This window comes from Agrobacterium sp. P15N1-A (assembly GCF_044626815.1).
Taxonomy (GTDB): Bacteria; Pseudomonadota; Alphaproteobacteria; order Rhizobiales; family Rhizobiaceae; genus Agrobacterium; species Agrobacterium leguminum.
In genome coordinates, this window is record NZ_JBIUPF010000004.1 from 457,462 (window position 1) to 515,132 (window position 57,671).

Annotated in this window: 49 protein-coding genes and 1 tRNA gene (2 of these 50 only partly in view); 15 read left to right on the forward strand and 35 right to left on the reverse strand. The window is 59.5% G+C overall.

Annotated features, from left to right (window positions below; translation table 11 throughout):
• The 3 genes from ACIK7D_RS17145 to cpdR form a co-directional block, all read right to left on the reverse strand.
• Positions 1 to 714, reverse strand: partial view of a peptide ABC transporter substrate-binding protein gene (locus ACIK7D_RS17145; RefSeq protein WP_174022899.1) — the start only. Its footprint begins 882 nt before the window's first position; only the first 714 of its 1,596 coding nucleotides appear in the window; it begins with the start codon at positions 712 to 714; the stop codon falls past the left edge of the window.
• Between the two features lie 446 nt (positions 715 to 1,160).
• Positions 1,161 to 1,235 (reverse strand) — tRNA-Val (locus tag ACIK7D_RS17150).
• An 81-nt stretch (positions 1,236 to 1,316) separates the two neighbouring features.
• Positions 1,317 to 1,679: a cell cycle two-component system response regulator CpdR gene (gene cpdR, locus ACIK7D_RS17155; protein ID WP_003497910.1), complete on the reverse strand. Its 363-nt coding sequence runs from the start codon at positions 1,677 to 1,679 to the stop codon at positions 1,317 to 1,319.
• A 182-nt stretch (positions 1,680 to 1,861) separates the two neighbouring features.
• On the opposite strand from cpdR, the gene ACIK7D_RS17160 reads away from it, so the two are divergent.
• Together ACIK7D_RS17160 and hisN are read left to right on the forward strand one after the other, a co-directional pair.
• Positions 1,862 to 2,746 carry an N-formylglutamate amidohydrolase gene (locus ACIK7D_RS17160; RefSeq protein WP_003519728.1) on the forward strand — a complete coding sequence of 295 codons (885 nt, stop codon included), beginning with the start codon at positions 1,862 to 1,864 and terminating at the stop codon, positions 2,744 to 2,746.
• Between the two features lie 320 nt (positions 2,747 to 3,066).
• Complete coding sequence (hisN, locus tag ACIK7D_RS17165; RefSeq protein ID WP_127755428.1) at positions 3,067 to 3,843, forward strand: histidinol-phosphatase; 777 nt, start codon at positions 3,067 to 3,069, stop codon at positions 3,841 to 3,843.
• A gap of 21 nt (positions 3,844 to 3,864) precedes the next feature.
• Here the strand turns inward: hisN and ACIK7D_RS17170 are convergent, their stop codons facing one another.
• Positions 3,865 to 4,806 carry an alpha/beta fold hydrolase gene (locus ACIK7D_RS17170; protein ID WP_135396930.1) on the reverse strand — a complete coding sequence of 314 codons (942 nt, stop codon included), beginning with the start codon at positions 4,804 to 4,806 and terminating at the stop codon, positions 3,865 to 3,867.
• A 379-nt stretch (positions 4,807 to 5,185) separates the two neighbouring features.
• Between ACIK7D_RS17170 and hspL the strand changes: the two genes are divergently transcribed.
• A complete protein-coding gene (gene hspL, locus ACIK7D_RS17175) occupies positions 5,186 to 5,668 on the forward strand; it encodes a heat shock protein HspL (protein WP_003519731.1) in 483 nt (160 codons plus the stop codon).
• A gap of 66 nt (positions 5,669 to 5,734) precedes the next feature.
• On the opposite strand, the gene ACIK7D_RS17180 is transcribed toward hspL, so the two are convergent.
• Positions 5,735 to 6,754 (reverse strand): bile acid:sodium symporter family protein, encoded by a 1,020-nt coding sequence (locus tag ACIK7D_RS17180; protein WP_400156903.1) that lies wholly within the window; start codon positions 6,752 to 6,754, stop codon positions 5,735 to 5,737.
• Positions 6,755 to 6,852: 98 nt separating this feature from the next.
• On the opposite strand from ACIK7D_RS17180, the gene ACIK7D_RS17185 reads away from it, so the two are divergent.
• Positions 6,853 to 7,713, forward strand: a complete 861-nt coding sequence (locus ACIK7D_RS17185; RefSeq protein WP_003519733.1) for a LysR family transcriptional regulator — start codon at positions 6,853 to 6,855, stop codon at positions 7,711 to 7,713.
• A gap of 5 nt (positions 7,714 to 7,718) precedes the next feature.
• Here the strand turns inward: ACIK7D_RS17185 and glpK are convergent, their stop codons facing one another.
• The 19 genes from glpK to ACIK7D_RS17280 form a co-directional block, all read right to left on the reverse strand.
• Complete coding sequence (glpK, locus tag ACIK7D_RS17190) at positions 7,719 to 9,218, reverse strand: glycerol kinase GlpK (protein WP_400156904.1); 1,500 nt, start codon at positions 9,216 to 9,218, stop codon at positions 7,719 to 7,721.
• 69 nt (positions 9,219 to 9,287) lie between these two features.
• Entirely contained in the window at positions 9,288 to 11,009 is a 1,722-nt protein-coding gene (locus tag ACIK7D_RS17195; protein WP_003519735.1) for an ABC transporter substrate-binding protein, read from the reverse strand.
• 75 nt (positions 11,010 to 11,084) lie between these two features.
• On the reverse strand, positions 11,085 to 11,378 hold the full coding sequence (locus ACIK7D_RS17200) for a DUF2160 domain-containing protein (protein ID WP_003519736.1): 294 nt from the start codon (positions 11,376 to 11,378) through the stop codon (positions 11,085 to 11,087).
• A gap of 2 nt (positions 11,379 to 11,380) precedes the next feature.
• Positions 11,381 to 12,301, reverse strand: a complete 921-nt coding sequence (locus tag ACIK7D_RS17205; protein WP_003519737.1) for a carbohydrate ABC transporter permease — start codon at positions 12,299 to 12,301, stop codon at positions 11,381 to 11,383.
• Between the two features lie 3 nt (positions 12,302 to 12,304).
• Positions 12,305 to 13,171 carry a carbohydrate ABC transporter permease gene (locus ACIK7D_RS17210; RefSeq protein ID WP_003519739.1) on the reverse strand — a complete coding sequence of 289 codons (867 nt, stop codon included), beginning with the start codon at positions 13,169 to 13,171 and terminating at the stop codon, positions 12,305 to 12,307.
• A gap of 2 nt (positions 13,172 to 13,173) precedes the next feature.
• Positions 13,174 to 14,244, reverse strand: a complete 1,071-nt coding sequence (locus ACIK7D_RS17215; RefSeq protein WP_400156905.1) for an ABC transporter ATP-binding protein — start codon at positions 14,242 to 14,244, stop codon at positions 13,174 to 13,176.
• 12 nt (positions 14,245 to 14,256) lie between these two features.
• Positions 14,257 to 15,327: an ABC transporter ATP-binding protein gene (locus tag ACIK7D_RS17220; RefSeq protein WP_400156906.1), complete on the reverse strand. Its 1,071-nt coding sequence runs from the start codon at positions 15,325 to 15,327 to the stop codon at positions 14,257 to 14,259.
• 36 nt (positions 15,328 to 15,363) lie between these two features.
• Positions 15,364 to 16,887, reverse strand: a complete 1,524-nt coding sequence (locus ACIK7D_RS17225) for a glycerol-3-phosphate dehydrogenase (protein ID WP_400156907.1) — start codon at positions 16,885 to 16,887, stop codon at positions 15,364 to 15,366.
• Positions 16,888 to 16,995: 108 nt separating this feature from the next.
• Complete coding sequence (locus ACIK7D_RS17230; RefSeq protein ID WP_127755421.1) at positions 16,996 to 17,769, reverse strand: DeoR/GlpR family DNA-binding transcription regulator; 774 nt, start codon at positions 17,767 to 17,769, stop codon at positions 16,996 to 16,998.
• Positions 17,770 to 17,889: 120 nt separating this feature from the next.
• Positions 17,890 to 19,368 carry a siroheme synthase CysG gene (gene cysG / locus ACIK7D_RS17235; protein WP_400156908.1) on the reverse strand — a complete coding sequence of 493 codons (1,479 nt, stop codon included), beginning with the start codon at positions 19,366 to 19,368 and terminating at the stop codon, positions 17,890 to 17,892.
• Positions 19,340 to 21,988, reverse strand: coding sequence for a molybdopterin-dependent oxidoreductase (locus ACIK7D_RS17240; protein WP_400156909.1), 2,649 nt, complete (start codon positions 21,986 to 21,988; stop codon positions 19,340 to 19,342). The genes cysG and ACIK7D_RS17240 overlap by 29 nt, the downstream gene beginning before the upstream one ends.
• 214 nt (positions 21,989 to 22,202) lie before the next feature.
• Entirely contained in the window at positions 22,203 to 22,538 is a 336-nt protein-coding gene (nirD, locus tag ACIK7D_RS17245) for a nitrite reductase small subunit NirD (protein WP_003519747.1), read from the reverse strand.
• A 5-nt stretch (positions 22,539 to 22,543) separates the two neighbouring features.
• The gene (gene nirB / locus ACIK7D_RS17250) at positions 22,544 to 24,991 is read right to left on the reverse strand and encodes a nitrite reductase large subunit NirB (protein ID WP_400156910.1); all 2,448 of its coding nucleotides are present in this window, start codon (positions 24,989 to 24,991) and stop codon (positions 22,544 to 22,546) included.
• 5 nt (positions 24,992 to 24,996) lie between these two features.
• On the reverse strand, positions 24,997 to 25,794 hold the full coding sequence (locus ACIK7D_RS17255; RefSeq protein WP_003497964.1) for an ABC transporter ATP-binding protein: 798 nt from the start codon (positions 25,792 to 25,794) through the stop codon (positions 24,997 to 24,999).
• A 70-nt stretch (positions 25,795 to 25,864) separates the two neighbouring features.
• Entirely contained in the window at positions 25,865 to 26,758 is an 894-nt protein-coding gene (gene ntrB, locus ACIK7D_RS17260; protein ID WP_400156911.1) for a nitrate ABC transporter permease, read from the reverse strand.
• A 115-nt stretch (positions 26,759 to 26,873) separates the two neighbouring features.
• Positions 26,874 to 28,166 (reverse strand): CmpA/NrtA family ABC transporter substrate-binding protein, encoded by a 1,293-nt coding sequence (locus ACIK7D_RS17265; protein ID WP_035263483.1) that lies wholly within the window; start codon positions 28,164 to 28,166, stop codon positions 26,874 to 26,876.
• A 380-nt stretch (positions 28,167 to 28,546) separates the two neighbouring features.
• Positions 28,547 to 29,833, reverse strand: a complete 1,287-nt coding sequence (locus ACIK7D_RS17270) for a CmpA/NrtA family ABC transporter substrate-binding protein (protein ID WP_400156912.1) — start codon at positions 29,831 to 29,833, stop codon at positions 28,547 to 28,549.
• 35 nt (positions 29,834 to 29,868) lie between these two features.
• Positions 29,869 to 30,456: an ANTAR domain-containing response regulator gene (locus ACIK7D_RS17275; RefSeq protein ID WP_003519752.1), complete on the reverse strand. Its 588-nt coding sequence runs from the start codon at positions 30,454 to 30,456 to the stop codon at positions 29,869 to 29,871.
• 101 nt (positions 30,457 to 30,557) lie between these two features.
• Positions 30,558 to 31,223, reverse strand: coding sequence for a GntR family transcriptional regulator (locus ACIK7D_RS17280; RefSeq protein ID WP_080819699.1), 666 nt, complete (start codon positions 31,221 to 31,223; stop codon positions 30,558 to 30,560).
• Positions 31,224 to 31,590: 367 nt separating this feature from the next.
• On the opposite strand from ACIK7D_RS17280, the gene ACIK7D_RS17285 reads away from it, so the two are divergent.
• The 6 genes from ACIK7D_RS17285 (at position 31,591) to amyA (ending at position 39,410) form a co-directional block, all read left to right on the forward strand.
• A complete protein-coding gene (locus ACIK7D_RS17285) occupies positions 31,591 to 32,847 on the forward strand; it encodes an NRAMP family divalent metal transporter (protein ID WP_080819701.1) in 1,257 nt (418 codons plus the stop codon).
• A gap of 21 nt (positions 32,848 to 32,868) precedes the next feature.
• Complete coding sequence (locus tag ACIK7D_RS17290) at positions 32,869 to 33,636, forward strand: LamB/YcsF family protein (RefSeq protein WP_059758319.1); 768 nt, start codon at positions 32,869 to 32,871, stop codon at positions 33,634 to 33,636.
• Between the two features lie 11 nt (positions 33,637 to 33,647).
• Complete coding sequence (locus ACIK7D_RS17295) at positions 33,648 to 34,457, forward strand: putative hydro-lyase (protein WP_112766851.1); 810 nt, start codon at positions 33,648 to 33,650, stop codon at positions 34,455 to 34,457.
• A 7-nt stretch (positions 34,458 to 34,464) separates the two neighbouring features.
• The gene (locus ACIK7D_RS17300; protein ID WP_400156913.1) at positions 34,465 to 36,081 is read left to right on the forward strand and encodes a 5-oxoprolinase/urea amidolyase family protein; all 1,617 of its coding nucleotides are present in this window, start codon (positions 34,465 to 34,467) and stop codon (positions 36,079 to 36,081) included.
• Positions 36,078 to 37,811 carry an acetyl/propionyl/methylcrotonyl-CoA carboxylase subunit alpha gene (locus ACIK7D_RS17305; RefSeq protein ID WP_400156914.1) on the forward strand — a complete coding sequence of 578 codons (1,734 nt, stop codon included), beginning with the start codon at positions 36,078 to 36,080 and terminating at the stop codon, positions 37,809 to 37,811. Before ACIK7D_RS17300 ends, ACIK7D_RS17305 begins: the two co-directional genes overlap by 4 nt.
• A 111-nt stretch (positions 37,812 to 37,922) precedes the next feature.
• A complete protein-coding gene (gene amyA, locus ACIK7D_RS17310; RefSeq protein WP_400156915.1) occupies positions 37,923 to 39,410 on the forward strand; it encodes an alpha-amylase in 1,488 nt (495 codons plus the stop codon).
• Between the two features lie 30 nt (positions 39,411 to 39,440).
• On the opposite strand, the gene soxR is transcribed toward amyA, so the two are convergent.
• Complete coding sequence (gene soxR / locus ACIK7D_RS17315) at positions 39,441 to 39,896, reverse strand: redox-sensitive transcriptional activator SoxR (protein ID WP_080819708.1); 456 nt, start codon at positions 39,894 to 39,896, stop codon at positions 39,441 to 39,443.
• A gap of 160 nt (positions 39,897 to 40,056) precedes the next feature.
• Positions 40,057 to 42,165 carry a TonB-dependent receptor domain-containing protein gene (locus ACIK7D_RS17320; RefSeq protein ID WP_400156916.1) on the reverse strand — a complete coding sequence of 703 codons (2,109 nt, stop codon included), beginning with the start codon at positions 42,163 to 42,165 and terminating at the stop codon, positions 40,057 to 40,059.
• Positions 42,166 to 42,312: 147 nt separating this feature from the next.
• Here ACIK7D_RS17320 and ACIK7D_RS17325 point away from each other — a divergent pair, with 147 nt between their 5' ends.
• On the forward strand, positions 42,313 to 43,782 hold the full coding sequence (locus ACIK7D_RS17325; protein ID WP_400156917.1) for a glycosyl transferase family protein: 1,470 nt from the start codon (positions 42,313 to 42,315) through the stop codon (positions 43,780 to 43,782).
• On the opposite strand, the gene ACIK7D_RS17330 is transcribed toward ACIK7D_RS17325, so the two are convergent.
• The 6 genes from ACIK7D_RS17330 to repA all read right to left on the reverse strand — a co-directional run bounded on the left by ACIK7D_RS17330 (position 43,783) and on the right by repA (position 49,737).
• Entirely contained in the window at positions 43,783 to 44,982 is a 1,200-nt protein-coding gene (locus tag ACIK7D_RS17330) for a low temperature requirement protein A (protein ID WP_400156918.1), read from the reverse strand.
• Positions 44,983 to 45,027: 45 nt separating this feature from the next.
• Positions 45,028 to 45,312, reverse strand: a complete 285-nt coding sequence (locus ACIK7D_RS17335; protein ID WP_135396898.1) for a hypothetical protein — start codon at positions 45,310 to 45,312, stop codon at positions 45,028 to 45,030.
• 68 nt (positions 45,313 to 45,380) lie between these two features.
• Complete coding sequence (locus ACIK7D_RS17340) at positions 45,381 to 45,593, reverse strand: hypothetical protein (protein WP_400156919.1); 213 nt, start codon at positions 45,591 to 45,593, stop codon at positions 45,381 to 45,383.
• A gap of 456 nt (positions 45,594 to 46,049) precedes the next feature.
• The gene (gene repC / locus ACIK7D_RS17345) at positions 46,050 to 47,327 is read right to left on the reverse strand and encodes a plasmid replication protein RepC (RefSeq protein WP_400156920.1); all 1,278 of its coding nucleotides are present in this window, start codon (positions 47,325 to 47,327) and stop codon (positions 46,050 to 46,052) included.
• A gap of 185 nt (positions 47,328 to 47,512) precedes the next feature.
• Positions 47,513 to 48,526: a plasmid partitioning protein RepB gene (gene repB, locus ACIK7D_RS17350; protein ID WP_400156921.1), complete on the reverse strand. Its 1,014-nt coding sequence runs from the start codon at positions 48,524 to 48,526 to the stop codon at positions 47,513 to 47,515.
• The gene (repA, locus tag ACIK7D_RS17355) at positions 48,523 to 49,737 is read right to left on the reverse strand and encodes a plasmid partitioning protein RepA (RefSeq protein WP_080819719.1); all 1,215 of its coding nucleotides are present in this window, start codon (positions 49,735 to 49,737) and stop codon (positions 48,523 to 48,525) included. Before repA ends, repB begins: the two co-directional genes overlap by 4 nt.
• Positions 49,738 to 50,172: 435 nt before the next feature.
• Here repA and ACIK7D_RS17360 point away from each other — a divergent pair, with 435 nt between their 5' ends.
• From ACIK7D_RS17360 to ACIK7D_RS17375, 4 genes are all read left to right on the forward strand, one after another.
• Positions 50,173 to 51,558, forward strand: coding sequence for an FAD/NAD(P)-binding protein (locus ACIK7D_RS17360; protein WP_400156922.1), 1,386 nt, complete (start codon positions 50,173 to 50,175; stop codon positions 51,556 to 51,558).
• 379 nt (positions 51,559 to 51,937) lie between these two features.
• The gene (locus ACIK7D_RS17365; RefSeq protein WP_400156923.1) at positions 51,938 to 52,333 is read left to right on the forward strand and encodes a RidA family protein; all 396 of its coding nucleotides are present in this window, start codon (positions 51,938 to 51,940) and stop codon (positions 52,331 to 52,333) included.
• Positions 52,334 to 52,364: 31 nt separating this feature from the next.
• The gene (locus ACIK7D_RS17370) at positions 52,365 to 53,453 is read left to right on the forward strand and encodes a D-TA family PLP-dependent enzyme (protein WP_400156924.1); all 1,089 of its coding nucleotides are present in this window, start codon (positions 52,365 to 52,367) and stop codon (positions 53,451 to 53,453) included.
• Positions 53,454 to 53,524: 71 nt separating this feature from the next.
• The gene (locus tag ACIK7D_RS17375; protein WP_400156925.1) at positions 53,525 to 55,003 is read left to right on the forward strand and encodes a M81 family metallopeptidase; all 1,479 of its coding nucleotides are present in this window, start codon (positions 53,525 to 53,527) and stop codon (positions 55,001 to 55,003) included.
• Between the two features lie 58 nt (positions 55,004 to 55,061).
• Here the strand turns inward: ACIK7D_RS17375 and ACIK7D_RS17380 are convergent, their stop codons facing one another.
• The 3 genes from ACIK7D_RS17380 to hutG all read right to left on the reverse strand — a co-directional run.
• Positions 55,062 to 55,631 (reverse strand): HutD family protein, encoded by a 570-nt coding sequence (locus ACIK7D_RS17380; RefSeq protein ID WP_400156926.1) that lies wholly within the window; start codon positions 55,629 to 55,631, stop codon positions 55,062 to 55,064.
• A 63-nt stretch (positions 55,632 to 55,694) separates the two neighbouring features.
• Positions 55,695 to 57,368 (reverse strand): urocanate hydratase, encoded by a 1,674-nt coding sequence (hutU, locus tag ACIK7D_RS17385; RefSeq protein WP_003519777.1) that lies wholly within the window; start codon positions 57,366 to 57,368, stop codon positions 55,695 to 55,697.
• 11 nt (positions 57,369 to 57,379) lie between these two features.
• Positions 57,380 to 57,671, reverse strand: partial view of an N-formylglutamate deformylase gene (gene hutG, locus ACIK7D_RS17390; RefSeq protein ID WP_400156927.1) — the 3' portion only. It continues 512 nt past the right edge of the window; only the last 292 of its 804 coding nucleotides appear in the window; its start codon lies beyond the right edge, outside the window — the gene reads right to left on this strand; its stop codon occupies positions 57,380 to 57,382.

Genomic DNA, 57,671 nt, shown 5'->3' on the forward strand with positions numbered 1-57,671 from the left:
CGGGTAAAAGATAACCTTGTCGATCTTGGTGTTCGGTGCGTCCCAGAAACTGGTGTTCTTGACCACCGTCAGGCTGTCATTGGGTACATGCGTTTCGAGCTTATAGGCGCCGTTCGAGACCATGACGCCCGGTTTTACGAAGTTGGCGCCGTTCTTTTCATAGCTCGCCTTTGAGATTGGCAGAGCCGTCTGGTGAGCAAGGAGCTCAAGGAAGAAAGGGGTCGGGCGCTCGAGTGTGATTTCAAGGGTCTTGTCATCCACTGCCTTCACGCCAAGCTGGTCAACCGCGATTTCACCCTTGTTGATCTTTTCGGCGTTCTTGATCGGGTAAAGGATATTTGCATATTTTGCTGCGGTCTTTGGGTCTTCGACGCGCTGGTAGGAGAACACAAAATCTCCGGCCGTTACCGGAGTGTCATCCGACCACTTCGCATCCGCACGCAGTTTGAACGTGTAGACGGTACCATCGTCAGACAATGTCCAGCTTTCCGCCGTACCGGGGACGATCTTGCCGGCGGCGTCGTAAATGGTGAGACCTTCATAAAGGTCTTTCAGGATAAATTCTTCGATGTTGATCGAGGTCTGTGCCTGATCGAGCGTTTGCGGTTCGCCGGCATTGCCGCGGTGTAGAACTGTTTCTGCAAGTGCAGAACTCGCCCCAATCAGAAGCGATCCTACCAGCAGAGTGGCGCGAGTTGTTGTTTTTATCGACATCGTTTTCTCTCCCCGTGAAGATTTTGAGTCTACAAACAAGGCGATATTGCTCCGAAGCGCAACAACAATAAATTGTGAGTTGATGGGAAGCCATGACTTCAGCAGACAAAGAAAACCGCCCAGGCAGGACCTGTGACACTACAGATCGCGATAAGCCACCCCATGTGTTGATGACCTACAGCCGGTTCGAACGCCTTATTGTAAAGCGCCGTAACCTCATCGATGCTCTTTCAATGTCCGGACTGTCGACGCCTGACCTGAATACCCCCCAGAGCAGAAATCGGAACCGGGGTCGATCTCTCGTGAAATACGTGCGGGAAACTAATTTTATCTCCGAACGCGTGGCGTCGAAAACGGTAAGCCAGATGCAAGTGTCACTCGCTGGGGGCCACTATGCAAAAAGGCCCTGCGATCTCTCGCAAGGCCTTGATACTCAATAATTCGGATGGTGGGCGTGACAGGGATTGAACCTGTGACCCCTACGATGTCAACGTAGTGCTCTCCCGCTGAGCTACACGCCCTCCGTGGCGGCGGATAGACCACAAAACCGGTTCATGCGTCAACTGCTTTTTTTCGGTTTTGTGAAGGTTTTTTGAGAGGCCTTACGCCACAAGGAGTTTGTTGACCTCATCCACCAGATCGCGCAGATGGAACGGCTTGGAAAGCACCTTGGCGTCCTTCGGAGCCTTCGAATCGGCATTCAGCGCAACGGCTGCAAAGCCGGTAATGAACATGACTTTGAGGTCCGGGTCGAGTTCGGTCGCGCGCCGCGCAAGCTCGATGCCGTCCATTTCGGGCATGACGATATCGGTCAGCAGAAGCGAAAATGGCTCTTCGCGAAGCCGATCATAGGCGCTGGCGCCATTGTCGAAGGAAGAAACCTTGTAACCGGCTTTTTCCAGCGCCTTGACGAGGAAGCGGCGCATATCGTTGTCGTCTTCAGCGAGAAGAATTTTCTGATTCATCATAAGTGACCGTAACTACTCAATGTTTGGAATACCCTAGCCCGATTATAGGATTTTCACGGTAAATATCCTGTGAACACGTGAATCGGTATAGCGCTGATTGGGCGATAGTATGGACTTGCCGCGCCGTAACTGGCAACATGAACGTCCTGATAGTTTTGCGACATGGTAAATGACCCTGAATGGACTGGATAACGGGTGAATATGAGCTGTTCGAAGTAACGGAACCTGCCGTTCAAACCCTGCCATTCGTCTATAATTCCCCCCATAGCGGCCGCTGCTACCCCATCTCCTTCCTGGAGTCGGCAAGGCTCGATTCGCACGAGATCCGCCGCTCCGAAGATCACTTCGTCGACGAGCTGTTCGCGGCGGCACCGGAGATCGGCGCGCCGCTTCTCAAAGCGAATTTCCCGCGCGCCTATCTGGACGTCAATCGCGAGCCCTACGAACTCGATCCCCGCATGTTCGAAGGCACGCTTCCGCCTTATGCCAATATCGGCTCCATGCGGGTCGCAGGCGGTCTCGGAACAGTGCCGCGGATTGTCGCCGAGAATATGGATATCTATGCCCACCGCCTGCCGGTCGACGAGGCGCTTTCGCGGATCGAGACGATCTACAAGCCCTATCACGCCTGCCTGCGCCGCCTGCTGTCTCGCACCCACGCCAATTTCGGAATGGCGGTGCTGATCGACTGCCATTCCATGCCGGGCAATATCCGCGTCGCCGGCTCGAATCTGAGGCCCGATGTAATCATCGGCGATCGTTACGGCACCAGCGCATCCCAGGAAGTCTCCCGCGCCGCGCTGCATTTTCTTGAGGAACTGGGTTTCGTCGCGGTCTGCAACAAACCCTATGCCGGCGGCTTCATCACCGAACATTATGGCCGGCCCATCCGCTCTCTCCATGCGCTGCAGATCGAGGTCAACCGGGCGCTTTACGTGGACGAAAAGACGCTTTTGAAAAAAGCCGATTTTCCCGCCATTCAGGCGTCGCTTGAAATCTTCATGCGTCAGCTTGGCGCCTTCGTTTCCGAATACGCGATAGAAACGTCGCTCGCTGCCGAATAGCAGCGCAAATCATCCGCTATTTCAATCTTTTATCCCGGATGGTCTGGCGGCCCGCCGGACAAAAAAAACCGCGCCTTGGCGCGGTCAAGTCTAGGGAGGAAACACCCAAGGAGGGTATTTACAGTCAAAGACTGTAGGATCACGCTACGCAGTAATTGCACAATTGTCAATCATTTTATTTTATGCATATTTTTTAGGCTTTTGCTGAAAATATGGAAACGCCGGTACCCTCATTCGTATGAGTGGACGGCGGATGCGATTCCGGTCTATGCATTGCCCCAATAGAATTCAGACCCAATATTCAGGCAATGAGGTTTCGCATGCTGCCCGACCGGGATTTCTTCTTCAAACTTGCCGACGCCGCCAGCGCAGAAACGCTTCCCCGCTTCCGGACGGGCATTGCCGTCGCCAACAAGCAGGATGGCGGCTACGATCCGGTGACGGAAGGCGATCAGGCAGCAGAAACAGCCATTCGCGCCCTGATCGAGGCCCGCTTTCCGCAGCATGGCATTCTGGGCGAAGAACATGGCAATGTCGGTCTCGACCGCGAGCATATCTGGGTCATCGACCCGATTGACGGCACCCGCGCCTTCATTTCCGGCGTGCCGGTCTGGGGCACCCTGATCGGTTTCCAGTCGGCCGGCCGCGCCGCCATGGGCATCATGGACCAGCCCTTCACCAAAGAGCGTTATTTCGCCGATGGCGAGGCGGCATGGTATTTCGGGCCGGATGGCGAGCGGAAAATCCGCACGCGCGACTGTGCTTCGCTGTCAGACGCAGTGCTGTTCACCACAAGCCCCCACATCTTCACCGCGGAAGAAAAGCCCTTCTACGAAAAGGTGCAGGATCAGGTCCGTCTTTTCCGATACGGCGTGGATTGTTACGCCTATTGCCTGCTTGCGGCCGGGCATGTCGACCTGGTGATCGAATCCGGCCTGAAGCCCTATGATGTCGGCGCGTTGATCCCTGTGATCGAGCAGGCCGGCGGCATCATGACGACCTGGGATGGCGGACGTCCGGAAAATGGCGGCCGCATTCTCGCAGCCGGCTCGAAGGCGGTGCATGAACAGGCGCTTGCCATTCTCTCAAAACTCTAAGGTAGCCCGCTTAAGCGGCCATCACTCCGGCGCGAAAAACGCGTCGATGGCCGCCAGCGCCTGCTTGCGGAAAACATCGCGCTCATGCAGCAATTCGTGGCGCGCACCGGTGATCGGAAGAAGCTGCGCTGCCCGGAAATTGCGTGAGAGTTCCTCCTGCGCCTTATAGGGCGTGATTGTATCCAGCATCGGCGCCAGAATAAGGGTCGGAATGGTGATATTCGTCAGATGGTCCTGACGGACCACCCGCCCCATGGTCTTCAGCGCCTCATAGACCCAGCGCGCCGTCGGCGCGCCGATGAAAAGTTCCGGAAACTGCCTATGCAGCGAGAGATTTCTTGCAAAACGTCTGGAGTCCGAGGTGAGCGGATTGCCGTCGAAATCCCGCTCCCGCTGATCCTTGCCGAGCTGCACCCGGCCAAGGCCAACGAGACTTAGAGCCGTCGCCACCGCCCGAATGACGGATGAGGGGACGGATTGCTGGCTGTCCAGCTCGATGAAGGGCGAACAAAGCGCGAGACGGTCGAGCCGGTTCGACAGGCCGGGTGCGGCGGCAAGCGCTGCAAGCGCGCCGGTGGAATGCGCGATCATAAAGAATGGCAGCCGCGTATCCGGCAACACCACCTGTTCGAGAAAAAGGCTGATATCACGCTGATAGTCGGAGAACCGCCGCACATGCCCGGCACCCGGTTTTTTCAGCAATCTTTCGGAACCGCCCTGCCCGCGCGTATCGAAGGTCGCAACCCAGAAACCCATGGCGGTGAGATCGCCGACCGTTTCGAAATATTTCTCGATACATTCGTTCCTGCCATGCAGCAGAACCACGGTTCCGCGGGCCACCTGGCGGCTGGCGCGAAAGATCGCATAGCGAAGCTGTTTGCCGCGATCGCCGGTAAAATATCCGACGGTATGGTTGCCGGGAACCGGGTTGTCTTCGCTCTCGCGCAATGTGGCTTCGATCATCGGTCTTTTCCGGCTTTTGTGCCTTTTCGGGATAGGTCGGCGGCGCGGGAAGGTCAAAGAAAAAATTGCCGGAACCGTCGGTTAAAGCAGTCGCGGTTCCGGCGAATAAGACAGAAGAAGAAGGGACGTTATTGCTTCTGTCCACGGAGAATGTCTCCGATGACCGATGTTTTAGGGCTCTCAAACTGAACGATGCCGGAACCTGACGTTCAGCCATGGTTCATGTTGCTTTCGCCTTTTCGCGCCCCCTTGACGCAGCGGCAGGCCATTCCCATCTCATTCATGCGGTCGCCAGAACGGGACCGCGCCACATGTCCGGCCGTCGCCAGAACGGGACGCCGGGCTTAACCGCAAACAGTCGCTTCTTAAGGAGGACACCATGCGTCACGTTGATTTTTCCCCCCTCTATCGTTCCACCGTCGGCTTCGACCGTCTTTTTTCGATGCTTGACGGCCTTGGCCAGCCCGAACAGGCCCAGTCCTATCCGCCCTACAATATCGAGCGGACCGGCGAAAACACCTATCGCATCACCATGGCCGTTGCCGGTTTCGATGAGAACGAACTCAGCATCGAATCCCGCGCCAATGCGCTGACCGTGAAAGCCGAGAAATCCGCGGACGAGAAATCCACGGAAGGCGAGTTTCTCTATCGCGGTATCGCCACGCGCGCTTTCGAACGCCGCTTCCAGCTTGCCGACCATGTCGAGGTCCAGACCGCTTCCCTGAAGAACGGCCTGCTCCACATCGATCTCGTCCGCAATATTCCGGAAGCCATGAAGCCGCGCCGCATTGCGATCTCATCCGACAGCGCCGATGCGCCGAAGACCATCGAAGCCCAGATTTCGCCGGCTCAGGTCAACTAAGCTTTTCTTGCATGCAAAACGAACGGCCCCTTCTTGGGGCCGTTTTATTTGCGGAGGACCCTCGCGTCAGCGGGTGGATACCGCCGCGCCTTCCGCGCCTGCCGGTTCCGGCATCGCCGCTTTTTCATGGGCCTTGCGCGCGTAACGCTGAGCCAGAACAGCGCAGACCATCAGCTGAATCTGGTGGAAAAGCATGATCGGCAGGACAATTGCACCGATGCTCTGGCCGGCGAAGATGGCGCCTGCCATCGGCACGCCGCTGGCGAGGCTCTTTTTCGAGCCGCAAAAAGTGATGGTGATTTCATCGGCCTTGTCGAAACCCAGCAAACGGCTGCCGAACATCGTCACGCAGAGAACAAGCGCCAGAAGCACGATGTTGATGACGATGACCACGCCGATATCCCTGAGCGAAAATGTGTGCCAGATGCCTTCGATGACCGCATCGGAAAAAGCCAGATAAACGACCATCAGGATGGAGCCGCGATCGACCGGAGCCAGCAATTTCTTGCGCGCCCTGATCCAGTCGCCGATCCACGGCTGCAGCACCTGGCCGACGATGAAGGGCAGAAGCAGCTGCAGGAAGATTTGCAGGAACGCATCGAGCGAAAATCCACCGCCATGGCCGCCCACCGTAAACAGCAGGCCGACCAGCAGCGGGGTCAGGAACATGCCGAAAATATTCGAAGCCGAGGCCGAACAGATCGCAGCCGGCACGTTTCCGCCCGCCATGGAGGTGAAGGCAATGGAGGACTGCACGGTGGATGGCAGGACGCAGAGGAACAACACACCCATATAAAGCGGCGCAGGCAGAATATTCTCGGGAATAAAGCCGATTGCCACGCCGAGCATCGGGAACAGACCGAAGGTGACGAGAAGGATCGCCAGATGCAGGCGCCAGTGCAGGATACCGGCAATCACCACATCCCGGGAAAGCCGCGCGCCGTGGAGGAAGAACAGCAAAGCGATCGCGAGTTTTGTCGCCAGCCCGAAATACTCCGCCGGCTCACCGCTGATCGGCAAAATGGAGGCCAAAATCACGGTGGCCACCAGCATCATGGTGAAACGATCAGGTAGGAAGCGGGTCATGGGAGGTCTTTCCGGCATCGGTTTTGCTTGAAACGCGCGATACTATCGCTCATCATGAATTCCGATGCAAAGATTAACAGTTATCGCGATTCAGGATAATGCTGAACCTTCAACATCTTGCGAGCTTCGTGATGCTTCAGCAGACCGGCAGCTTCACGCTGGCGGCCGAACGGCTGGGGATTGGCCAGTCCACGGTCAGCCAGCATATTCAAAGGCTTGAGGCGGCACTTGGCCGCCGGCTGATCGCGCGCAGCACCCATCAGGTAAAACTGACGGGTGAGGGCGAGGCTCTATTAGGTTACGCCCGCAACATGCTGGAAATCGACAGCAAGGTGTCATCGCTGTTCAGCGAGAACCGTCTGCGCGGGCGGTTGAGGCTTGGCGTGTCGGAAGATTTCGTCGCCAGTCGGCTGACCGCCATTCTGGAAGAGTTCATCCGTCTTTATCCCCTCGTAGATCTGGAACTGACGGTTTCGCTGAGCGGCGTGCTTTACCAGATGCAGGACAATGGCGAACTGGATGTGGTGCTCGCCAAACGCCGTCTCGGCGACAAGCTCGGTCACTTTCTCTACCGCGAACCGCTCGTGTGGCTGGCGCGCGATCCGGAGCGGATGCTGAACCAGCCGGATGCCCTGCCGCTGATTGCCTTTCCGCCGCCGAGCATCACCCGAAAGGCGGCGCAGGAGGCGCTCGACCGGGCCGGTCTCGCCTGGCGGATCGTCTGTACCTGCGGCAGTCTCAGCGGGCTGACCGCCGCAGCAAGGGCGGGCATGGGAATTCTGGTGCAGCCGCGCAGCATGGCGCCGGCAGGCCTGAAGGAGATTGCCGCAGGCGTGCTACCGCCGCTGGAGGACGTGGAATTCGTGCTTCAACCGAGCAAGGGCGCGGATGCGAAGCTGGTGCGCGCCCTTTCCGATCTCGTTTCCAGCAAGAGCATCGCACCCGGCAGTTTCGTATAGCCTGTTCAATTCTCCCGTCGCGACAGGCAGCGGCCGACGCTGTCGCGCCAGCCGACAATGGCGTCTTTCCGTTCGGCCTCTTCCATTGCGGGGCTGAAACAGCGGTCACGCCGCCAATGTTCAGCAAAGGCCTTGCGGTCCGGCCAGATGCCGGCGCGGGAGGCGGCAAGCCAGGCCGCTCCGAGAATGGTCGTCTCCAGGAAAACCGGCCGGTCGACCGGCGCCGCAAGAATATCCGCCAGCCGCTGCATGGTCCAATCGGAAGCGACCATGCCGCCATCGACCCTCAACACCGTCTTGCCATTGTCACCCGCCCAGTCCTTGCGCATGGCGTCCAGCAGGTCGAAGGTCTGATAGGCGACGCTTTCCAGCGCCGCGCGGGCGAATTCCGCCGGACCGGTGCCACGCGTCAGCCCGAAAATCGCGCCACGCGCCTCCGCGTCCCAATAGGGTGCGCCAAGGCCGGTGAAGGCAGGAACCAGATAGACACGCTGATTGGCGTCGGCCTTTTCCGCAAGCGCGCTGACCTCGGAAGCGACCGAGATGAAACCGAGCTCATCGCGCAGCCATTGCACGGCGGCACCGGCAATGAAGATCGAGCCTTCCAGCGCATAGGTGGTGACGCCGTCGAGACGGTAAGCGATGGTTGTCAGCAGCCGGTTGGTGGAAGCGACGCGATCCGTGCCGGTATTGAGCAGCGCAAAGCAGCCCGTGCCGTAGGTGGATTTCATCATGCCCGGCTCGAAGCAGGCATTGCCGATTACGGCTGCCTGCTGATCGCCGGCGACGCCAAGGATCGGAATCTCCGCGCCCAGCAGCGATTTATCCGTCACACCGAAATCGGCGGCGCAATCCAGCACCTCCGGCAGCATGGCGCGGGGAATGTCGAGGATCGACAGGAGTTCATCGTCCCAGGCGTTGTCTTCGATATTGTAGATCAGCGTTCGCGAGGCATTGGTGGCGTCGGTCACATGGCGACGGCCGCCGGTGAGTCGATAGATCAGGAAACTGTCGACGGTGCCGAAGCAGATTTCGCCCTTCACAGCTTTTTCGCGAAGGCCGCTGACACTATCGAGAAGCCATTTCAACTTGGTGCCGGAAAAATAGGGATCGAGCAGCAGACCGGTCTTTTTCGAAAAAAGCGGCTCCAGCCCCCTTCTTTTCAAATCCTCGCAGACGGGAGCGGCACGGCGATCCTGCCAGACCACCGCCCGATGCACGGCCTCGCCCGTGTTCCGGTCCCACAGCACCGTCGTTTCGCGCTGGTTGGTAATGCCGATCGCCTCGATATCGGAGGCGGCGATGCCGGCATCGGCAAGTGCGAGCCGGATGGTCTCGAGCACGCTTTTCCAGATATCCTCGGCATCGTGTTCGACCCAGCCGGAGGCCGGAAAATGTTGCGGAAATTCTCGCTGTCCGACACCGATGACCCGCATGTCGCGATCAAAGACCATCGACCGTGTCGATGTCGTTCCCTGATCGATCGCCAGAATATAACCGCCCATCATGCCACTCCCTTTCAGACGCAATGACCGGGGCGGCAAGCCGCCCCGGTTTCAGATTTTACACAGACATCACTTCTGCCAGCTTTTGACCAGTTCGTCGTAATTGACGGTGACCGGCTTTTCCTTTTCGTTGGCAATCTTCAGCTGCGGCGCCAGATTGCCCTTCGAAACGGCATCCTTGTTCCAGTATTCGATATCGTGCTCTTCCGCCAGTTTCGGGCCGATATCGCCCTGCACGCCGGCGCGTTCCAGACGGCTCATGACCTTTTCCTGCTCGGCGCAGAGAGAGTCCATCGCGGCTTGCGCGGTTTTCGCACCCGACGAAGCATCGCCGATCGCCTGCCACCACAGCTGCGCCAGCTTCGGATAATCCGGAACGTTGGTGCCGGTCGGCGACCATTGCACGCGGGCCGGTGAACGATAGAACTCGATGAGACCGCCGAGTTTGGACGCGCGATCCGTGAAGCTCTTGTGGTGGATGGTGGTGTCGCGAATGAAGGTCAGGCCCACATGGCTCTTCTTCACATCCACGGTCTTGGAGGTCACGAACTGCGCGTAGAGCCAGGCGGCCTTGGCGCGGTCGTCGGGGGTGGATTTCATCAGCGTCCACGAACCCACATCCTGATAACCGAGCTTCATGCCGTCCTTCCAGTAGACGCCATGCGGAGAAGGTGCGACACGCCATTTCGGCGAACCGTCCTCGTTCACGACAGGCAGGCCGGGCTTGGCCATATCGGCGGTAAACGCCGTGTACCAGAAGATCTGCTGGGCGATATTGCCCTGCGCCGGCACCGGGCCGGATTCGGAGAAGGTCATGCCCTGCGCTTCCGGCGGCGCATATTTCTTCAGCCATTCGAGATATTTCTCGATGGAATAGACCGAAGCCGGACCGTTGGTATCGCCGCCGCGCGCCACGCAGGAGCCGACCGGCTGCGACTTGTCGTTGACCTTGATGCCCCATTCGTCGACCGGCAGACCGTTCGGCAGGCCCTTGTCGCCGTTGCCGGCCATGGAGAGCCAGGCATCGGTGAAGCGCCAGCCGAGCGACGGATCCTTCTTGCCGTAATCCATATGGCCGAAGACCTTCTTGCCGTCGACATCGCGGCCGGTGAAGAATTCGGCAATATCCTCATAGGCCGACCAGTTGACCGGCACGCCGAGGTCATAACCATATTTGGCCTTGAAATCGGCCTTGTTCTTTTCGTTGTTGAACCAGTCGTAACGGAACCAGTAGAGGTTCGCGAATTGCTGGTCGGGAAGCTGGTAGAGCTTCTTGTCCGGCGCCGTCGTAAAGGCGCTGCCGATGAAGTCCTTGAGGTCGAGGCCGGGATTGGTGACGTCCTTGCCTTCATTGGCCATGAAGTCGGTCAGGTTGCGCACCTGCTGGTAGCGCCAGTGCGTGCCGATGAGGTCGCTATCGTTGACCCAGCCGTCATAAAGGTTCTGGCCGGTCTGCATCTGGGTCTGGATTTTTTCGACGACGTCGCCTTCCTGGATCAGGTCGTGCGTGACCTTGATACCGGTAATGGCGGTGAAGGCCGGAGCCAGAACCTTGGATTCATATTCATGGGTCGTCAGAGATTCGGAAACGACCTTGATTTCCATGCCCGCGAAGGGTTTCGCGGCATCGACAAACCATTGCAGCTCCTTTTCCTGATCGCCACGCGAAAGCGACGAAAGATCGCCGATTTCCTTGTCCAGAAACTGCTTTGCTTCCTCCATTCCGGCGAAAGCGGAACCCGTCATTGCCAGCAGCATGGCCGCCGTCGTCGTCATCAGATGCCGTCGCATATCAGTCCTCCCAGGGGTTTGCGATTGCATGAAGTCTGCAGGTGCGGTTTTCCTCCGCCGCACCGTTTTCCTGCTCTAGACAAAACGGAAAACGCCGATGGCGTAAACCAAGGATAGAGCGAGAGCCCACCACAGGTTCGGGCCGACCAGCCCGAGCCATGCGAGATGAATGAAGGCGCTGCCGAGCAGCGAGATGAACAGCCTGTCACCGCGCGTGGTCTCGAAGCGCAAAAGGCCGAAGCGGGGATTGCCGCCGGGCGAGAGATATTCCCAGAACCACATGCCGACGAGCAGCAGCGCGATGGCGCCGAAAAAGGCCGCCGTCTGCCAAGTCCACGCCATCCAGGTAAAATCGGGCATCTTCGTCATGGTCAAACCCTCCCGAGCGCGAAGCCCTTGGCGATGTAATTGCGCACGAACCAGATCACCAGCGCGCCGGGGATCAGTGTCAGCACGCCGGCGGCGGCAAGCAGGCCCCAGTCCATGCCGGCGGCAGAGACGGTGCGCGTCATGGTCGCGGCAATCGGCTTGGCGTCCGTCGTCGTCAGCGTGCGGGCGATCAGAAGCTCAACCCACGAGAACATGAAGCTGAAAAAGCAGGCGACACCGATGCCGGAAGCGATGAGCGGCATGAAAATCTTCACGAAGAATTTCGGGAAGGAATAGCCGTCAATATAGGCGGTCTCGTCGATTTCCTTCGGCACGCCGGACATGAAGCCTTCAAGAATCCACACCGCCAGCGGCACGTTGAACAGGCAATGCGCCAGCGCCACGGCGATATGCGTGTCGATCAGCCCGAAAGCCGAATAAAGCTGGAAGAAGGGCAGCGCGAAGACGGCGGGCGGCGCCATGCGGTTGGTCAAAAGCCAGAAGAACAGATGCTTGTCGCCCAGAAAACGATAGCGCGAGAAAGCGTAGGCCGCCGGCAGCGCCGCTGCGACCGAAATCACCATGTTCATCACGACATAGATGATCGAATTGATATAGCCCGAATACCAGGATGAATCCGTGAAGATCGTCCGGTAGTTCTGCAACGTCGGCTGATGCGGATAAAGCGTCATGGACGACACGATTTCCGTGTTCGTCTTGAAGCTCATATTGACGAGCCAGTAGATCGGAACGAGCAGCAGCAGGATATAGATCGTCGGCACCAGCCAGGAAAAACGCGACGGCCCATGGTGGCGACGCCGGGCATTGACGGCAAGGCCGGATCGTCCCGTCGCAGTGGCTCTCACCGGCGAACTGCCGATGCCGTTGCGCTCCACGCTTGTGGTGACATTCGAGGCGCTCATGTCTCAAGTCTCCGCGTCGTGGCTGGTCATGACGGTGTAGAACACCCAGGACAGCAGCAGGATGATGAGGAAGTAGATCAGCGACATGGCCGCAGCCGGGCCGAGGTCGAACTGGCCGAGCGCCATCTTCACGAGATCGATGGACAGGAAGGTGGTGGAATTGCCCGGGCCGCCGCCGGTGACGACGAAAGGCTCGGTATAGATCATGAAACTGTCCATGAAGCGCAGCAGGAAAGCGATCAGCAGCACCCGCTTCATCTTCGGCAGCTGGATGTAACGGAACACCGCAAAACGCGACGCGCCATCGATCCTGGCTGCCTGATAATAGGCATCCGGAATGGAAACGAGGCTTGCATAGCACAAAAGCACGACAAGGCTCGTCCAGTGCCAGACATCCATGATGACGACGGTGATCCACGCATCGACCGGATCGTTGACATAGTTATAATCGAGCCCGAGCTGATTGGCGTAATAACCGAGCAGGCCGATATCGCTGCGGCCGAAAACCTGCCAGATGGTGCCGACGACATTCCACGGCACCAGCAGCGGCAGCGCCATGGTGACGAGGCAGATCGGCACGCCGATGCCGGATTTCGGCATCTTGAGCGCGATGAAGATGCCGAGCGGAATTTCAATCGCCAGGATGATGCCGGAAAACAGAAGGTTGCGCCCCAGCGCATCCCAGAAACGGTCCGAGGCCAGAATTTCCTCGAACCATTGTGTTCCCGCCCAGAAGAACTGGTTATTGCCGAACGTATCCTGCACGGAATAGTTCACGACGGTCATCAGCGGAATGACGGCGGAAAAGGCGACCAGCACCAGCACCGGCAGCACCATGAACCACGCCTTGTTGTTCCAGCTCTTTTCCATGGTCAGGCCCCCATCTTTACACGCCACGAGTCGGCGAAGACGCCGATCGCGGCCGGATCGAAGCGAACACCCGCTTCCGCCGGGATTTCCTCGTCTTCGGCAACGACGATCGCGAGTTTCTGGCCGGCGAACCGGGCGCGCACGATCTTCTGCCGGCCGATATCCTCGACCTTGTCGACAATGATGGGCATGCCGCCCCGTTCCAGCCGGACAAATTCCGGGCGGATGCCGATCTCGATGCGTTGCGCTCCGTCAACCTTTGGCGCACCGGCCAGCGGCACACCAAGGCCGCCGACCATTGCGGTCGCGCCGTCGATACTGGCGGGCAGCACGTTCATTCCCGGCGAGCCGATGAAATAACCGACGAAGGTATGTCCCGGCCGCTCGAAAAGTTCAGCCGGCGTGCCGATCTGGACGATCTGACCGTCATACATGACCACAACCTTGTCGGCGAAGGTCAGCGCTTCGGTCTGGTCATGGGTGACATAAACCATGGTGAAACCGGACTGTCGGTGCAGCCGTTTCAGCTGCGAGCGCAGCACCCATTTCATATGCGGGTCGATGACCGTCAGCGGCTCGTCGAAGAGGATGGCGTTGACATCGGACCGCACGAGCCCGCGCGCCAGCGAGATCTTCTGTTTCTGATCCGCCGTCAGACCACGCGCATGGCGTTTGGCCATGCCGGAAAGATCGGTCATTTCGAGGATTTCCCGCACCCGGCGGTCCACCTCGGCTTCCGGCACATGCCGGTTGCGCAGCGGAAAGGCCAGATTGTCATAGACCGTCATCGTGTCGTAGACGACCGGGAACTGAAAGACCTGGGCGATATTGCGATCTTCCGTTGCGAAATCCGTCACGTCCGTTCCGTCAAAGGCGATGCGGCCTTCGGAGGGGCGCAGCAGCCCGGAAATGATGTTGAGCAGCGTGGTCTTGCCGCAGCCGGAAGGGCCGAGCAGCGCATAGGCGCCACCGTCCTCCCATTCATGGTGGACTTCCTTCAGCGCATAGTCGCCGGCAGCCTGCGCCTTTGCGTTATAGGCGTGGCGGATGTGATCGAGCGTGATGCGTGCCATGACCGATCTCCCTCAAGCCGCTTCGCCGATGGCGCGGCCATTCGCGTCAAAGGCCATCAAGTGTTTAGTATCGAGAAACAGCTCTATGTCCCTGTCCGGCTCGATGTCGTGAATGCCATGCGCCAGCATGACCCAGCGCCGGCCCGAAAATTCCACATGCACGAAGCTTTCCGATCCGGCGATTTCCGAAATCAGCGTCCGCGCCCGGATCGACTGGCGGGCCTCGCCCTTCGCCTGCGGGAAAAGATGATGCGGCTGGAACGCAATGGTCAAAGGTCCATCCGGCACGGCGGCAAGATGCGCCGGCACCGCAATCACCGTCTGGTCGGCACGGGTGAATGCACCGCCCGCCTTGACGACCTCGATGGTGTTGAGCGGCGGGTCTGCAAAAATTTCCGCGGTGACGATATCCACCGGACGCCGGTAAACCTCGATGGTACGGCTGAACTGCGTTACCCTGCCCTCATTGAGCGTTGCGGTATTGCCGCCCAAAAGCAACGCCTCGGAAGGTTCGGTGGTGGCATAAACGAAGATGGCGCCGGATTCGGCGAAAATGCGCGGCAGTTCTTCGCGCAACTCTTCGCGCAGCTTGTAATCGAGATTGGCCAGCGGCTCATCGAGCAGTACCAGATTGGCGTTCTTGACGATGGCGCGGGCAAGTGCTGTGCGCTGCTGCTGACCGCCGGAAAGATTGAGCGGCGTTCGGTCTAGATAGGGTGTCAGCTTCAGAAGCTCGGCGGCTTTCCTCACTTCCCTGTCGATGGTCGCCTGGTCCTTGCCGGCAACGCGCATGGGCGAGGCGATGTTTTCGTAAACGCTGAGCGCCGGATAGTTGATGAACTGCTGATAGACCATGGCGACGTTGCGCTTCTGCACCGGCCATCCCGTCACATCTTCGCCATTGAAAAAGATCGAGCCGGCGCTCGGCTTGTCCAGCCCGGCCATCAGCCGCATCAGCGTCGTCTTGCCCGAAAGTGTCGGTCCAAGCAGGACGTTCAGGCTTCCGCGCTGCAACGTCAGATCGGTCGGGTGAATATGATATTCACCGCCCACCATCTTAGAGACGTTTCGCAATTCAAGCATGGTGATCCAAAGCCTCCTCCGCTTTTATCCGGATCGTCAGATTGCCCTTAAGCGCCCACCTGCAATGTCTTCGACATAATCCTCCAGCCCACGCACCTCTTCCGGGGTAAAAAAGAGCCCCTGCTTGGTGCGGCGCCACAGAATATCCTCCGCCGTCAGCGCCCACTCCCGCGCCATCAGCCAGCGAACCTCAGCCTCGTAGAGCGTACCGCCGAAATACCGACCCAGCGCCGCCGCCTCTGTCGCATTGCCGATCAGCACCGCTGCATCCGTTCCGTAGCAGCGCACAAGCCGCTCCGCATGACGCTCTTCAAGAAAGGAGTAACGCGACCGCAGCGCCGAAACTTCCGCGGTGTAGGCCTCGGCGCCGAAATTTCCACCCGGCAAATGTGAGCCCGCCGTCCATGGCGCGCCCTTTTCACCCAGCGCATCGCCGATTTTTTCAAGAGCATGTTCGGCAAGCCGCCGATAGGTGGTGAGCTTGCCGCCGAAAATATTGAGAAGAGGCGCTTCGCCTTCCGCCCCTTCGGTTTTCAGCACATAATCGCGGGTCGCTTCCTGCGCCTTCGATGCCCCGTCATCGAACAGCGGGCGCACACCGGAATAGGTCCAGACGATATCCGCCGGCTCCACCGGTTCAGCGAAATATTCGCTCGCCGCATTGCAAAGATAGCTGATCTCCTCGTCGCTGATCTTAACAGCCCGGGGGTCGGCGGTATAGTCGCGATCCGTCGTGCCGATCAGCGTAAAGTCCTGTTCATAGGGAATGGCGAAGATGATCCGCCCGTCCGGATTCTGGAAAAAATAAGCACGCGGATCGGAAAATTTCCTGCGCACGATGATGTGGCTGCCCTGCACCAGGCGGACATTATGGACGTTGTTTTTGCCGAATGCCGAGGACAGCACCTTGTCCACCCAGGGACCCGCGGCATTTACCAGCATGCGCGCCCGATAGGTCTTGGCCTCTCCGGCGGCATTTTTCGTTTCGACCCGCCAGAAGGCGCCTTCGCGCCGGGCTGAAACCACCTGCGTGCGGTTGAGGATGAGCGCGCCGCGATTGGCGGCGTCGCGGGCATTCAGCACCACCAGGCGGGCATCGTCCACCCAGCCATCCGAATATTCGAAGGCGCGGGCAAAAATCGGTTTCAAAGGTTTCCCGGCGGGATCGCGGCGCAGATCGAGCGAGCGGGTCGCGGGCAGAAGCTTGCGGCCGCCGAGATGGTCGTAAAGAAATAGCCCGAGGCGCACGAGCCAGGCCGGGCGCACGCCACCTTTCTGGAACGGCAGTACGAAGCGCATGGGCCAGATGATGTGCGGCGCCATGGCCCACAGCACCTCACGTTCCATCAGCGCTTCGCGCACCAGACGAAACTCGTAATGTTCGAGATAACGTAAACCGCCATGGATAAGCTTGGTGGCGGCGGACGAGGTGCCGGAGGCGAAATCGTTCATTTCCGCAAGTGCGACGGAATAGCCCCTGCCGACGGCGTCACGCGCGATACCGCAGCCATTGATACCGCCGCCGATCACGAAAATATCGTGGATTGCCTCGTCAGACATGGATCCTCCCGCGCTTTCATCGACGCTCTCCTCATCGATATACTGAAAGCATGGACATCTAATTCGAAGACAAAACGAATGTCAAACGAAATTCATGGGCCGTCCCGATCAGGACTCGGCCATCTCGGTTTCGATCAACCGGACGTCATGATCGGCACAGATGGACCGGATCGAATCCACCGGACAATGATCGGTGATGAAAGTATGCACCTGGGAAAGATGGCCGATACGAACCGGAGCCGTGCGCTCGAATTTGAGCGAATCCGACACCAGAATGACATGGCGCGCATTGGAGATGATTGCCTGCGCGACCTTGACCTCACGAAAGTCGAAATCCAGCAAAGCACCATCCTCATCGATGGCCGAAACGCCGATGACGGCAAAATCCACCTTGAACTGACGGATGAAATCCACCGCCGCCTCGCCGACGATACCGCCATCGGAACCGCGCACGACACCGCCGGCAATCACCACCTCGATGCCGGGAAAGACCCTCAACCTGTTGGCAACATTGATGTTGTTGGTGATGACCATCAACTCGTGATGATCCGCCAGCGCTTCGCCCACGGCTTCGGTCGTCGTGCCGATATTGATGAAGAGTGACGAGTTGTTGGGGATGAGGGCGGCAGCGGCGGCGCCGATCGCCTGCTTTTCGGAAGAGGCGATCGCCCGACGCGCCTCGTATTTGACGTTTTCATTGCCGCTTGGAAAAAGCGCGCCGCCGTGGATGCGGGTCAGAACCCGCGTATCGCAGAGATCGTTCAGGTCCTTGCGGATCGTCTGGGGAGTGACTGAGAACCGCGCCGCCAGCTCGTCGACCAGCACCCGCCCGTTCGCTTTCGCCAGCGCAACGATTTCATCCTGACGCGGTGTGAGCAGCATTTCACCCTCCCTCCTCTTTCAATTTTTTCGTTTTATTGAAGAGCGAACGAAAAACCAATGTCAAGGGAGGGTGTACGGCGGGAAGGATCGCCGGTTAGCGGAAACTGTCAAAAAATCTTGTTAGCCCGCTTTTTGTACAGAGACAGAATTGGCTTCCTCACTGCCGGTAACCGAAAATGCCGCGGAAGCGGAATGGAACGTATCCCCGATGCCGATCAACACAGGTTCGTTCACACCCAGTCTCTCTACCGCGACAGCCAGTTGCGCAAGCGAACCGCACCATCGTTGTTCATTGGCGCGGCTGACGGAAATCATCACGACCACGGGCGTCGAAGCGGGCATTCCGTGGGCGAGCAGGCAGGACTGGATATCCCCGGCGGTTCGCCCGCCCATATAGAAAACGGTTGTCACGGAGGGGTTCGACAGGGATTGCCAGTCGATATTCTCCGGCAGCTTTCCCTGCCGGGAATGGCCGGTGACGAAGCGAACCGACTGGGCATGGTCGCGATGGGTCAGGGAAACACCCAGGCGCGAGGCCATGGCGCTTGCGGCGGTGATGCCGGGCACAATCTCGACCGGGATATTTTCAGCCTCCAGCGCGGCGATCTCCTCGCCGGCGCGCCCGAAAATCATTGGATCGCCGGATTTCAACCGCACCACCCGTTTGCCGGCCTTGGCGAGGCGGATCATCATGTCATTGATATCTTCCTGCCTGCAGCTTTCCCGGCCGCCGCGCTTGCCGACCAGCATGCGCTTCGCCTCCCGCCGCGCCAGTTCCAGCACCTCGGCTGAAACGAGATCATCGAACAGGATGACATCGGCCGCCTGCAAAGCGCGCACCGCTTTCAGCGTCAGTAGTTCGGCATCGCCCGGTCCGGCACCTACAAGCGTTACAAGGCCGCGCCCCGATCCTGCCCGCGCAACCTGCATTCCGATATCCGCAAGCAGCCGTTCCTCGCTGCCCTCATCCAGCCTTTCGGTAAAGGCGCGATCGACGAATTTTTCCCAGAAAGAACGCCGCGACGCACCGGGAGCGAGCCGCAGATTGACGCGCTCGCGGATTGTCTGGGCAAGCGCGCCCCAGTCCTTCAGCGAAAGCGGCAGCAATGTCTCGATGCGCCGGCGGATGGCCTGCGCCAGAATGGGTGCTGCGCCATCGGTGGAGATAGACACCACCACCGGCGAGCGATTGACGATGGAGCCGAACTGGAACTGGCAGAATTCCGGCTTGTCGATGACATTGACGGGAACGCCGGCCGCCCGCGCGGCATCGTAGAAACTCCCGGCTTCCGCATCGGTCTCGCAATCCGCCAGCGCCAGTTCCGCACCCTCGAAAATATCCGGAGCCCACGGACGGTCATGCCATCTCAGCATCTGGCCTTTTGCGACAAGCGCTGCAAAGCTTTCCGACAGCTCGCTTTCCTCGCAATAAAGATGAAGCTCCGCCCCGCAGGCCAGCAGCAGTTCCGCCTTCCAGGCGGCCCCATCCGATCCGCCCGCCAGCACCACGCGCTTCCCCTCAAGCCCCCAGAAGACCGGCAACTTGGCTAATCTTTCCATGCGAGCCGGTTCATTCCGCTGCGGTTTTAAGGCATCCATCGATGATCCCCCTGATTTCGGCGCGGCAGGAGCCGCAATTGGTTCCGGCATTCAACGCCTTGCCGATGGCTTCGACGCTATGGCAGCCGTCGCGGATGGCCGCCGTTATCTGGTTCACCCCCACATTAAAGCAGGAGCAGACGGTGGCGCCCGGATCGGCGCGGCCGGCACCGGGGCGACCGGCGACCAGCGCAAAACGCATGCGCAGATCCTCATGACGTTCGGTCAATTGCGAGATCGCCCAGTTGCGGGCAACGGCCACTGGCTCCCTGGCGACGAACAGGGCCGCCAGCAGGATATCGCCGTCGAAGAAGGCAAGGCGCAGGTCGCCCGTCTGCCGGTCGCTATAACCCAGCGGCTCGATCCTGGCCTCTATGCCGAAGACCTGCCTCGCCCAGAGTGTCCAGTCCTGCGGCTCCTCGACAAAGGCAAGCTCCATGCGATAGCCGCCATCGGCTTTGGCCGTGGCCCAATAGGCACAATTCGGCGCATCCGGTCGGATGCGGGAGATGGCGAAACCATAGGCTTTCGCTTCGAAGCGCCGTGCCTTCACCGCCACATTTTTCGAGGCGGGCTGGCCGGAATGCGGGTCCGTCACCGGGGCAACCACGACATCAATGCGCGCCTGCGACGCGAACTGATCGTTCCAGTGCATCGGCGCAAATACCGAGCCGCGCGCCTGCCTTTCGCTGACCAGCGCCCGCAGCAGAACCTTGCCATGGGGGCTTTCCAGTTCCACCAGATCGGCGCTTTCGATACCCAACGCCTGCGCATCGCGCGGATGAAGCTCGGCGAAGGGTTCGGCGATATGGGCAGTAAGGCGCGCACTTTTGCCCGTGCGGGTCATGGTGTGCCATTGATCGCGGATGCGGCCGGTATTCAGCGTCAGCGGATAATCCGCCGATGTTCTGCCCGTCTCCGGCAGGGTGGTGACAATAAACCGCGCCTTGCCATCGGCATGGTAAAACCGGCCATCGGCGAAAAAGCGGGTAACGACGGCGTCGCCCGGCCCGGCTTTCGGCCATTGAAACGGCGTCATCGCATCGTAGGAATTCCGCTCGACACCGCTGATATCGAAATCGCGACTGCCCGCGTTCTCAAAGCCGGAAAGAGCGGCATGTTCGGCAAAAATCTCCGATGCCTGGCCATAGGCGAAGGCCGTGCCGAAACCCATGCGCCGGCCCACTTCCGCCATTTGCCACCAGTCCGCTTTCGCTTCGCCGGGTGCCGCGAGAAAACCGCGCTGGCGGGAAATGCGCCGCTCGGAATTGGTGACGGTGCCGTCCTTTTCCCCCCAACCAAGCGATGGCAGAAGCACATGGGCATGGCGGGCCGTATCGGTACTCGCCATGACATCGGACACCACAACGAAGGGACAGGCCCTGATGGCCGCCTCGACGGCACCGGCATCCGGCATGGAAACGACAGGGTTGGTCGCCATGATCCACAGCGCCTTGATGCGGCCCTCGGCCACCGCCCGGAACATATCCACCGCCTTCAGTCCGGGCCTTTGCGCAATGGCGGGTGAGGACCAGAAACGCTGCACGCGGTCGCGGTCTTCGGCACTTTCGATGGCCATATGGGCGGCCAGCATGTTGGCCAGCCCGCCGACTTCGCGCCCGCCCATGGCGTTCGGCTGGCCGGTCAGCGAAAACGGGCCCATGCCCGGCCTGCCGATGCGGCCGGTGGCAAGGTGGCAATTGATGATCGCGTTAACCTTGTCCGTGCCGCTCTGCGACTGGTTGACGCCCTGACTGTAACAGGTGACGGTTTTTTCGGTGCCTTCGAACAATTCGTAAAAGGAAATCAGTTCGGCGACTGTCAGGCCGGTGGCCTCGGCGATCTCCGGCAGACTATGCTCGCTTGCGGCCTGCATCGCTGCATCAAAACCGGCCGTGTGACTTTCCACATAATCGCGATCGATTGCGCTGCTGTCGGAAAGATGCGCCAGCAGGCCGGTAAACAGCGCCACGTCTCCATCCGGGCGGATGGCGAGGTGCATGTCGGCAATATCGGCGCTCATCGTCCGGCGCGGATCGATAACGACGACCTTCATTTCCGGCCGCGCCGCCTTTGCCGCCGCAAGCCTTTGGTAAAGCACCGGATGGCACCAGGCGAGATTGGAACCGGTGAGGATCACCAGATCGGCAAGCTCCATATCCTCATAGGTGCCCGGCACCGTATCGGCCCCGAAGGCACGGCGATGGCCGGCGACGGAAGACGACATGCAGAGCCTGGAATTGGTATCGATATTGGCCGAGCCGATAAAACCCTTCATCAGCTTGTTGGCGAGGTAATAATCCTCGGTCAGCAATTGGCCGGAGACGTAAAAGGCAACCGAATCCGGGCCGTGTTCGGCGATGGCTTGAGAGAACCGGGAAGCGACGAGATCAAGCGCTTCGTTCCATGCCGCCCGTCTGCCGCTGATTTCGGGGTGGAGCAGGCGACCGTCGAGGTCGATGGTTTCAGCCAGAGCCGAACCTTTGGAACACAGCCGGCCGAAATTGGCGGGGTGGTCCTGATCGCCTCTGACGGACACCGCGCCATCGTCTTTGACAGTGGCGATGACGCCGCAGCCGACGCCGCAATAGGGACAGGTGGTTTTTGTTTCAACGGGCATGGGTTTGCCCCCTCAGTGCCTGGCGGTTACCCCCCTCTGTCCTGCCGGACATCTCCCCCTCAAGGGGGGAGATCAATCGCGGCACAAACTTCCTTTCACAACTGGCGTCGTCGCCGGTGGAGAGGGAACGAGGAGCCCTCCGCTTGTCGATCTCCCCCCTTGAGGGGGAGATGCCCGGCAGGGCAGAGGGGGGTAAAGCCACCGCCATCGCAATTCACTCCGCCGCAATCATCAGGGTTTCGAGCGCTATCGAAAGCCTTCCATCCAGATTACGCACCGGAATGGTCCGCACCTCGCCCTCATCCGCCCCAAGCGCCTTGCCGGTCTCCAGCGAAATCACCCAGTTGTGCAGCGGACATGTCACCGAAGCGCCATGCACGATGCCCTGGCTCAGCGGCCCGCCCTTGTGCGGGCAATGGTCCTCGATGGCAAAGACCTGATTTTCCGCCGTGCGGAACACGGCGATCTTGCCCATCGGCGTTTTGACGCAACGCGCGCCGCGCAGGGGAATGTCGGAGATATCGCCAATATCGATCCAGTTGCTGTCCATCGTTCTCACTCCGCCGCCTCACTGAAACCGATTGCCGCCATGGGCCTGAATTCGTGCTTGTCGTGGCCGGATACGCGTTCCGACCAGGGATCGACCTGCGCGAAGTTCTGGCTGAAGACGAAGCGGTCGAAATAGGCCTTGCGCTTTTCCGCATCGTCCATGATCTGGCGGCGGATTTCGTCGTAACCGATGCGCTTGGCCCATTTGTAGATGCGCTCGAGATAGCGCGCCTGTTCGCGATACATCTGCGTCAGCGCCACGATGTGCTCCAGCGCCTCATCCTCGGTTTTGACAAGACCCAGAACTTCCGTGCCCTTGATATCGAGACCGGCGGCACCGGCGAAATGGATCTCGAAACCGGAATCGACGCAGATGACGCCGATATCCTTGCAGGTCGCCTCCGCGCAGTTGCGCGGACAGCCGGAAACGGCAAGTTTCAGCTTGGCGGGCGTCCACGAGCCCCACATGAATTTTTCGATGCGGATGCCAAGCCCAGTGGAATCCTGCGTGCCGAAGCGGCACCATTGCTGGCCGACGCAGGTTTTGACCGTGCGCAAACCTTTGGCGTAGGCCTGGCCGGAAATGAAGCCGGCCTTGCCGAGATCGGCCCAGACCGCCGGCAAATCCTCCTTCTCGATGCCGAGAAGATCGATGCGCTGGCCGCCCGTTACCTTCACCATCGGGATTTCGAACTTGTCGACCACATCCGCAATCGCCCTCAGTTCGGAGGAAGAGGTAACGCCGCCCCACATGCGCGGCACTACGGAATAGGTGCCGTCCTTCTGGATATTGGCGTGGACGCGCTCGTTGATATAGCGCGATTGGTAATCGTCGGCATATTCATCCGGCCAGTCGCAGACGAGGTAATAATTGAGCGCCGGCCGGCATTTGGCGCAGCCGCAGGAGGTCTTCCATTCCAGCTCCTGCATTACGGCTGGGATGGTCTTCAGCCCCTTGGCCTTGATCAGACGGCGCACATCGTCGTGGCCGAGATCGGTGCATTTGCACATGGGCTGCACGGCAGCGGGATTATAGCTGTCGCCGAGCGTTATCGTCATCAGCTGCTCGACAAGGCCGGTGCAATTGCCGCAGGAGGCGGATGCCTTCGTGTGGGCGCGCACATCATCCAGCGAGGTCAGCCCCTTGGAAGTGATGGCCGAGGTGATCTTGCCCTTGCAGACGCCGTTGCAGCCGCAGATTTCCGCATCATCCGGCAAGGCTGCAACGGCCGCCATAGGGTCCAGCGGCGACCCTCCCTGATAGGCTTGGCCGAAGATCAGGGTTTCGCGCATGGCGGAAATATCGGTCGATTTCTTCATCAGATCGAAGAACCAAGACCCATCCGCCGTCTCGCCATAGAGAACCGCGCCGATGATGCGGTTTTCCTTGAGGATCAGGCGCTTATAGACGCCTGCGGTGGCGTCGCGCAGCACGATTTCCTCGCGGTCGTCGCCTTCTGCGAAATCGCCGGCGGAAAACAGGTTGATGCCGGTGACCTTCAGCTTGGTATTGGTAACGGAGCCATGATATTCGGCCGAACCGCCGCACAGCCGGTCTGCCAGCACCCGCGCCGATTCATAAAGCGGCGCAACGAGGCCATAACACATGCCGCGATGTTCGGCGCATTCGCCAAGCGCATAGATCGAGGCGTCCGACGTCATCATGCCGTCATCCACCACGATGCCGCGATTGACGGCGATGCCGGCCTCCTTGGCAAGACCCGAGGCAGGACGGATGCCGACCGCCATCACCACCATGTCGCCCTTGATGACCCGGCCGTCTTCCAGCTCGATGCCTTCGACCTTCTCCTCACCCAGAATGCATTTGGTATTGGCTTTGGTGATGATGTCGATGCCGCGCTCATTGAGCGCTTTTTCGAGAAGATAGGCCGCTGCCGGGTCGAGCTGACGCTCCATGATCGTCGGCATCAGGTGGATGACGGTGACATCCATGCCCTGACGCTTCAGGCCATAGGCGGCCTCCAGCCCGAGAAGACCAGCGCCGATGACGATGGCACGGCCCTTGCCCTCGGCGATCGCCAGCATCTTCGTCACATCGTCGAGATCGCGGTAGGCGAGCACGCCCGGCAATTGATGGCCGGGGACGGGAATGATGAAGGGCGACGAACCGGTGGCGATCACCAGCTTGTCGTAGGAAACCGTTATGCCGTTTTCGCTGCTCACGGTCTTCCTGTCGCGGTCGATACCGGTGACCTTTGCGCCCTTGTGCAGCGTGACATTGTTAGCCGCATACCATTCGTCATTGTGGATGACGATGTCTTCATAGCTCTTTTCGCCTGAGAGCACCGGCGAGAGCATAATGCGGTCGTAATTGACGCGCGGCTCGGCGTTGAAAATGGTGACGTCGTAAAGGCCGGGGGCGGTTTCGAACAGGTTCTCCAGCATGCGCCCCGGCGCCATGCCATTGCCGATGATGACGAGTTTTTGCGTCATGGTCGTTACTCCGCGGCTTCGACGAAGCGGTGACGTTCGTAAAGGAACTTCAGCACGGCCTCGCGGCATTTGAGATAGGTCTTGTCGGATGCAAGCTCGATGCGGTTGCGCGGGCGTGCCAGCGGCACCTCCAGCACTTCGCCGATATGGGCGGCGGGACCGTTGGTCATCATCACGATACGGTCGGAGAGCAGCACCGCCTCGTCGACATCATGGGTAATCATGACCATGGTGTTGCCGAGCCGGGCGTGGATTTCCATCACCGCATCCTGGAGATGGGCACGGGTCAGCGCGTCCAGCGCACCGAAGGGCTCGTCCAGCAGCAGGATCTTCGGCTCCATGGCGAGCGCGCGGGCAATGCCGACACGCTGCTTCATGCCGCCGGAAATTTCAGACGGTTTCTTGTCCTTGGCATGGGCCATCTGCACGAGATCGAGATTGCGCATGACCCAGTCATGCCGCTCGGCCCGGGTCTTGGTATTGCGGAAGACCTTCTCGACAGCGAGGTTGACGTTTTCATAAACCGAAAGCCAGGGCAGCAGGCTGTGGTTCTGGAACACCACGGCGCGCTCCGGACCCGGCTCGTTGACTTCGCGGTTTTCGAGCAGAACGGCGCCGGCAGACACTTTCGTCAGCCCGGCAATGAGGTTGAGCATGGTGGACTTGCCGCAGCCGGAATGGCCGATGACGGAGACGAATTCGCCTTTTTCGATGGTGAGATTGATGCCTTTCAGCACCTCGGCGCGCGAGCCGCCCTTGTCGAAATATTTGTCGATGTGATCGAGCTTCAGATAAGCGTTCATGATTGATTTCTCCTCTGACGCAATTCCGGACGGAAAACCGGTTTCCACTTTTCCTGGAATTGCTTGTCTCTTAATTTGCCGCAGCGCCGCGGGTGATGACCTTGCCGAGCGCCGCCACCAGCTTGTCGAGCACGAAGCCGACGACGCCGATGTAAACGAGCGCCACGATGATGTCGGGCAGGCGCGAGGAGTTCCACGCATCCCAGATGAAGAAGCCGATGCCGACGCCGCCGGTCAGCATTTCCGCCGCGACGATCGCGAGCCACGAAAGGCCGACACCGATGCGCAGGCCGGTGAAGATGTAGGGTGCCGCCGAAGGCAGCATGATCTTGAAGAAGAATTCCAGCTGGTTGAGCCGCAGCACCTGCGCCACGTTGCGGTAGTCCTGCGGAATATTGCGCACGCCGACTGCGGTATTGATGATGACCGGCCAGATGGAGGTGATGAAGATCACGAAAATGGCGGAAGGATTGCTGTCCTGAAAGGCGGCCAGCGAAAGCGGCAGCCAGGCAAGCGGTGGCACGGTGCGCAGCACCTGAAAGATCGGGTCGAGACCGCGCATGGCCCAGACCGACTGGCCGATCACCGCACCGAGGATGATGCCGGCAATGGCGGCAAGGCCGAAACCGTAAGCCACACGCTCCAGCGAGACCAGCACGCGCCAGCCAAGGCCGATATCCTGCGAACCGTTGTGGAAGAAGGGCGATACGATGAGATCGTAGCTCTCCTCGAAAACCTGGCTCGGCGGCGGCAGCGATGAGCCGGGGGCGGAACAGAGCAATTGCCAGACGCCGAGCAGAATGGCGAGAACGACAAGCGGCGGGATGATGTTGCGTGCGGCGGCCGCACCCCATTTGCGCAGATCGATCCGCGGCGACTGTTTCGGCGCAAGCGCCACGACGTTTGCCTTCTGCGCTACCGGCTGCTGCGGCTCTTCGTTGAATTTTCGGGCCAATGCGGACATGGGCGTTTCCTCTTGATTTCGGTTGCGGTCTGGGGCTCGCCCCTCATCCGGTCTTCAGTCGCGCTGGTTGGGCAGCGCACCTGGCGGATGAGGGGCGATACCCCGGGTCTCCTCCTCAGGAGGCCGCCTTGATGGACAGGCTTTCGAGATAGGCCGACGGATTTTCCGGATCGAAGACCTTGCCGTCGAAGAAGGTTTCCTTGCCGCGCGAGGTGGAGGCGGGAAGATCGGCGACGCCGAGATCCTTGGCCGCCGCGCGCCAGATATCCTCGCGGTTCACCTTCTCGACCAGCGCCTTCACATCCGTGTCGGGTGCGAATTTGCCCCAGCGGATGTTTTCCGCGATGAACCAGCTGTCATGGCTGCGGAAGGGATAGGAGGCATGGTCCTGCCAGAACTTCATCTGCAGGCCGGTATTTTCGAGCACGCGGCCGTTGCCGTAATTGATATTGCCCTTCAGGCGGCCAAGCACATCCTTCGGCGGCACGTTGAACCATTGGCGTTTGCCGAGGATGGTGGACATTTCCTCCTTGTTCGCCATTTCGTCGCACCATTGCTGCGCCTCCATCACGGCCATCAGCAGCGCCTTGGTGGCGTTGGGGTTCTTTTCCACCCAGTCGGCGCGCATGCCGAGCGCCTTTTCCGGATGGCCCTTCCAGAGTTCGCCGGTGGTACAGGCCGTAAAACCGATGCCCTGATTGACGAGCTGCTCGTTCCAGGGCTCGCCCACACAGAAGACGTCCATGTTGCCGACCTTCATATTGGCGACCATCTGCGGCGGCGGAACGACGATGGTGGAGACGTCCTTGTCCGGATCGATGCCGCCGGCGGCAAGCCAGTAGCGGATCCAGAGATCATGCGTGCCGCCGGGGAAGGTCATGGCAGCCTTGATTTCCTTGCCTTCGGCCTTCTTCTTCTCGAAAGCCGCCTTCAACTTGGAAGCATCGAGCTGAACGCCAGTCTCTGCATATTCCTTAGCGACGGAAATGCCCTGGCTGTCGAGGTTGAGGCGGGCGAGGATGGTCATCGGCACCGGCACATTGTTCTGCGTCACCTTGCCGGTATGCATGAGATAGGGCATCGGTGTCAGAATATGCGCGCCATCGATGCCGTTCGATGCGCCGCCTAGCACGAGATTGTCGCGCGTCGCACCCCAGGAGGCCTGTTTCAGAACCTCGACATCCGGCATGCCGTGTTTGGCGAACAGGCCCTTTTCCGCCGCAATGATGAGCGGGGCGGCATCGGTGAGCGCGATAAAGCCGATTTTCGCGCCTTTCACCTCTGGCTCGGCGGTGGCTGCGAAAGCACCGGACGGAAAGGCCACGCGCACGGCGCTGACAAGGGCGGCGGTGGCTGTCGTCTTCAGTATCGTGCGGCGGCTGACATCGCCGGAGAATATTTTTTTCATTCGCATGTTCCCCTTATTGGGCCACCTCTGCGGGTGACGTTTTCGCTTGCGAAAAAACCTGAAAATAAAAAAACGCCGCTCGGTGTTTGCGCCTGCGGAACGGGAGGTGTTCCGGGCAGCAAAACCTTGCGACGTCTGTGTCTTCTGAAAGCGCCTATGCCGCGCCTTGCTTGCCCCGATCGCCGTTGACCGGTGCAAAAAACAAGAAGCAAAAGGCGTGCCAGTTTATAAAAACAAGATTATATTATTGAAAATAAAAGAGTATTTTTGCAAATCGATCTACTGATTAAATTTTAATCAGCATGTTTTTTGTCTTCCATTTGTGCAAAGAGAAGAATCCTGCGCTTGAAATTTGCGCAGCCCCAAAGGCACGACGCCGCTTACGTCTCGCCTGAAGTCGGAGAAAACGGCGCGGCGGTGCGCACGGAAAAGGCGTTCACGTAGCCGGTAATGTCGGCGGGATCGAATATGAGGCCATCCACGAAACGGTCCTGCTCTTCCTGCCCTTCGATGCGGATATCGGCATCGTCAGGTGCGTTGGCGTCGCCCAGCGCCGCCCGATAAATATCCGGCCGGTAGGCAGACAGGGCCGCCTCCACACCGGCCTGTGAAAATTCGGCCTGCCCCCAGCGGATCATCTGGCTGTAGATCCACAATGCCTGGCTCTGGCGCGGATAATTGGCGTGACCGCCGTGGAAAATGAAATAATTGTCGATCACCCGGCGGTTGCCCTGGCTGTCGATGCTGAATTCACCGGCAAGCACACGACGGATGATGCCTTCCGGTGCGCCGATATAGCGGGGATCGGCAAGGGCTGCGCTCAGATCATCGTGATTTTCGGCAAGGTCGCACCAGCGCGCGGCGGCATCGAGCGCCGTCAGCAGCCGTCCGACCGTTTCCTGCTGGTTTTCCGCCCATTCGGGTCGCATGCCGATGACCTTTTCCGGTGCGGAAGGCCACAAATCCTGTTTGGCCGCAACGATGCGACCGACACCGCGCTCGGCGGCGACGATGTTCCACGGCGCTCCGACGCAGAAACCGTCAATGCCCCCTGCGGCAAGCGCATCCGAGGTCAATGGCGGCGGCACCACCACAAGCTTGACATCGTGATCGGGGTGAATGCCGCCGGCGGCAAGCCAGTAGCGAAACTCGTAATTATGCGATGAAAACGGATAGGTCATGCCGAGCGTCGGCGTCGGTTCGCCGCGGGCGCGCATATCATCGAGCACCCGCTTCAACGCCTCGGCGTTTTCAAGCGCTCCCGCCGTTTCGGAAAGCCCGGTCAAAGCCTTCATCCGCGCAAACAGCCGGGTTGAGAGCGTGATCGCATTGCCGCCGCGTCCGAGTGAAAAGGGCGTGATGGTCGGCGACGGGTTGGAGCCGAGCCCGAGCATGGAGGCGACGGGCATCGGCGACAGCATGTGGGCGATATCGAATTGCCGAAACGCCAGCCGGTCGCGCACATTCGCCCAGGAAACGTCCTTGACGAGATCGAGCGAAAGGCCTTCGCGTTCTGCGAAACCGAATTCGGCCGCAGCAATCAGGACGGATGCGTCGACAAGGGGAATAAAGCCGGCGCGCAGGATTTTCTGCCGGTCGCTGCCGACGATTGCCGGTGCTTGCGTTACGCCGCTGTCTGATCCGGCCGTTTTTTCCGGTGCCGCCATATCATCCACTCCCTGACTGTCCGACCGGCGGTTCGTCACATCAACAGACCGGCCGCGGTGACCACGCTTTGCGCGATCTCGGAAATCTTCTTTTTCTCGTTCATTGCCGTTTGCCGCAAAAGCGCAAAGGCCTCCTCTTCGGAAAGGCCGCGCATCTTCATCAAAATGCCCTTGGCGCGCTCGATGACCTTGCGTTCCTCAAGCGCCGATTTCGCTTCGGCAAGTTCCCGCTGCAGACGGCTGAAGGCATTGAAACGGCTGACCGCCATATCGAGAATGGGCTTGACCCGCTCCTTCTTCAGCCCGTCCACCACATAGGCGGAAACGCCTGCCTCGACGGCCGCCTCGATGGACGCGGTGTCGGAGCGATCGACAAACATGGCGATCGGCCGGCCGACCGTTCGGGTGAGCTGGAACAGATGCTCCATCATGTCACGATTGGGATTTTCAAGATCGATGAAGATGACATCGGGCTGCAGCGTCTCGATGGTGCGCGCCACCCCGTTCACTTCGTGGATGACCGTGACGCGATGATAGCCGGCCTCGCGCAGCCCCTCCTCGATGATGGAGGCGCGGATCGCGTTTTCGTCGATAACGAGAATGGTCAGGTCGCGAAGCGTCATGTCAGCATTGATGACGCAGCGCAGCAAACTTGGCAATCGCCTGCGGATGCAAAAAATGGCGGGAGCGGCAAGGGTCGTTTCCTCCCCTGCCGCGCATCATGTCAGGAAGCGTGTTCGACGGCGCGTTCAAGCGCCTTCAGAACCGTCCGCTCGGACAGATTGAGATAGATTTCCATCTCGTCGCCGGCCTCTTGCGCCTTGCCTTCTTCCATCAGCGACAGAATCTTGCTGTTCATGTCCACGAAGGGGGAATGAAGCTGTTCGGGATCTTTCAGCAAGCCGAAACAAAGCCTGAGTTCAGCGGCGATACGCTCGTAAAAATCGCTGAGGCGGGCGCTGTCGAGAAGATCGACGACGGCGGCGTGAAACTTCATGTTGGCGCTGCCCACACCCAGCCAGTCGGCATCTTCGCGCTTGACCTTGGCATCCTCTACCGCTGCCCGCATCGTCTTGATTGCGGTATGCTTGTGCCAGGCTTGGCGAAGTGCTCCGCATTCCACCATGCGCCGCACCCGATAAATATCGATGACCGAGGACATGGTGGGAACGGCGACGAACACGCCGCGATTTGCCTCATGGCGCAGAAGCCCGTCCTTGGTCAGCAGCCGAAAGGCTTCGCGCAGCGAATTGCGCGAGACGTCGAAACGTTCACTGAAGGCTGCCTCTGAAAGGCGCTGTCCCGGCATCAACTCGCCGGAGATCAGCAGGGTGCGAATGCCCTTGGCCAATCGATCCGCAAGCGGCAGACCCTCTATCGTTTCGGTCATGGCGCTCCTTTCCTTAAGAGCAATGCAGCATCGGGAATTCCGTGACAGGCATGTTCGGACACGGCATGATTGCCCTTAAAGCGTGTCGCGGAGCTTTCAGACCAGCTCCTTACGCTTTAAGCCATTGTTGGCGCATGTCGTTATCGCAAACCGCTGCACACTTTGCGCGACATGCTTTAGCACAAAGCATTAGCAAAGCACGAAAAAAACGTGATGAATTCCCGCGCATAACGTCCAACAAATAGACAGAATAAGAGAACGATTATTATTTATTGTTGAACAATGTTGACAATTTCACGGAACAGGACAAGATCGTCCGCATAAAGCATCCGCGAGGGGCGGATTGCGACAGGAGCGGAGAAAATCCATGGAGCAGAACAAGCTCTCGCCCGCCGACCCGAATGAGGTTGCGCGCAAGGCGAAAAATCAACGTTATGCCTTGCTTTCGGCAATGTTCCTGATGTCGATGTCGGCCGTCGGGCCGGGCTTCATCACGCAGACTGCGAATTTCACGGTGAAACTGGGCGCCGCCTTCGCATTCGCCATCATTATTTCCATCCTGATCGACTTCGTCGTACAGGCCAATATCTGGCGCATCGTTACCATCACCCGGATGCGGGCACCGGCGATTGCCAATGCCGCCATTCCGGGCTCGGGTTATCTACTCGCCATTCTTGTCATCATCGGCGGCCTGTTCTTCAACATCGGCAATATCGGCGGCGCCGGTCTGGGCTTCAACGCCATGATCGATCTCGATCCGAAGATCGGCGGCGCGATCGGCGCACTGGCAGCCATCGGCATCTTCCTGTCCCGTCGCGCAGGCATCGCGATGGACCGCGTGGTTTTCGTCGCGGCCTTCGTCAAACTGGCGCTGATCCTTTATGCGGCATATGTCTCCGGACCGCCGGTAGCGGAAGCCTTTCGCCAGACCTTCCTGCCCGACACGATCGATTTCGTTACCATCACCACCATCGTCGGCGGCACGGTCGGCGGCTATATCACTTATGCCGGCGCGCATCGCCTGCTGGACAAGGGAATGGTGGGCGTTGAAAATATCAGCGCGGTCAATCGCGCGGCGTTGAGCGGCATCGCCATCACCGGCGTATTGCGCTATATCCTGTTCCTTGCCATCCTCGGTGTGGTCGCCAGCGGCGTGGTCATCGATCTGTCCGGCAAGGCGGCAAACCCTGCAGGCCAGGCCTTCCATGCCGCTGCCGGCGATATCGGCTTCCGCCTCTTCGGCGCGGTTTTCCTCGCCTCGGCCATGACCAGCATCATCGGTGCGGCCTACACCTCCGTGTCGTTCCTGACCGCTTTCAAGCCTGACATAACGGAGCGCCAGCGTAATCTGGCAACGGTTGGCTTCATTGCCATCTCGCTGATCGCCTATATCATCATCACCACACCGCCTGCAGCCATGCTCGTCTTCGTCGGCGGCCTCAACGGTCTCGTTCTACCGATCGGCCTTTCGATCTTCATGTATGCCGCGTGGAAACGCGCGGATCTGATGCATGGATATCATTATCCGCGCTGGCTGCTGGTGCTTGGCGTGCTGACCTGCGCACTCACCTGGTATATGGCCTATAAGTCGGCGGGCGCGATCTTTGCCCTGCTCGGCTACTGATAGAATTAGAGGGAGGCAAACATGGCCGCTATCGATCTCAACAGCGATCTTGGCGAAAGTTACGGCGCATGGCGCATGGGAGACGATGAGGCGATGCTCGCCATCGTTTCCAGCGCCAACATCGCCTGCGGATTTCATGCCGGCGATCCGGCCGGCATCTACCGCACCGTCAAGGCGGCCGCCGAAAAAGGCGTGGTCGTCGGCGCCCATGTTTCCTATCCGGACCGCGTCGGCTTCGGCCGCCGCGATCTGGACGCGACCTCGGAAGAACTGATCGCCGATGTCATCTACCAGATCGGCGCGCTGAAAGGCGTTGCCGCCGCTGCCGGCACCACGGTGCGTTACGTCAAGCCGCATGGCGCACTTTACAACCGCATCGCCAATGACGCGAAACAGGGACAGGCCGTCATTGACGGCATCAAGGCCATCGATCCTTCGCTGGTGCTGATGGGTCTCGCGAATGCACCTATCCTCGATCTTGCCCGCAAGGCAGGTCTTGCCGTCGTTGCCGAAGCTTTCGCGGATCGCGCCTATACGCCTCAGGGCCAGCTCGTCTCCCGCCGCGAGGCCGGTGCCGTGCTGCATGACGCGGCGAAAATCGCCGACCGCATGGTGCAGCTTGCCCGCGAAGGCACGCTGGAGGCGATCGATGGCAGCATCATAAAGATCGAGGCGCAATCCATCTGCGTGCACGGCGACAGCCCCGGTGCCGTCGCCATTGCCCAGGAAATCCGCCGCCGTTTCGAGGCTGATGGCATCGACATCCGCTCCTTCGCATCCAATCGCTGAAAGGATAGCCGATGACGATACCGACATCCTATCTCAATCACACGGACGCCGACGCCGCACGAAAGGCCCGCGCGACCTATCGCGGTGGCCTCGTCGCCCCGACCTCCGGCATTGCACCCGGCTTCACGCAGGCGAACATGATCGTGCTGCCGCGCGACTGGGCCTTCGATTTCCTGCTTTATGCACAGCGCAATCCGAAACCCTGCCCGGTGCTGGATGTTTCCGATCCCGGTTCGCCCACCACGCTTCTGGCGCCCGGTGCCGATCTGAGAACGGACCTGCCGCTCTACCGCATCTGGCGGGACGGCAAGCTCGTCGAGGAAACGGCTGACGCCACCGCCGCCTGGGCCGAGCGGGACGATCTCGTCGCCTTCCTGATCGGCTGCAGCTTCACCTTCGAAACGCCGATGGTGGAAGCGGGCATCGAAATCCGCCACATGACCGACAAGAGCAATGTGCCGATGTATCTCACGAACCGGCCCTGCCGCCCGGCCGGTCGGCTGAAGGGCAATATGGTCGTTTCCATGCGGCCGATCCCGGCCTCACGCGTCGCCGATGCTGCGACCATTTCAGGACGTTTTCCGGCCGTGCACGGGTCACCCGTGCATGTCGGCGCACCGGAAGAGATCGGCATTACCGATCTTGCAAAGCCTGATTTCGGCGATGCGGTGCGGATAGAGCCGGGTGAAGTTCCAGTGTTCTGGGCCTGCGGCGTCACGCCACAGGCCGCCGTGATGGCGTCCGGCGTGCCCTTTGCGATCACCCATGCGCCGGGGCACATGTTCATCACCGATATTCCCGATTCCGCCTATCACGCGTGAGGACATGATGCGTTTTCTCCCCGTCAGCCTCACCACCATTCTTGTCGAACTCGCCGATCTCGATGAAACGCTGGCGCTTTTCGCCTCACTTCAGAACGATCCGGTCGAAGGTATCGAAGAGACGGTGCCGGCTGCCCGCACCCTGATGATCCGCTTTCGCCCTGAGAAGATCGGTGCCGAAGCGCTGGCTGCGCGGCTGGCAAGCCGCGATCTCTCCGCAAAAATCGCGCCTTCGGACAATCTCGTGGAAATCCCCGTCCACTATAATGGCGAGGACCTCGCCGATGTTGCCGAATTGACCGGCATGAGCGTCGAAGAGGTTATCCGCCGCCACACCGGAAGCGAGTTCACCGTAGCCTTTTGCGGTTTCGCTCCCGGCTTCGGTTATCTGGTCGGCGGCGATCCGGCGCTGCATGTGCCGCGTCGGCAAAGCCCGCGCACCCGCATTCCGGCTGGTTCAGTGGCGCTGGCCGGCGCCTTCAGCGGCGTCTACCCGCAAAACAGCCCCGGTGGCTGGCAGATCATCGGCACCACGCCGGTCAAGATGTGGGATATAGACCGCGATCCCGGCGCGCTTTTCCAGCCGGGTTACCGGGTGCGTTTCTTCGACATGGACAAGGCCGGCAAAACGGTCGACATCCCCGTCTCGGCACAGCGAAACGCCACGAAAAAGACCGCAAAAGACGGCCCGCATTTCGAGGTGCTCGCCGCCCCCATGCCCGCCATCTTCCAGGATCTCGGCCGTTTCGGCCAGACCGGACAGGGCGTTTCGGCCTCCGGCGCGCTGGATCGCGGCGCGTTCAATGCCGCAAACCGCATCGTCGGCAACCCCGTCAACACGCCCTGTCTCGAACTGACGCTCGGCGGATTTTCCTTTAAGAGCACGAGCCGCGCCGTCATTGGTATTGCAGGCGCCCCCTGCCCCATCACGATCACCACGGCAGATCGCAGTTTCGCGGCCAATATCCATGGCCCGGTGTCGCTCGAACCCGGTGATGTGGTGACCTTCGGCCAGCCACCGAAGGGCATGCGCTGTTATCTTGCCGTACGTGGCGGCTTCGATGTCGACCCGGTGCTCGGCAGTTTCGCAACGGATACGCTGGCTGTTGTCGGTCCAGAGCCGGTGGGTGCAGGCGCCATCCTGCCGCTAAAAGGCGAGAAGATCGGCCTTTCCAGCGTATCGATCGACGAGGTTCCGCCCTTCGAACCGCCGGCAACCGGCGAGGTCGTCACGCTGGACGTCGTTCTCGGCCCCCGCACCGACTGGTTCACGCAAAAGGGTATCGAGACCCTGACCGGCCAGCTCTGGCAGGTCACCCCGCAATCAAACCGGGTGGGCATCCGCCTCGCCGGCGAAGTGCCGGTGGAGCGCAGGGACAGCGCCGAATTGCCGAGCGAAGGCACCGCGACCGGGGCGATCCAGATTCCCCATAGCGGCCAGCCGGTTCTCTTCCTTGCCGATCACCCCCTGACGGGCGGTTATCCCGTCATCGGCGCGGTCGCCGAATATCATCTCGATCTTGCCGGGCAAATCCCGGTGAACGCAAAAATCAGATTCCGCCCGATTGGCCCGTTTGCCGAAATCGCGGCCAAGAACACAGAATTCCGAGGAGAAGAGCGATGAAAAAAGTGCTGATTGCCAATCGCGGCGAGATCGCGGTGCGCATCATCCGCGCATGTCGCGATTATGGCCTGCAATCGGTCGCCGTTTATGCCGATCCCGATCAGGATGCGCTTTTCGTCCGGTTGGCGGATGAGGCCTATGCGCTGGAGGGCGTGCGTCCCGCCGAGACCTATCTCGATATCGCCAAGCTGATCGCGACTGCCAAACGCGCCGGTGCGGATGCCGTGCATCCCGGTTACGGCTTCCTGTCCGAGCGCGCCGAATTTGCGCGTGCCGTTCTCGATGCCGGCCTCATCTGGATCGGCCCCGATCCACACGTCATCGAGGCACTGGGCGACAAGGTAGAGGCGCGGCGCATTGCCACCGGTGTCGGCGCTCCGCTGGTCGCGGGCAGTGACGGCCCCGTCGCTTCCGCTGCCGAAGTCACGGCCTTCGCCGAAGAACACGGCCTGCCCGTCGCCATCAAGGCGGCCCATGGCGGTGGTGGACGTGGCCTGAAGGTGGCGTGGAAGATGGAAGAGATCGCCGATCTCTACGAATCCGCCGTGCGCGAGGCAACGGCCGCCTTCGGCCGTGGCGAGTGTTTCCTTGAGCGTTTCCTCGACCGGCCGCGCCATATCGAGGCGCAGGTTCTGGCTGACAAGCATGGCAATGTGCTCGTCCTCGGCACCCGCGACTGCTCGCTTCAGCGCCGGAACCAGAAACTGATTGAAGAGGCTCCCGCCCCGTTCCTCTCCGACGAACAGCGGCAGAAAATCCATGCGGCCGCCAAGGCTATCTGCGCCGCTGCCGGTTATTCCGGCGCCGGCACCGTCGAATTCCTGCTCGGCGTCGATGGCACGATTTCCTTCCTCGAGGTCAATACGCGCCTGCAGGTGGAACATCCCGTTACCGAGGAAACCACCGGTATCGATCTCGTTATCGAGCAGTTCCGCATCGCCGAAGGCCATAAGCTGCGGGTTCTCGAAACGCCGGAACCGCGTGGACATTCGATGGAATTCCGCATCAATGCCGAAGATCCCGGCCGAGGCTTCCTGCCGACCCCCGGCTCGATCTCGCTTTTCGACGCCCCCTCCGGTCCCGGCATTCGCGTGGACAGCGGCGTCGTCAGCGGCTCCAGCGTGCCGGGCGTATTCGACTCGCTGATGGCGAAGCTCATCGTCACGGGTGCCGACCGCGATCAGGTCCTGCGCCGCGCCCGCCGCGCGCTGAAGGAATTCCGCATCGAAGGCATCGCCACGGTGCTGCCCTTCCATCGGGCGGCGATTGAAACCGAAGACTTCATCGGCACGGACGGTTTCAAGGTGCACACCCGCTGGATCGAGACCGATTTCGCCGCCATGCCGGATGCCATGGAGCGCCCGGCACCGGCCAAAGACCCTTCCGTCACCCGCACTTTCCTGGAAATCGACGGCAAGCGTGTATCGGTCGGTCTGTCCAGCCTGCTGCTCTCCAGCCTCGGTGCGGTTAGCGGCAGCAGCGCGGCGGTTCCCGGCGCCGCCACGCCCAAGGAAAAGGAAGGCGAAATCACCGCCCCGGTTTCCGGCACGCTTCAATCCTTCAAGGTGAAAGACGGGGACACGGTTTCGCAAGGCGATCTTCTGGCCGTCATGGAGGCCATGAAGATGGAGACGCAAATTGTCGCCACCAAGGCCGGCAAAGTTCGCCTGATCGTCAAGGAAGGCGACTATCTGCAGGCGGGCGCTGCCCTCCTCGACATAGCCGGCTAATATACGAACGGCCAGCCGGCCTCACAATCGCAGATCGCGTATGGCCGGCGGCGGAACCCTTTCGCCGCCGGGCCGTTTATGGCGCGACCTGTTAACGACTGTGAGGGAAATATGGCCGGACGCACCTTGCTTCAATTCTTCCATTGGTATTATCCGGACGGAGGGAAATTGTGGAGCGAGGTGGCCGAAAAGGCGACAAGCCTTGCCAAAATGGGCATCACCGATATCTGGTTGCCACCGGCTTATAAGGGTGCTGCCGGCGGCTATTCGGTCGGTTACGATACCTACGATCTCTTCGACCTTGGCGAATTCGACCAGAAGGGCACCGTCGCCACCAAATATGGCGATCGCGCCGCCCTCGAACATGCCGGAAGAACGCTGAAGGAAAACGGCATCCGCGTCATTCATGACGTGGTTCTCAACCACAAGATGGGTGCGGATGAAAAGGAGAAGGTGCGGGTTCGCCGTGTCAATCCCGAAGACCGTACCGAGATCGACGATGAAGACTTTCAGGCGCTGGCCTTTACCCGCTTCACCTTTCCCGGCCGCAACGGAAAACACTCCAAATTCATCTGGGATCTGAAGTGCTTCAGCGGTGTCGACCACATCGAAGAGCCGACCGAAGACGGGATTTTCCGCCTCGTCAATGAGTATGGCGATGGGGAATGGAATGAGGAAGTCGATCAGGAAAACGGCAACTTCGATTATCTGATGGGTGCCGATGTCGAATTCAGGAACCGGGCGGTTTATGAGGAACTCAAATATTGGGGCCGCTGGCTCTCCGAACAGGTGCAGGTCGATGGCTTCCGTCTCGATGCCGCCAAACATATTCCGGCTTGGTTCTTCCGCGACTGGGTCGGCCATATGCGCGAAAAGGTCGATCCCGATCTCTTCGTCGTGGCGGAATATTGGCACCCCGATCTCGAGGCGCTGAAAAGCTATCTAGAACTCGTCGACAAGCAGCTGATGCTCTTCGATGTCGCCCTTCACCACAGCTTCCATGACGCCTCGAAACAGGGCGGCGAGTTCGATATGCGCCGCATCTTCGATGGTTCGCTTGTCTCCGCCGTTCCAGACCATGCCGTCACGCTAGTCGACAATCACGACACGCAGCCGCTGCAATCGCTGGAAGCGCCGGTGGAACCCTGGTTCAAACCTCTTGCCTATGCGATCATCCTGCTGCGCGAAGAGGGTGTGCCCTGCGTCTTTTATCCCGATCTGTTTGGCACGAGCTATACCGACACCGGCAATGACGGCAACGAACATAAAATCGATATGCCCGCCATTGAATGCCTGCCGAAGCTCATCGAAGCCCGCAGCCGTTTCGCCAACGGTGCCCAGACGGATATTCTCGACGATGCAAGCTGCATCGCCTTTATTCGCCACGGCACCGTCGATGCGCCGGGCTGCGTGGTGGTGATGTCGAATGGCGAGCCGGCGGAAAAGCAGATCGATCTCGGTCCCGATCACGCCGGGGCGGTCTGGCGCGACTTTCTCGGGCACCGTGAAGAACGGATTACCCTCGATGAGAGCGGCAAGGGCGTCTTTCCCACCAATGGCGGCAGCGTCAGCGTCTGGGTTGCAGCCGATTCCGAGTGAGGAACAACCGTTCCGGTTCGGAAATCCCGTTCATTCCGCAGAAACGAGGCGGCGCGGACCTGCGCCGTCATCGGCCAGAACATCGTTCGGATTGCGCAACGGACAATCATCCAGCGAAAGACACCCGCAACCGATACAGCCGGTAAGCTGATCGCGCAGCATGATCAGGCTATTGATGCGAAGCTGCAGCATTTCCCGCCAGGATTGGGAAAACCTGCGCCAATCGGCCGTCGTCGCCACCCGATCCTGCGGCAGATCGGCCATCGCATCCCTGATGATGCTGAGCTGTATACCCGCCCGCTGCGCGATGCGGATGATGGCGATACGCCGCAGAACGGCGCGATGATAACGACGCTGGTTACCGGCGGTTCGCCAACCTTCAATCAGCCCCTTCGCCTCGTAAAAATGGATGGTGGACACGGCGATGCCGCTGCGGCGGGCAACCTCCCCAACCGTCAGGCTGTGCTTGAATAGGGTATTTTCCATTCTGGCTCCTGCTTCCGTAACGATTTCCGCTCGGAAAACGCGGAAACATAGTGAAGAGCAGCCGGTATAATTCCTCAACCATAGTTGAGGTCAATAGGCGATGGCCCAAAAAAAGAGGCGCCCAAAGGCGCCTCCAAATTTCGTGAATGTTGGCCACGGATCAGAATTTCGCTGTCATGCTGATCCAGAAACGGCGGCCTTCCATGACGGTGTTGAAATCGTCGGTGCCGACATCCTTGTCGAAGACATTGTAAATGGCGGCATTGAGATCGACATTTTCGGCGACCGCATATTTCGCGCCGATATCCAGTGTGGTGTAGGCGTCATATTTGCGCCCGGCCTTGCCGTTGATCGTCACCGGCGTACCGTTGGTGCCGATGCGCGGGCCGGCATTGATTTCCGATCCGTGGTAATTCAGCGAGGCCCAGGCTTCCAGACCGTCGATTGGGGTTACCCAGTCGCCGCGCAGATTGGCCATATGCTCCGGTGTACGCGCCAGCGGGAAGCCTTCATAATCGCCGGTTTTCTGTTCGGAATGCGTATAGGTATAGTTGCCGCGCAGCGTCAGGTCCGGCGTCGCATACCATGTCGCCGTCAGTTCCACACCCTGAATGACCGCATCGTCGATGTTGTAATTGTACCAGAGACGATAGTTGCGGTCTTCGCTCCAACGGGCCGGCGTTCCATCCGGATTGAGCACCAGCGCGTTGGAAATCTTGTCCTTGAAATCGGTGTAGAAATAGGTGGCGCCGAGAGCGACGTCGCCATTGTCCCAAAGCGCGGCCACTTCATAGCTCGTGCTCTTTTCCGCTTCGAGGTTGGGATCGCCGATGATCACGCCGCAGGTGCCGCTCGGGCCATAGGTGCAACCGCCGCCGCCCGTCGTATAGGCGTAACCCGGCGCGATCTGGCGGATTTCCGGGGCGCGGAAACCGGTAGAGATGCCGCCCTTGATGGTCAGTTCGTCGGTCGCGCTCCAAACGCCGTAAAGGCGCGGGCTGAAATGATTGCCGTATTTCTCGTGATTATCGAGACGAAGACCGCCCGTCAGCGCGAAATTATCGACAATGCGCCATTCATCCTCAAGGAAGAGCGCCCATTGCGTCGCCGAAAATGTCTCGTCGCGGCCGGTGCGGCGTCCCGGATTCTGGTCCGTCAGCCGCGCCTCGAAATATTGTCCGCCCGTGACCAGCGTGTGATTGCCGAACAATTCGAACGGCGTGGTGAACTTGCCATCGAGAACGGTGTTGCGCACTTCCGGCGAGCGCGGGTTTTCTGTCACGCGGCCGGTGCGGATATTTCTGGTGAAGTTGGTGCGCTCCGCCCATTCCTGCTGGAACGAAAATTCGGATGTGGTCGGCCCCCAGCGTCCGGTATGCGACAATGACCAATGGTCACGCGTATTGGTATTGTAGGTGCCGTTGGCGTCGGTCGCCGCCAGCGTGTCGCCGGGCTCGGCGCTGCGGCGCAGCCGCGTCTTGCCGCCTTCGAGATAGATGTCGTGATCTTCGTTCGGTGTAAACGTCAGGCGACCGTTGAAATCATATTCCTTGGCGCCCGTGGTGCCGCTCAGAATACGGTCTTCGCCGCGTGTGAAACCCCTGCCCCAGAGCTGCAGACCGAGCTGGTCCTTCAGGATCGGTCCGTTGGCGTACCAGGAGACCTGGCCGCTATTGCCGAATTTGGAATGCTGCTGAACCGTGCCTTCGGTGGTGACGGAACCTGACCAGACATCGCCGACCTTACGCGTGATGATGTTGATGACACCGCCCATGGCATCCGAACCATAAAGCGAGGACATCGGCCCGCGCACCACTTCGATACGCTCGATCGCCGAAACCGGCGGCACGAAACTCTGTTCGAAGCCGGAATTGCCGTTGGTGCGGGCATCACGCGTGCTCTGCCGCTTGCCGTCAACCAGAACCAGCGTGTAAGCACCGGGCAGACCGCGAATGAAAATATCCTTTTCATTGGCAATGCCGGTGACGGATACGCCCTGAACTTCCCGCAGGGCATCGGTCAGATCGCGATAGGATCCCTTTTCCAGATCTTCCCGCGTCACAACCGTGATGCTGGCCGGAGCGTCCTTCACATTCTGCTCGAAACCGGATGCGGTGACGACGATCTGCTGAAGAACCGTGTTCCCCTCAGACGCCTGCTGCGCAAAAACGGGCAGAGCAATGCCAAGCGCCGTTCCCGCCATTGCTGCCGAAAGACCGGCCTTTATTACCATCGCGGACTTTTCGCGGCCGCGGTACTTCAATTCCATGTTATGCCCCCGCATTTAACTTGAGAATTTAACCCCACTTATTTAGGAGGGAGTGCGGGCGCAACGCGTTTGTTTTCGAACAGTTCTAAATTCCAGAAATTGCAAAAAGGGCTCCCCGGACAAGCGGTGGAGTAAAAAAATCGCAAGATGACAACCGGCAAGAGAAAAGATGAACCAGCCTCCACGACAAGGCCCGACAGGCTTGGGCAGCTGAAACTACTTGTCGCTTTCGATGCGTTATTGCGGGAAGGCAGCGTCAGCCGCGCTGCGGCGGGCATGGGACTGCCGACATCTTCGATGAGCCGGATATTGCAGCAGCTGCGCGAAAGATACGGCGACCAGCTTTTTCTGCGCACCGGTCAGGGCCTGCGTCCCACCCCCTTTGCCGAAAACATGCGGCTGCGCATTCGTTCGCTGGCGGCGGAGGCCGAGAACCTGATCGACTATTCGCAGGAAAAACCCGCCGCCCCGGCCAACGCCAGTGCAAGCGGCTGGGAGCGGCCCGTGCTGATGAAGGCGCCGCCGCTTTCGCTTCGCCCCAGCGTTCTTCTGGAAGGTCAGCCGACACCGGAAAACATCGCCGACCGTCTCGCGCGCATCGGCCACAATGCCGATCCGCAGCAGAGGCTTGCCAAATATATCGCCACCTCGGCGATGGGCATTGGCAACAGCCGCCCGCTCAGCCAAGTGGAAGCGATGGATGCGCTCTCGATCATTCTCGATGGTGATGCCGACCCGATACAGATAGGCGCGCTGCTCGCCACCACGCAATATCGCGGCGTGACCGCGGCGGAGCTTGCCGGTTTCATCGAAGCCATGTGGAGACATATAGAGAGGGACCAGCAAGGTCCTGCATCGGTGGATCTCGACTGGCCCGCTTATATGTCGCCGAAACATCGCGATGCGCCATGGTTCCTTCATTCCGCGCGTCTTGTCGCCATGGCGGGATACAGCGTCCTGCTGCACGGGCATGTGGGACAGGGAGAAAACGGCGGCAAGCTTGAACTTGCAGCACAGGCCTGCGGCATCCCCCTTTGCCACTCGCTTTCGCAGGCGGCGAAAGCCACGGCCTCGGAACGCATCGCTTACCTGCCGATCGGCGGTCTGTCCCTGCAGTTTCAAAGCCTGCTCGGCCTGTACGGCATTCTGGAGATGCGCCTGCCGCTCAATACGGTCGTGCATCTTCTCAATCCGCTTCGCGCCAGAAGCACGATCATCGGCGTCGCCCGCCCGTCCTATCAGGAACTTCATCGGGACACGGCACGACTGCTTTCGGTGGAAAACCTCGCCATTCTCGGCAATACGCGGGATTTCGCGCAATTCACGCCGTTTCGCAGCACTCGGATTTTCGGTCTTTCGAAGGGCGAGGATGTGGAATTCATCGTTCCCGCACGCGAAACGCCGCCCGCCGAAATGCCGACCATGTTCACAACCTTCGAATATTGGCGGGCCGTCTGGACGGGTGCCGCAAGGGACGAAAGGGCAGAAACCATTATCATCTCCACGACCGCCATCGCGCTGATGCTGGTCAACGATATGGCTCTGCCCTTCGAGGAAGCCTATGCCCGCAGCCTTCGGCTCTGGAACGACAGGGCGCGCAATCTCGTCAACGCCTGATCAGGCATTGGCGACCGCCCTTTTCAGCGCCAGATATTCCCAAAGGGCGACAAGCAGAAGAATTCCCGTGCTCGCCAGTTGCAGCACGAAAAGGGGAACACCCGGCACCGGCAAAAGCAGGCAGAGCGCCGCCACACCGGCAAAATGCGACACCGGTCGCTGATAAGCGACGGCGATCTTGACGCCGATATTGCCCGCCAGAAACAGGACCGGACCGCCGAGAATGGCGAGCGCCTCCCGCATCGTTGCGCCATCCCGCGCATGGGAGAGGCTGAAATCCTCACCCACCGCCGTCAGGATGATGCCGGCCACGATGGGCAAATGCCCGTAGTTAAAAAGATTATGAGCGATCTTCGCCTTTTCTTCGGCATTCTCGGCTTTTCTCGAAGCCTCCTCCTGCCCGTGATGGAAATAAATCCACCACATCGCCACGGTACTGACGAAAGCGGAGCAGAAGACGATGAATGTCAGGCCCGAATTCATATATTCGGTGGCCGTGCGTCCCGTGGTCAGGATCGTTTCGCCAAGGCAGATGATGACGAAAAGCGCGCATCGCTCCGCCAGATGCTCGCCGGAAAGATGCAGCCTGTCCTCGTCGCTCGAGGCCACACCCGGCACGACATAACGGCAGGCGGGGCCGGCATATTCAATTGCAAGTGCGATGCCCCACAAGAGAATGCGATCCGCCAGATCGACGAGCCCACCGGCAAGCCAGAACAGGCTCGATATCGCAAGCCAGATCGTCACGCGCACGAAGACCAGAAAGGACTGCCGGTCTTCACCCCTGAACGCATAGAGGGCGAACAGGCTTCGACCGACCTGCATCACGCTGTAGATCAGGGCGAAGACAAGACCCTGTTCCGCAAAAGCCTCCGGCAGCGCGATGGCCAGCAGAACGCCGCCGAACATCAGCACGAACAGCAGGATCCTGACCGGCTCCTTTTCCGTGTTCAGCAGGTTTGTGATCCAGGTGGTGTGTATCCATAGCCACCAGAGCGACAATATCAGGATGCCGGCCTCAAGCGCCGCCGTTGGCCCAAAATCCTTGGCCAGCGCATGGGAGAGCTGGATCAGCGCGAAAACAAAGACCAGATCGAAGAACAATTCGGGGAAACTCGCCTTGCCGGCGTCCTGTCCCTCTTGCCTTATCCAGCTTTCCGCACCCGCGTTGCGTCCTTGAAGCTCACCCCCGGCTCTCATTCCACCTCCGCCGCAAGATTTCGACCGGTCTTCTCACCATGCCCCTCACCGTTGCGACAAAGCCTCTTCGCTGCCCGATGCAACCGGGTTCGACCTTCGGCCGGGAAACTCCAGCGCCCGCCCACTGTCGGGATAAAAGCGCGGCCCAACCAGACGGACTTTCTTCCCGGACACGTCGGTAATGTAGTTGGGGGTCGCGGCCTCTGGTAAATGTGGAATGCCGCCGGCGCTGGAAACCGCAAGCGTGCTGACCTCAAGAGGCTGGGCAATTGCCGGCAGGCTCGTCATCGCGGCGAGTGCGGCTGAGATAAAAAATGATCTGGGAAACATGGGACGCATATCCTGGCACAATTATCTGCGCCATAAACAGCCCTCGCCCGCTTTGGTTCCGCCGCTCGTCAGCTATCCGCATCGAGGTAGGAGCTATATTGAACATAGTCCGCGCTCGATTGCCCATCGACGATCTCCGGCGGCCGACCTTCGCCACCGGGCAGATGGCCCGTGTTTTCGAGCTCCGCTCTCAGGAGCTTTTCGATCGCCCTTTCCCGGGGCAAGGCGTTGTCCGCCATGTAGAGGGCGACGGCCAGTTCCATGTCATCCGGAAAATTCATCAGCTCAGCCATCCGTTCAAGCAATCAAGCGCAAACGCAGGACCTTGCAGAAAGTTCAACCTCGCTGTTTTGGCGCGAGGCTTGTCTGTCGACCGTGCATTTACTTCCGATGGGCCATATCCCGGTTTTGCGGCCCCCGGGCATGCGCTTCTATTCAGTATCGCACGCCTGTTTTGGCTGCTCCGCGCATACAGATTACGCTTTTCCGCTCTTCTCGTCACAATTTCGACGAAAAATACGCTCGACTCAAGCGATTGAAACCAATCATGGAAAAACGCAAACGAAAGCTAAATCGAACTTAGTTTTCATTACCTTGCATTAACCATAGAAATCCACCGGCTGCACTGTTGCTGCAGCAGCCTCATGCGAATCTCTTTCTACTTGCGGAAACGGGGTTAATGTAACTTCCGTCTGCTTTTTCCGCAAGCGATGACCATTTCCCAAGGCCGTGCGAACTCACGAAAGCATGTTCGCCTCCATGGCGTCCTTACGCCCTCGCAATTGCGCCAGAAGCATTGTCTGCACATCAAAGCCGCCTTCCTGCGCCTTACGGGTCAGATTACGCAGATATCCGCCGAGCGAGCTTATCTGGTCTGCTTTCTGCAAAAGGCATGCGAGAATGGCTGCCGTTCCCTGTCGGCCGAATGTGACAAGCGCATCCTGATACGCCGACTGGCTGATGTTGAACATGGTTTTGATGACGGATGTCGCCACTTCGAGATCGCGCCATCCGGTAACCGCTCCGCCTGGGGCATAGAGCGAGATATCCGGGCAAGCCTTCAAAACCAAAACAATATCAGGAACAAAAAATTGCTTATGAGGAACAGGCTTTGCTGACTGCGGCGAAGCTTTTGCACTGACGGGTGCCACATATGCCGGCTGGGTGCATGCCGTGCTGGCAGGTGCAACAGTTGCCGGTTCGCGCAAATCTTGCCGTTCAGATATGGATTCGGATTCTGAATTCTTTATGAGGCGCTCATTTTGGCAGTCATTGCCGCCCGTTTTTTCCGATTTTTCAATATTTTCCAGATAGTTGGTCACTTCCGCGCGCAAAGAGGCCAAAAATCCGGCGATTTCCCGAAGTTCCGCAGGCTTGGAATTGCGGCCGAGAGAGCCGGCAATGGCGTTGTAGCGGGTCTGAAAACCTTCGAAGGTCTCGACTTCACCGCTCGCGGCAATCATCTCGCAGAGTTTCTGAATATCGCGGCGGCAAAGGCTGATGTTTTCACGAAGCCGCTGAAGATCGAGCCGCTCGCTGACAATGCGTTCGGCCAGTTCCTCGATTTCCGCTTTGCGGGCAAGAAGCGGCGCCAGCGAAAAACCATAAGCCTCGCTGATTTCCCCTCCCCTGTGCTTGCGGGCGTATCGTTTTCCGTTCGGGCTGTCTTTGCGAATGATGAGACCGGCCTCGACAAGAGCCGAAAGGTGCCGGCGCAGTGTCTGCTCGGCCATGCCATGGGCCCTGAGCGACAATTGCGTATTCGACGGGAAGACGACCAATCCGGCTTCGGTGGAAAGCTCGTTTTTCGGATAAAAACTCAAAAGCGCGTTCAGGACCGCAAGCGAGCGATCGGTCACGCCGAGCAAGGGCCTGGCTTCGCAGACCGAACGATAGAGTTTCCATTTATCGACCGCTTCGATTTTCTTGCTTTTCTGCGCGGCGAACTGGGTTGCGAGGACGCCAAACGACATCGCTCGCCGCCCAAAGGGCGTCGTTACACATGTACTGTCCATGTCTTTCACCTTTCACAAGGCAAAAGAAAATCGCTCACCGAAAAATTCGATGCCAAGACTCTTGACTATGATTCGCGGAAATGAGATTCTTCGGGTGCTTAAATCAAAGAAAGGCTTCCGCGCGGCAACGTTCGGGGGCTTTTTTCTTTTGTGATGCGTCTCCTGTTAGTCGTTCGAGTTAAAAATCACTGCTTGGACCGGTATTCGGCAAACAGCTTCTGAAGATGTTCGAGAACGAACTCGGCAAATTCCGGGGCTTCGTTCTTGTCGATGGAGATATCCAGCTTGCGGTCGCTCTCGACCACCTTCGCCAGCCGGCCGCCGGTTTGCGATGACCAGACGCCGGTTTTTTTCGCCTGCGCCTTGGGCTTCAGGAAATCCAGGAGCGACTTGAAACGTTCTTCCGATGGCAAGGCGGCGACCGATGCATCCTTGACATAGGCGCGGGCTGCTTCCTTGACCTGCGAGGAGGAAAGCTGATCGGCAAGATCCATCCAGTTACGACGGCCGACAGTCGGGGCCGGGCCAATCAGATCGACCAGATCTTCGGGAATGCGGCCGACAACCGAAAGCATGTTGGAGAGATCGCCCTTGTGCAGCGACATGGCGGCCATGATCGTATCCCGAGGAAACCGCATCTGCAGTTTCTGGGCAAAACGCGCCTTTTCGATATAGGTGAGGTCGCGACGCTCGTTGTTTTCCTGTCCCTGGGCGACCACCAGCTGCTCGTCGCTGAGATCACGAACGACCGCCTTGACCGGAATACCGAGGCTGGAAACGGCGCGCAGGCGACGATGGCCGAAGGCGACCTGATAACGGCCGGGGAATTCGGGATGCGGGCGCACCAGAATGGGAACCTGCTGGCCCTGTTCACGAATGGCCTCTACCAGACCTGCATCCGCCTCTTCAGAGGCTGGCATCCGATCCGGTATGAAAGAGGGGTCGATATCGGCAGGGCTGAGCGAAACGATCGTAAGACCTTCCGCGAGCTGCTTTTCGATCTCTTCTGCCCGCTTGGCGCGTTCCGATACTTCATTGAGCGACTGGCCGATCATGCCGACCGGGGAATTCAGAACATCCGTCACGAGTTCCGGAGAACCGAGAATGGGCCGGATACGCGGACGCGACCGCTCGGTGGCAGTCTCGTTGCTGTCGGTGCCCGGCGTGCCGAGATTGGCGAAGATCTGTTTTCTGCTCATGCTGCCCTACCCCACGCTTTTTTAATCAGTCCTTCGATTTCAGCGTTTACGTTGTTCATGGCTTCCAGCGCGCGGTCATAGGTGGACCGGGTGAACTGGGTTCTTTCCACTTCGAAAAGTGTCTGGTTGGTCAGTCCGGCATCCGAGACGGCCGTGCTCTTCAGCATCGGATGGATGAGGACGTTCTCGCCAAAAATCGAGCGCAGGAAGGCGACCATCTGGTTCTGCGGCCCATCGCTCGGTTCAAAGCGGGTGATCAGGTAACGCATCCAGTTATAGTCGGACCGCGCTCCCGCCCTGCCGATTTCGGCAAGAAGATCGCCGGTCATGGCAAGGAACTGGTTCATCGACATCACATCAAGCATTTGCGGATGAACGGTGACGAGAACCGATGTGGCAGCCGTCAACGCCGAAAGCGTCAGGTAACCAAGCTGCGGCGGGCAATCGATGACGACAACGTCATAGAAGTTCTGCGCCTGGGCTATAGCCTGGCCGATGCGGGCAAAAAACAACGTATCGCCTGGCGCGCGACGCATCAGCGCGCGGGGCGTGTCGTGTTCGAATTCCATAAGCTCCAGATTGCCCGGGACGATATGGAGATTGGGGATATAGGTGCCACGAACGATCTCGGCGATCGGCCGACGTTCATCGTCGTAACGGATCGCGCCATAAAGCGTTTCATTCGGACCGACATCGATCTCCGGCTGATGACCGAAGAGAGCGGACAGACTGGCCTGCGGATCGAGATCGATGGCAAGCACCCGGTACCCGCGCAGCGCCAGATATTGCGCCAGATGCGCCGATGTCGTGGTTTTTCCTGAACCGCCCTTGAAGTTCATGACCGCGATGACCTGCAACTCTTCGCCGTCACGGCGATGCGGCAGATAACGGCGTGCGCCACGCGCGCCCTGATCGAGGAATTTTCTGATCTCGTCCATATCCTCGACGGAATAGGAACGACGACCGGAAGCCTGCGCCGCATCGAGCTCCGGACGCTCGGCGGCGATCTGGCGAAGATAGGCTTCGCCGATGCCGATCAACCGTGCGGTTTCCGCCGGTGAAAAATGGCGCATGCTCTTTTCGGTGTGCGGGGAAAATGTATTTGCATTATGAGCCTGCAATTGGGCTGACAACGCAGCCGAATGCTGTTGTATAAGACTCGTCAGGTCGGGTGCTCCTGCGGCACGTCTTAAATCGGCACTCTGTGTCATCGGTCTTCTTTCGCTCGAAATTGCAGTAGCGGTTTTTTTCGAAAAAGGCGGTTTTTTCCGCAACTGAGATATAAGCGCCGATTCTCTTTTTGGCGCAATAGGCTTTTTTCTCAGGTTGGAAAGTGCCGCTAAAGCATTGTGGAAGAATCACATTTGCTTTTTGTGACGGTTTGACGGTTAGCCGCGGCTAACTTCTCGTTGTCGATCATAATGAAGGGCGTTGTCGCGTCTTTTGGTGCGCCGAATATCCGCGCTGTGCGGGAGTTTGCCGCGGCTAACTTTTTGGGTTCGATCTTCTATGTCCCCGATAATCCCGGCGCCAGAAAGTGAAGGGTGGACATTCGCATCTGTTTAATCTCTACTTGTTGACTAGAGTATCGTTGGGTTCGACACCCGTCGTCTGGCTGTTCAAGCTGTCGCAGGTTGGAGGAATGAATGTCCTATGATGTCGCTCTCGTCGGGTCGGGTTTTTCGGCCATCTGTACCGCCGCCCATCTTTTATCGTCCCTGCCGGCGGAAGCCTCTATCGCTATCGTCGGCGATGAGTCGGATTTCGGGCGCGGCACCGCCTATCGCACGGAACTGCCCTATCATCGTCTGAATGTGCCAGCCGGGCGAATGAGTGTCTTCCCTGACAAGCCGGATGACTTCGTCGGCTGGTTGGCGGAAAACGGGATCGCGGACAATCCCCTGCTGTTCGCCTCGCGCGGTGACTATGGTCTTTATCTTCGCGACAGGCTGGCTGGCTTGCTTAGAAGCAGGGAACAACGAGCCCGGGTGGACTTCGTTCGGGCCAAGGCTTCGGCCTGTCGCCCGGATGGCACAGGCGGATTTTCTTTTACGCTGGAAAATGGTGAGCCGCTGCGCGCGCAGAATGTCGTCCTGTGTCTGGGTGTCGGCGCTGCGAGTTTGCCGGTGCAAACTGTCGCGAAGGAAGAAGAGGGTCCGCAACGTATCATTGGCCACTGCTGGCAGCCGGGATGGTTGTCCAAAATCAAAGCCGGGGATCGCATCTGTATTCTGGGTTCGGGCCTGACGATGATCGATCAGGTTTTGACTCTGAGGGGAAAAGGACATCTGGGGCCAATCCATGTCCTGTCCCGTCGTGGCTTGGTGCCGCATCCGCATGTCAGCCCACCATCACCGCCGGCGGGGCCGAATCTACCTGAAGGCTCGACGGAGATCAGCTGGTTGCTGCAATCTCTGCGCAAGCAGGTGCGCGATGGCGCGCCGTGGCGCACCGTCATGGATGGCTTGCGGCCGCAAACTCAATCGCTTTGGCAACGTCTTACACCTTCCCAGCGGAGCCGGTTCCTTCGGCATGCCTTGCCCTGGTGGAACATCCACCGGCACCGTATCGCACCCGAAGTGTCTGGCGCTTTCGGGAAATTGCTTTCAGATGGTGTTCTTGAAATTCATGCTGGTTACCTTCGCTCCATTGAAGAAGGGGTGGAGGGCATCGCCGTGCGTTACCGCCGCAGGCATACCCAGATATTGAAGGAACTGCAGGTCGATTGGGTCATCAATTGCACGGGAATGGAGCGGGCCGGCATCGGCCATTCGCGGCTTCTTGAAACGATGCGCGGCGATGGCGTTATTTTGCTCGATCCCTTCGGGCTCGGGGTGGAAGTCGATGGCCAGTCCCGTTTGTTGCGGACGGACGGACGAAGCTGGCCCGGTCTTTTCGCTGCCGGTGCGCTGACGGCGGGCCGCTTCTGGGAAATTACCGCCGTTCCGGATATTCGCGTGCAGGCGCAGAAGATTGCGCAGGAGATCACGGACAGAGTGACAGCGAGCGATCGGCTTTCCGCACGGGGTTGAGTTGGTTGAAGGATCGGCCGATGCGAGACACATCTTTGTTTCCATCGTTTTTAGTACCTCTTCTCCGAGGTTAGCCGCGGCAAACTTGTTCTCTGAATAATGTGCTGGAAACTCCATGGATGCCGAATTTGGCGAGTGTAACGCAGCGCGAATGCCCACAGGGAGCCGCATTATAGGCATGCAGTTCCCCATGAATCACACCATATATCGACCCTGAGCCATATATTTCGCAATAATCATGGGCGGCAAGCACGGCAGCGGATTTCGCGCGTAATGTGCGCGATTGCTAAATAATTTACATTGCTTATGGAAATGCCTCATAAAATCGGCTACAAATCGCGAAAATTTCTGAAATTATGAAAATAATTTGCGAGGATTTATGCAAAAGCCGAAACCGATACGATATGAGGCAGCGGACAATCAGGCTGGTGGACAGCGGCGACCATTTGCCAAGGCCGTCCGAGCCGGCGATTTCGTGTATGTTTCCGGGCAGGTGCCGACCGTCGATGGTGAGGTGGTGACCGGCGGGATCGTGGCGCAGACCGAGCAGGTGGTTGCCAATATCAAGGATGTTCTGGCGCTTGCCGATTGTACGCTTGCGGATGTGGTCAAGGTCAATGTCTGGCTGGACGATGCCCGGGATTTTTCGAGCTTCAACGCCGTCTTTCAGAAATATTTCATCGATCATCCGCCGGCACGCTCCACCGTGCAATCGCCGCTGATGGTCGATGCCAAGGTGGAAATGGACGTTATCGCCTATAAGCCGCTGGCCTGAAGCCTAAGTTTTCGATGTTTGAGAGTAGATGATGACCTATCCCTGGCCTGATGCGGGCACACCCCTCAATGCGATTTCGACGCCGATGCCTGTCATCGACGAGGACAGGCTCGCTGCCAATATCCTCAGGGCGCAATCCTATCTGGATGACCACGGCAAGGCCTTTCGGCCGCATATCAAGACGCACAAGATACCCGCCGTCGCCAAACAGCAGCTTCAGGCCGGCGCCATCGGCATTAATTGCCAGAAAGTCAGTGAGGCGGAGGTTTTTGCGGATACCGGTGTCGATGACATTCTGATCACCTACAATATTCTCGGTGCAGCAAAGCTGTCGCGGCTGAAGGCGCTGAATACGCGCATCGGCCGGCTGAGCGTGGTTGCTGATAGTGCGGTCACGATTGCAGGCCTTGCCGATACATTCGACGCGGCAAGGCCGCTTGCCGTACTGGTCGAATGCGACACGGGCGGCAAGCGCTGCGGTGTGCAGACGCCGGAAGCGGCACTGGCGCTTGCGGAAAAGATCGCTGCGGCACCGGGCCTCACATTCAAGGGTATTTTGACCTATCCGGCACCGGGCGGAGCCGCGACGGTGGAGAACTTCCTTCGCGAGACCATGGCGTTGCTGGCTGCAAAGGGCATGGAATGCCCGGTGCGGTCCAGCGGCGGTTCTCCAGATTTTTACGCCGCCCATCTCGTTCCTTCCGCCACCGAACATCGGGCCGGCACCTATGTCTATAATGATCGCGCCATGCTGCGCGCCGGACATTGCACGGCGGGCGATCTCGCCATGCATGTTCTTGCCACCGTCGTATCGCGACCGACAGCCGATCGGGCCGTGCTGGATTGCGGCTCCAAGGCCCTGACCTCGGATCTCTTGGGTTTCAGCGATTACGGGCTGCTCGAGGGCTATGAAGGTGCGAAAATCATCTCGCTTTCGGAGGAACATGCGGTCGTCGATCTATCCGGCTGTGCCTCGGGCCAGCCTGAAATCGGCAACGTGGTTAAGGTCGTTCCGAACCACACCTGTGTCGTCAGCAATCTTTTCGACAGGATGGTTTTTCATCGAAACGGTATCGTGACGCGGGTTGAGCAGATCGCGGCGCGCGGTACGGTCTGGTAAGATTACCCGGCTAATTAAATTCTGAAATAAAGCTGCCGAAGGGCAGATTGCGGTAACGAGAATCTAGAGACATGCGCATCTTCACGGCGTCACTCGCCACCGAAACCAACACGTTTTCACCAGTCCCGACGGATATGGACGCCTTCCGCGCGGCTTTTTATGCCGGGCCGGGGAAGCATCCCGAAACGCCGACGCTCTGCTCATCGCCAGTGCCGATCTTGCGTCGCCGCGGTAAGGCGGAAGGGTTCACGGTAATAGAGGGAACTTCCTGCTGGGCGGAACCGGCGGGCCTTATCCAGCGCCAGACCTATGAAACGCTGCGGGATACGATTCTCGCCGAACTCGGTGCCGCCATGCCGGTCGATGCCGTGGTGCTCGGTCTGCACGGCGCCATGGTGGCGCAGGGTTATGACGATCCGGAAGGGGATTTCCTGTCACGCGTCCGCGCATTGGTCGGACCGGATGTACTGGTCGCGGCGGAATTCGATCCGCACAGCCATCTGACCGCGCTTCGGGTCAAAAATCTCGATATCATGGCGACGTTTCTCGAATTTCCGCATACGGATTTCGAAGAGCGCGGCGAGCATGTGGTGGAGATGGCGCTGCGCACGCTTCGGGGGGAGATCAAGCCGGTCATCTCGACTTTCGATTGCCGCATGATCACCATTTATCCCACCAGCCGCGAGCCGATGCGCTCTTACGTCGACCGGCTGAAGGCGATGGAAGGTAAGGATGGCATCCTGTCGATTTCCGTCATTCACGGTTTCATGGCGGGTGACGTGCCGGATATGGGAACGCGCATCGTTGTCGTGACCGATAATGACAGGGCAAAGGGCGATGCACTGGCTGAAAAGCTCGGCCATGAGCTTTATGCCATGCGCAAACTGACCGCCATGCCGATGCTCGATACGGAATCAGGTCTCGATCAGGTTCTTGCCATTCGCCGCAACAATCCGGACAGGCCGGTCGTCGTCTCCGATATCTGGGACAATCCGGGCGGTGGTGTCGCCGGTGACGCCACCCATATTCTGCGGCGCATGGTGGAGCGCGGCATGGACAATATCGCCGTCGCGACGATCTGGGACCCGATTGCGGTGTCTTTCTGTCACGCGGCGGGCGAGGGCGCCGAGATCGATCTGCGCATCGGCGGCAAATCCAGCCCGGAAGGCGGCGAGCCGCTCGATTTCCGCATAAAGGTGATGCGCACGGCCGAGGCCGGCTGGCAGAGTTTTCGCAACAGCCGCGTCACGCTCGGCCGCGCCGCCGTCGTTCGGCCGCTCGGTACGCAGATCGATATCATCCTCATCACCAGCCGCACGCAAACTTATGAGCCGGATATCTTTTCCAATCTCGGCGTCGATTTCGCGAAGAAAGACGTGCTGCTGGTCAAGTCCACCAACCATTTTCATGCGGGGTTTGCGCCGGTCGCCTCCGAGATCGTTTATATCGCGGCCCCGACATCCTATCCGACCGATCCGGCAAAAACGCCCTATCGCAAGGCGAGCCTTGAGCTTTGGCCACGGGTGGCCGATCCGCTGGGCCTGGACTGAGGCGGCAGCGGTTTGAGCGTTATCTGGACGGAATTTGTGAAGCCTTTTCCGGAAGGCTTCAGAGACGCTCGAGCGTGATCAGGAAAAAGGCGCTTTCGCTTCGATCCCCTTCGACGGTGAACGGTAAACCGCCTTCGATCAGCAGGCCATCCAGCTTCCCCAATCGGTCCTTGCCTTCACCGGTTAAAATCGTCAGCGGGTCGAGTGCCAGAACAAGCGTCGTGTTTCCGGCGGCTTTTTCCGAAAATGGGCCGGAATGCCTTTTAACGACATGACGAAAGCGCGAGCGGCGGGTCATGACGTTCAGATCGGTGACCGCGCCATCGGGCAGGGTCGCATTCACGGCAACATCGGCCGGAAAGGGCAGGGGTGGGCTTTCCATTGTCAGCAACAGCGGATCGTCCGTCGCAATTGCCAGCGCCATACCGTTTCCCTCAAGAATGGAGAGGGTGCGGTCTATGCCGGGGAAGATCGAAAACGGCCCGTCGCTCGCCACCGTCGCCATGCTGATACGCCAGTCGAAATTCTCAACGGAAGACGCGGGTGGAAAGATGGCGATTTCCACCGTTTCGCCGCCGCCGTTTTTCCAGGGCATTCGCTTGTAATCGCTTGCGCGCAGCAGGGTCATGGTTTTCCACTTTTGAGAGGGATCGGCCGGAAAAAGGTGTTTCTCTTTCCGGCCGAAAGAGGATCAATTGCCGAGAATGCCGGGCAGGCGCAGGCCCTGTTCCTTGGCGCATTCCACGGCGATGTCGTAACCGGCATCGGCATGGCGCATGACGCCGGTTGCCGGGTCATTCCACAGCACGCGCTCCAGCCGGCGAGCGGCATCGTCGGTGCCATCGGCGCAGATGACCATGCCGGAATGTTGCGAGAAGCCCATGCCGACGCCGCCGCCGTGATGCAACGACACCCAGGTCGCGCCGGATGCGGTGTTGAGCAGCGCATTGAGAAGCGGCCAGTCGGAAACGGCGTCCGAGCCATCCTTCATGGCCTCGGTCTCGCGGTTGGGCGAGGCGACGGAGCCGGAATCCAGATGGTCGCGTCCGATGACGATCGGCGCCTTCAGCTCACCGTTCCTGACCATTTCGTTGAAGGCGAGGCCGAGACGGTGACGGTCGCCAAGGCCGACCCAGCAAATGCGCGCGGGCAGGCCCTGAAAAGCGATGCGCTCGCGCGCCATGTCCAGCCAGTTGTGCAGGTGTTTGTTGTCTGGCAGCAGTTCCTTCACCTTGGCGTCGGTCTTGTAGATGTCTTCCGGATCGCCGGAAAGGGCCGCCCAGCGGAACGGGCCGATGCCGCGGCAAAACAGCGGGCGGATATAGGCCGGGACGAAGCCCGGGAAGGCGAAGGCGTTTTCCAGGCCCTCATCCTTGGCGACCTGGCGGATATTGTTGCCGTAATCGAGCGTCGGAACGCCGGCGTTCCAGAAATCGACCATGGCCTGCACATGCACCTTCATCGAGGCGCGAGCGGCAGCAGCAACGGCCTTCGGGTCGCTTTCCTGCTTGGCGCGCCATTCGGCAACGGTCCATCCCACGGGAAGGTAACCATGGACGGGATCGTGCGCCGAGGTCTGGTCGGTAACGATATCGGGACGAACGCCGCGACGGACGAGTTCCGGGAAGATTTCCGCCGCATTGCCGATCAGGCCGACGGATTTCGCCTCGCCCGCCTTGGTCCATTGGTCGATCAGCGCCAGCGCCTCATCGAGCGTATGCGCCTTCGCATCGACATAACGGGTGCGCAGGCGGAAGTCGACGCGGGTTTCATCGCATTCGACGGCGAGGCAGCAGGCGCCGGCCATGACGGCGGCGAGCGGCTGTGCGCCGCCCATGCCGCCGAGACCGCCGGTCAGGATCCACTTGCCCTTCAGGTTGCCGTCATAATGCTGGCGGCCGGCCTCGACAAAGGTTTCATAGGTGCCCTGTACGATGCCCTGCGTACCGATGTAGATCCACGAACCGGCCGTCATCTGGCCGTACATGGCAAGGCCCTTCTTATCCAGCTCGTTGAAATGATCCCAGTTCGCCCAGTGCGGCACGAGGTTGGAATTGGCGATCAGCACGCGCGGCGCGTCCTTGTGGGTGCGGAACACGCCGACCGGCTTGCCGGACTGCACGACGAGGGTTTCATCCTCGTTCAGATCCTTCAGCGTCGCGACGATACGGTCGAAATCGTCCCAGGTGCGGGCGGCGCGGCCGATACCGCCATAAACCACCAGCTCATGCGGGCGCTCGGCCACGTCAGGGTCGAGATTGTTCATCAGCATGCGCAGCGGCGCTTCCGTCATCCAGCTTTTGGCATTGAGGTCAGTGCCCTGCGGCGAGCGGACATCGCGAATATTGTGGCGTGGATTGTTCATGTGTTTTCCCCTTATCGTTTCGTGCCGAGCGCAAATTTTTCCATGCGCGTGAGAATGGTTTTGAGATGGGAGCGAAGCCGTTCGGCCTTGCCCGTGTCATAGGCAAAAGGCGGCGTCTCGCTTTGAAGGTGGGTGGATTGCGCCAGCTCCATCTGAATGGCGTGCACGCCGCTCTGCGGTTTTCCGTAATGGCGCGTCGTCCAGCCGCCCTTGAAACGGCCGTTCAGGATGCTGTCGTAGCCCTCCGCTGCGGCGGTCACCTCGACGGCGATTTTTTCGATGGCCGGATCGCAGGTCTTGCCC

Bases quoted from the DNA above. Each gene is read 5' to 3' on its own strand.
- hutU (WP_003519777.1), bottom strand. From the start codon at position 57,368: ATGAACAATCCACGCCACAATATTCGCGATGTCCGCTCGCCGCAGGGC.
- repA (WP_080819719.1), bottom strand. From the start codon at position 49,737: ATGACACAGAGTGCCGATTTAAGACGTGCCGCAGGAGCACCCGACCTG.
- amyA (WP_400156915.1), top strand. From the start codon at position 37,923: ATGGCCGGACGCACCTTGCTTCAATTCTTCCATTGGTATTATCCGGAC.
- ACIK7D_RS17200 (WP_003519736.1), bottom strand. From the start codon at position 11,378: ATGACGAAGATGCCCGATTTTACCTGGATGGCGTGGACTTGGCAGACG.
- ACIK7D_RS17320 (WP_400156916.1), bottom strand. From the start codon at position 42,165: ATGGAATTGAAGTACCGCGGCCGCGAAAAGTCCGCGATGGTAATAAAG.
- ACIK7D_RS17255 (WP_003497964.1), bottom strand. From the start codon at position 25,794: ATGAACGCTTATCTGAAGCTCGATCACATCGACAAATATTTCGACAAG.
- ACIK7D_RS17290 (WP_059758319.1), top strand. From the start codon at position 32,869: ATGGCCGCTATCGATCTCAACAGCGATCTTGGCGAAAGTTACGGCGCA.
- ACIK7D_RS17265 (WP_035263483.1), bottom strand. From the start codon at position 28,166: ATGAAAAAAATATTCTCCGGCGATGTCAGCCGCCGCACGATACTGAAG.
- ACIK7D_RS17295 (WP_112766851.1), top strand. From the start codon at position 33,648: ATGACGATACCGACATCCTATCTCAATCACACGGACGCCGACGCCGCA.
- hisN (WP_127755428.1), top strand. From the start codon at position 3,067: ATGCTGCCCGACCGGGATTTCTTCTTCAAACTTGCCGACGCCGCCAGC.
- ACIK7D_RS17270 (WP_400156912.1), bottom strand. From the start codon at position 29,833: ATGGCGGCACCGGAAAAAACGGCCGGATCAGACAGCGGCGTAACGCAA.
- ntrB (WP_400156911.1), bottom strand. From the start codon at position 26,758: ATGTCCGCATTGGCCCGAAAATTCAACGAAGAGCCGCAGCAGCCGGTA.
- ACIK7D_RS17180 (WP_400156903.1), bottom strand. From the start codon at position 6,754: ATGACCCGCTTCCTACCTGATCGTTTCACCATGATGCTGGTGGCCACC.
- ACIK7D_RS17240 (WP_400156909.1), bottom strand. From the start codon at position 21,988: ATGCCCGTTGAAACAAAAACCACCTGTCCCTATTGCGGCGTCGGCTGC.
- ACIK7D_RS17185 (WP_003519733.1), top strand. From the start codon at position 6,853: ATGCTGAACCTTCAACATCTTGCGAGCTTCGTGATGCTTCAGCAGACC.
- cysG (WP_400156908.1), bottom strand. From the start codon at position 19,368: ATGGATGCCTTAAAACCGCAGCGGAATGAACCGGCTCGCATGGAAAGA.
- glpK (WP_400156904.1), bottom strand. From the start codon at position 9,218: ATGGGCGGTTATATTCTGGCGATCGATCAGGGAACGACATCGACACGG.
- ACIK7D_RS17285 (WP_080819701.1), top strand. From the start codon at position 31,591: ATGGAGCAGAACAAGCTCTCGCCCGCCGACCCGAATGAGGTTGCGCGC.
- soxR (WP_080819708.1), bottom strand. From the start codon at position 39,896: ATGGAAAATACCCTATTCAAGCACAGCCTGACGGTTGGGGAGGTTGCC.
- ACIK7D_RS17195 (WP_003519735.1), bottom strand. From the start codon at position 11,009: ATGCGACGGCATCTGATGACGACGACGGCGGCCATGCTGCTGGCAATG.
- ACIK7D_RS17225 (WP_400156907.1), bottom strand. From the start codon at position 16,887: ATGTCTGACGAGGCAATCCACGATATTTTCGTGATCGGCGGCGGTATC.
- hspL (WP_003519731.1), top strand. From the start codon at position 5,186: ATGCGTCACGTTGATTTTTCCCCCCTCTATCGTTCCACCGTCGGCTTC.
- ACIK7D_RS17305 (WP_400156914.1), top strand. From the start codon at position 36,078: ATGAAAAAAGTGCTGATTGCCAATCGCGGCGAGATCGCGGTGCGCATC.
- ACIK7D_RS17205 (WP_003519737.1), bottom strand. From the start codon at position 12,301: ATGAGCGCCTCGAATGTCACCACAAGCGTGGAGCGCAACGGCATCGGC.
- ACIK7D_RS17380 (WP_400156926.1), bottom strand. From the start codon at position 55,631: ATGACCCTGCTGCGCGCAAGCGATTACAAGCGAATGCCCTGGAAAAAC.
- ACIK7D_RS17375 (WP_400156925.1), top strand. From the start codon at position 53,525: ATGCGCATCTTCACGGCGTCACTCGCCACCGAAACCAACACGTTTTCA.
- ACIK7D_RS17335 (WP_135396898.1), bottom strand. From the start codon at position 45,312: ATGTTTCCCAGATCATTTTTTATCTCAGCCGCACTCGCCGCGATGACG.
- ACIK7D_RS17360 (WP_400156922.1), top strand. From the start codon at position 50,173: ATGTCCTATGATGTCGCTCTCGTCGGGTCGGGTTTTTCGGCCATCTGT.
- cpdR (WP_003497910.1), bottom strand. From the start codon at position 1,679: ATGAATCAGAAAATTCTTCTCGCTGAAGACGACAACGATATGCGCCGC.
- ACIK7D_RS17215 (WP_400156905.1), bottom strand. From the start codon at position 14,244: ATGGCACGCATCACGCTCGATCACATCCGCCACGCCTATAACGCAAAG.
- ACIK7D_RS17340 (WP_400156919.1), bottom strand. From the start codon at position 45,593: ATGAATTTTCCGGATGACATGGAACTGGCCGTCGCCCTCTACATGGCG.
- ACIK7D_RS17370 (WP_400156924.1), top strand. From the start codon at position 52,365: ATGACCTATCCCTGGCCTGATGCGGGCACACCCCTCAATGCGATTTCG.
- ACIK7D_RS17170 (WP_135396930.1), bottom strand. From the start codon at position 4,806: ATGATCGAAGCCACATTGCGCGAGAGCGAAGACAACCCGGTTCCCGGC.
- ACIK7D_RS17230 (WP_127755421.1), bottom strand. From the start codon at position 17,769: ATGCTGCTCACACCGCGTCAGGATGAAATCGTTGCGCTGGCGAAAGCG.
- ACIK7D_RS17330 (WP_400156918.1), bottom strand. From the start codon at position 44,982: ATGAGAGCCGGGGGTGAGCTTCAAGGACGCAACGCGGGTGCGGAAAGC.
- ACIK7D_RS17210 (WP_003519739.1), bottom strand. From the start codon at position 13,171: ATGGAAAAGAGCTGGAACAACAAGGCGTGGTTCATGGTGCTGCCGGTG.
- ACIK7D_RS17300 (WP_400156913.1), top strand. From the start codon at position 34,465: ATGCGTTTTCTCCCCGTCAGCCTCACCACCATTCTTGTCGAACTCGCC.
- ACIK7D_RS17275 (WP_003519752.1), bottom strand. From the start codon at position 30,456: ATGACGCTTCGCGACCTGACCATTCTCGTTATCGACGAAAACGCGATC.
- repB (WP_400156921.1), bottom strand. From the start codon at position 48,526: ATGAGCAGAAAACAGATCTTCGCCAATCTCGGCACGCCGGGCACCGAC.
- nirB (WP_400156910.1), bottom strand. From the start codon at position 24,991: ATGACGCAAAAACTCGTCATCATCGGCAATGGCATGGCGCCGGGGCGC.
- ACIK7D_RS17325 (WP_400156917.1), top strand. From the start codon at position 42,313: ATGACAACCGGCAAGAGAAAAGATGAACCAGCCTCCACGACAAGGCCC.
- ACIK7D_RS17365 (WP_400156923.1), top strand. From the start codon at position 51,938: ATGCAAAAGCCGAAACCGATACGATATGAGGCAGCGGACAATCAGGCT.
- repC (WP_400156920.1), bottom strand. From the start codon at position 47,327: ATGGACAGTACATGTGTAACGACGCCCTTTGGGCGGCGAGCGATGTCG.
- ACIK7D_RS17220 (WP_400156906.1), bottom strand. From the start codon at position 15,327: ATGCTTGAATTGCGAAACGTCTCTAAGATGGTGGGCGGTGAATATCAT.
- ACIK7D_RS17160 (WP_003519728.1), top strand. From the start codon at position 1,862: ATGGACTGGATAACGGGTGAATATGAGCTGTTCGAAGTAACGGAACCT.
- nirD (WP_003519747.1), bottom strand. From the start codon at position 22,538: ATGGACAGCAACTGGATCGATATTGGCGATATCTCCGACATTCCCCTG.
- ACIK7D_RS17280 (WP_080819699.1), bottom strand. From the start codon at position 31,223: ATGACCGAAACGATAGAGGGTCTGCCGCTTGCGGATCGATTGGCCAAG.